The 57,671-nt window shown below is 40.6% G+C and carries 54 protein-coding genes (1 of these 54 running past the window's edge); 23 read left to right on the forward strand and 31 right to left on the reverse strand.

Annotated elements, in window-relative coordinates; all coding sequences use genetic code 11:
• The 4 genes from AC1MCB_RS08155 to guaB form a co-directional block, all read right to left on the reverse strand.
• A protein-coding gene (locus AC1MCB_RS08155; RefSeq protein WP_479968251.1) for a glyceraldehyde-3-phosphate dehydrogenase crosses the window boundary here: on the reverse strand, positions 1-838 show its 5' portion. It extends 608 nt beyond the left edge of the window; only the first 838 of its 1,446 coding nucleotides appear in the window; it begins with the start codon at positions 836-838; its stop codon lies off the left edge, out of view.
• Between the two features lie 94 nt (positions 839-932).
• Complete coding sequence (locus tag AC1MCB_RS08160) at positions 933-1,793, reverse strand: sigma-70 family RNA polymerase sigma factor (protein WP_479968252.1); 861 nt, start codon at positions 1,791-1,793, stop codon at positions 933-935.
• Between the two features lie 276 nt (positions 1,794-2,069).
• Positions 2,070-2,654, reverse strand: a complete 585-nt coding sequence (locus AC1MCB_RS08165; RefSeq protein ID WP_479968253.1) for an LOG family protein — start codon at positions 2,652-2,654, stop codon at positions 2,070-2,072.
• 60 nt (positions 2,655-2,714) lie between these two features.
• Positions 2,715-4,184 (reverse strand): IMP dehydrogenase, encoded by a 1,470-nt coding sequence (gene guaB, locus AC1MCB_RS08170; RefSeq protein WP_479968254.1) that lies wholly within the window; start codon positions 4,182-4,184, stop codon positions 2,715-2,717.
• Between the two features lie 149 nt (positions 4,185-4,333).
• Here guaB and AC1MCB_RS08175 point away from each other — a divergent pair, with 149 nt between their 5' ends.
• Together AC1MCB_RS08175 and AC1MCB_RS08180 are read left to right on the forward strand one after the other, a co-directional pair.
• Positions 4,334-6,664, forward strand: a complete 2,331-nt coding sequence (locus AC1MCB_RS08175; RefSeq protein WP_479968255.1) for a TonB-dependent receptor — start codon at positions 4,334-4,336, stop codon at positions 6,662-6,664.
• A gap of 36 nt (positions 6,665-6,700) precedes the next feature.
• The gene (locus AC1MCB_RS08180; protein WP_479968256.1) at positions 6,701-7,807 is read left to right on the forward strand and encodes a PepSY-associated TM helix domain-containing protein; all 1,107 of its coding nucleotides are present in this window, start codon (positions 6,701-6,703) and stop codon (positions 7,805-7,807) included.
• 8 nt (positions 7,808-7,815) lie between these two features.
• Here AC1MCB_RS08180 and AC1MCB_RS08185 read toward each other — a convergent pair whose 3' ends face one another.
• The gene (locus AC1MCB_RS08185) at positions 7,816-9,090 is read right to left on the reverse strand and encodes a M16 family metallopeptidase (RefSeq protein ID WP_479968257.1); all 1,275 of its coding nucleotides are present in this window, start codon (positions 9,088-9,090) and stop codon (positions 7,816-7,818) included.
• Between the two features lies 1 nt (position 9,091).
• Complete coding sequence (locus AC1MCB_RS08190) at positions 9,092-10,327, reverse strand: M16 family metallopeptidase (protein ID WP_479968258.1); 1,236 nt, start codon at positions 10,325-10,327, stop codon at positions 9,092-9,094.
• A gap of 137 nt (positions 10,328-10,464) precedes the next feature.
• On the opposite strand from AC1MCB_RS08190, the gene mqnC reads away from it, so the two are divergent.
• Genes mqnC through AC1MCB_RS08205 form a run of 3 tightly spaced genes read left to right on the forward strand, consistent with a single transcriptional unit; the run spans position 10,465 to position 15,393 of the window.
• The gene (gene mqnC, locus AC1MCB_RS08195; RefSeq protein ID WP_479968259.1) at positions 10,465-11,589 is read left to right on the forward strand and encodes a cyclic dehypoxanthinyl futalosine synthase; all 1,125 of its coding nucleotides are present in this window, start codon (positions 10,465-10,467) and stop codon (positions 11,587-11,589) included.
• Positions 11,590-11,649: 60 nt separating this feature from the next.
• Positions 11,650-12,432, forward strand: a complete 783-nt coding sequence (locus AC1MCB_RS08200) for a LytR/AlgR family response regulator transcription factor (protein WP_479968260.1) — start codon at positions 11,650-11,652, stop codon at positions 12,430-12,432.
• Positions 12,433-12,459: 27 nt separating this feature from the next.
• Positions 12,460-15,393, forward strand: coding sequence for a sensor histidine kinase (locus AC1MCB_RS08205; RefSeq protein WP_479968261.1), 2,934 nt, complete (start codon positions 12,460-12,462; stop codon positions 15,391-15,393).
• Between the two features lie 333 nt (positions 15,394-15,726).
• Here AC1MCB_RS08205 and AC1MCB_RS08210 read toward each other — a convergent pair whose 3' ends face one another.
• Both AC1MCB_RS08210 and AC1MCB_RS08215 read right to left on the reverse strand, forming a co-directional pair.
• The gene (locus tag AC1MCB_RS08210) at positions 15,727-16,563 is read right to left on the reverse strand and encodes a ferritin-like domain-containing protein (RefSeq protein WP_479968262.1); all 837 of its coding nucleotides are present in this window, start codon (positions 16,561-16,563) and stop codon (positions 15,727-15,729) included.
• 10 nt (positions 16,564-16,573) lie between these two features.
• Positions 16,574-17,221 (reverse strand): ferritin-like domain-containing protein, encoded by a 648-nt coding sequence (locus tag AC1MCB_RS08215; protein WP_479968263.1) that lies wholly within the window; start codon positions 17,219-17,221, stop codon positions 16,574-16,576.
• Between the two features lie 170 nt (positions 17,222-17,391).
• Between AC1MCB_RS08215 and scpB the strand changes: the two genes are divergently transcribed.
• From scpB to AC1MCB_RS08230, 3 genes are all read left to right on the forward strand, one after another.
• Positions 17,392-17,955 carry an SMC-Scp complex subunit ScpB gene (gene scpB / locus AC1MCB_RS08220; protein WP_479968264.1) on the forward strand — a complete coding sequence of 188 codons (564 nt, stop codon included), beginning with the start codon at positions 17,392-17,394 and terminating at the stop codon, positions 17,953-17,955.
• An 88-nt stretch (positions 17,956-18,043) separates the two neighbouring features.
• Positions 18,044-18,235, forward strand: a complete 192-nt coding sequence (locus tag AC1MCB_RS08225) for a hypothetical protein (protein ID WP_479968265.1) — start codon at positions 18,044-18,046, stop codon at positions 18,233-18,235.
• 79 nt (positions 18,236-18,314) lie between these two features.
• Positions 18,315-19,433 (forward strand): GNAT family N-acetyltransferase, encoded by a 1,119-nt coding sequence (locus tag AC1MCB_RS08230; protein ID WP_479968266.1) that lies wholly within the window; start codon positions 18,315-18,317, stop codon positions 19,431-19,433.
• 23 nt (positions 19,434-19,456) lie between these two features.
• Here the strand turns inward: AC1MCB_RS08230 and AC1MCB_RS08235 are convergent, their stop codons facing one another.
• The 7 genes from AC1MCB_RS08235 to mce form a co-directional block, all read right to left on the reverse strand.
• Positions 19,457-19,792 (reverse strand): helix-turn-helix domain-containing protein, encoded by a 336-nt coding sequence (locus tag AC1MCB_RS08235; protein WP_479968267.1) that lies wholly within the window; start codon positions 19,790-19,792, stop codon positions 19,457-19,459.
• 22 nt (positions 19,793-19,814) lie between these two features.
• Positions 19,815-21,194, reverse strand: coding sequence for a UDP-N-acetylmuramate--L-alanine ligase (locus tag AC1MCB_RS08240; RefSeq protein ID WP_479968268.1), 1,380 nt, complete (start codon positions 21,192-21,194; stop codon positions 19,815-19,817).
• 67 nt (positions 21,195-21,261) lie between these two features.
• Positions 21,262-22,101, reverse strand: a complete 840-nt coding sequence (gene prmA / locus AC1MCB_RS08245; protein ID WP_479968269.1) for a 50S ribosomal protein L11 methyltransferase — start codon at positions 22,099-22,101, stop codon at positions 21,262-21,264.
• Positions 22,101-22,868 (reverse strand): triose-phosphate isomerase, encoded by a 768-nt coding sequence (gene tpiA / locus AC1MCB_RS08250; RefSeq protein WP_479968270.1) that lies wholly within the window; start codon positions 22,866-22,868, stop codon positions 22,101-22,103. The genes prmA and tpiA overlap by 1 nt, the downstream gene beginning before the upstream one ends.
• A 17-nt stretch (positions 22,869-22,885) precedes the next feature.
• Positions 22,886-24,070 carry a putative sugar nucleotidyl transferase gene (locus AC1MCB_RS08255; protein ID WP_479968271.1) on the reverse strand — a complete coding sequence of 395 codons (1,185 nt, stop codon included), beginning with the start codon at positions 24,068-24,070 and terminating at the stop codon, positions 22,886-22,888.
• Between the two features lie 70 nt (positions 24,071-24,140).
• Positions 24,141-24,389 carry a type B 50S ribosomal protein L31 gene (locus AC1MCB_RS08260; RefSeq protein ID WP_479968272.1) on the reverse strand — a complete coding sequence of 83 codons (249 nt, stop codon included), beginning with the start codon at positions 24,387-24,389 and terminating at the stop codon, positions 24,141-24,143.
• A 265-nt stretch (positions 24,390-24,654) separates the two neighbouring features.
• A complete protein-coding gene (gene mce / locus AC1MCB_RS08265; RefSeq protein WP_479968273.1) occupies positions 24,655-25,086 on the reverse strand; it encodes a methylmalonyl-CoA epimerase in 432 nt (143 codons plus the stop codon).
• Positions 25,087-25,203: 117 nt separating this feature from the next.
• Between mce and AC1MCB_RS08270 the strand changes: the two genes are divergently transcribed.
• The 6 genes from AC1MCB_RS08270 (at position 25,204) to AC1MCB_RS08295 (ending at position 31,484) form a co-directional block, all read left to right on the forward strand.
• Positions 25,204-26,415, forward strand: a complete 1,212-nt coding sequence (locus tag AC1MCB_RS08270; RefSeq protein WP_479968274.1) for an IscS subfamily cysteine desulfurase — start codon at positions 25,204-25,206, stop codon at positions 26,413-26,415.
• A 104-nt stretch (positions 26,416-26,519) separates the two neighbouring features.
• Positions 26,520-26,933, forward strand: a complete 414-nt coding sequence (iscU, locus tag AC1MCB_RS08275; protein WP_479968275.1) for a Fe-S cluster assembly scaffold IscU — start codon at positions 26,520-26,522, stop codon at positions 26,931-26,933.
• Between the two features lie 73 nt (positions 26,934-27,006).
• Positions 27,007-27,333, forward strand: a complete 327-nt coding sequence (locus tag AC1MCB_RS08280) for a HesB/IscA family protein (RefSeq protein WP_479968276.1) — start codon at positions 27,007-27,009, stop codon at positions 27,331-27,333.
• A gap of 105 nt (positions 27,334-27,438) precedes the next feature.
• Complete coding sequence (locus AC1MCB_RS08285; protein ID WP_479968277.1) at positions 27,439-29,352, forward strand: AMP-dependent synthetase/ligase; 1,914 nt, start codon at positions 27,439-27,441, stop codon at positions 29,350-29,352.
• 111 nt (positions 29,353-29,463) lie between these two features.
• A complete protein-coding gene (lysS, locus tag AC1MCB_RS08290) occupies positions 29,464-31,185 on the forward strand; it encodes a lysine--tRNA ligase (RefSeq protein ID WP_479968278.1) in 1,722 nt (573 codons plus the stop codon).
• An 83-nt stretch (positions 31,186-31,268) separates the two neighbouring features.
• Positions 31,269-31,484 (forward strand): hypothetical protein, encoded by a 216-nt coding sequence (locus tag AC1MCB_RS08295; protein ID WP_479968279.1) that lies wholly within the window; start codon positions 31,269-31,271, stop codon positions 31,482-31,484.
• Between the two features lie 17 nt (positions 31,485-31,501).
• Here AC1MCB_RS08295 and AC1MCB_RS08300 read toward each other — a convergent pair whose 3' ends face one another.
• Positions 31,502-32,047 (reverse strand): tetratricopeptide repeat protein, encoded by a 546-nt coding sequence (locus AC1MCB_RS08300; protein WP_479968280.1) that lies wholly within the window; start codon positions 32,045-32,047, stop codon positions 31,502-31,504.
• Positions 32,048-32,128: 81 nt separating this feature from the next.
• Between AC1MCB_RS08300 and ung the strand changes: the two genes are divergently transcribed.
• Positions 32,129-32,803: a uracil-DNA glycosylase gene (gene ung / locus AC1MCB_RS08305; RefSeq protein ID WP_479968281.1), complete on the forward strand. Its 675-nt coding sequence runs from the start codon at positions 32,129-32,131 to the stop codon at positions 32,801-32,803.
• A gap of 24 nt (positions 32,804-32,827) precedes the next feature.
• Here ung and AC1MCB_RS08310 read toward each other — a convergent pair whose 3' ends face one another.
• On the reverse strand, positions 32,828-33,298 hold the full coding sequence (locus AC1MCB_RS08310; RefSeq protein WP_479968282.1) for an Lrp/AsnC family transcriptional regulator: 471 nt from the start codon (positions 33,296-33,298) through the stop codon (positions 32,828-32,830).
• A 133-nt stretch (positions 33,299-33,431) separates the two neighbouring features.
• On the opposite strand from AC1MCB_RS08310, the gene AC1MCB_RS08315 reads away from it, so the two are divergent.
• Together AC1MCB_RS08315 and AC1MCB_RS08320 are read left to right on the forward strand one after the other, a co-directional pair.
• Positions 33,432-34,088 carry a metal-dependent transcriptional regulator gene (locus tag AC1MCB_RS08315; protein WP_479968283.1) on the forward strand — a complete coding sequence of 219 codons (657 nt, stop codon included), beginning with the start codon at positions 33,432-33,434 and terminating at the stop codon, positions 34,086-34,088.
• On the forward strand, positions 34,085-35,971 hold the full coding sequence (locus AC1MCB_RS08320) for an Nramp family divalent metal transporter (RefSeq protein WP_479968284.1): 1,887 nt from the start codon (positions 34,085-34,087) through the stop codon (positions 35,969-35,971). Before AC1MCB_RS08315 ends, AC1MCB_RS08320 begins: the two co-directional genes overlap by 4 nt.
• 10 nt (positions 35,972-35,981) lie before the next feature.
• Here the strand turns inward: AC1MCB_RS08320 and AC1MCB_RS08325 are convergent, their stop codons facing one another.
• Both AC1MCB_RS08325 and AC1MCB_RS08330 read right to left on the reverse strand, forming a co-directional pair.
• Complete coding sequence (locus AC1MCB_RS08325; protein WP_479968285.1) at positions 35,982-36,227, reverse strand: hypothetical protein; 246 nt, start codon at positions 36,225-36,227, stop codon at positions 35,982-35,984.
• 233 nt (positions 36,228-36,460) lie between these two features.
• A complete protein-coding gene (locus tag AC1MCB_RS08330; protein ID WP_479968286.1) occupies positions 36,461-38,758 on the reverse strand; it encodes a TonB-dependent receptor in 2,298 nt (765 codons plus the stop codon).
• Positions 38,759-38,925: 167 nt separating this feature from the next.
• Between AC1MCB_RS08330 and smpB the strand changes: the two genes are divergently transcribed.
• On the forward strand, positions 38,926-39,375 hold the full coding sequence (gene smpB, locus AC1MCB_RS08335) for an SsrA-binding protein SmpB (protein WP_479968287.1): 450 nt from the start codon (positions 38,926-38,928) through the stop codon (positions 39,373-39,375).
• Positions 39,376-39,467: 92 nt separating this feature from the next.
• Here smpB and AC1MCB_RS08340 read toward each other — a convergent pair whose 3' ends face one another.
• From AC1MCB_RS08340 to AC1MCB_RS08350, 3 genes are all read right to left on the reverse strand, one after another.
• On the reverse strand, positions 39,468-40,124 hold the full coding sequence (locus tag AC1MCB_RS08340; protein ID WP_479968288.1) for a protein-L-isoaspartate(D-aspartate) O-methyltransferase: 657 nt from the start codon (positions 40,122-40,124) through the stop codon (positions 39,468-39,470).
• Positions 40,125-40,246: 122 nt separating this feature from the next.
• A complete protein-coding gene (priA, locus tag AC1MCB_RS08345; RefSeq protein ID WP_479968289.1) occupies positions 40,247-42,730 on the reverse strand; it encodes a replication restart helicase PriA in 2,484 nt (827 codons plus the stop codon).
• On the reverse strand, positions 42,730-43,116 hold the full coding sequence (locus tag AC1MCB_RS08350) for a DUF423 domain-containing protein (RefSeq protein WP_479968290.1): 387 nt from the start codon (positions 43,114-43,116) through the stop codon (positions 42,730-42,732). Before AC1MCB_RS08350 ends, priA begins: the two co-directional genes overlap by 1 nt.
• A gap of 87 nt (positions 43,117-43,203) precedes the next feature.
• Between AC1MCB_RS08350 and AC1MCB_RS08355 the strand changes: the two genes are divergently transcribed.
• Together AC1MCB_RS08355 and AC1MCB_RS08360 are read left to right on the forward strand one after the other, a co-directional pair.
• On the forward strand, positions 43,204-44,814 hold the full coding sequence (locus tag AC1MCB_RS08355) for a hypothetical protein (protein WP_479968291.1): 1,611 nt from the start codon (positions 43,204-43,206) through the stop codon (positions 44,812-44,814).
• 41 nt (positions 44,815-44,855) lie between these two features.
• Positions 44,856-46,256 carry a DUF5723 family protein gene (locus AC1MCB_RS08360; protein ID WP_479968292.1) on the forward strand — a complete coding sequence of 467 codons (1,401 nt, stop codon included), beginning with the start codon at positions 44,856-44,858 and terminating at the stop codon, positions 46,254-46,256.
• Between the two features lie 28 nt (positions 46,257-46,284).
• Here AC1MCB_RS08360 and tsaB read toward each other — a convergent pair whose 3' ends face one another.
• The 4 genes from tsaB to rpmH form a co-directional block, all read right to left on the reverse strand.
• Positions 46,285-46,974: a tRNA (adenosine(37)-N6)-threonylcarbamoyltransferase complex dimerization subunit type 1 TsaB gene (tsaB, locus tag AC1MCB_RS08365; protein WP_479968293.1), complete on the reverse strand. Its 690-nt coding sequence runs from the start codon at positions 46,972-46,974 to the stop codon at positions 46,285-46,287.
• Between the two features lie 19 nt (positions 46,975-46,993).
• Entirely contained in the window at positions 46,994-47,218 is a 225-nt protein-coding gene (gene yidD, locus AC1MCB_RS08370) for a membrane protein insertion efficiency factor YidD (protein ID WP_479968722.1), read from the reverse strand.
• Between the two features lie 5 nt (positions 47,219-47,223).
• The gene (locus tag AC1MCB_RS08375; protein ID WP_479968294.1) at positions 47,224-47,616 is read right to left on the reverse strand and encodes a ribonuclease P protein component; all 393 of its coding nucleotides are present in this window, start codon (positions 47,614-47,616) and stop codon (positions 47,224-47,226) included.
• A 63-nt stretch (positions 47,617-47,679) separates the two neighbouring features.
• The gene (gene rpmH, locus AC1MCB_RS08380) at positions 47,680-47,838 is read right to left on the reverse strand and encodes a 50S ribosomal protein L34 (RefSeq protein WP_479968295.1); all 159 of its coding nucleotides are present in this window, start codon (positions 47,836-47,838) and stop codon (positions 47,680-47,682) included.
• Between the two features lie 164 nt (positions 47,839-48,002).
• Between rpmH and rpoN the strand changes: the two genes are divergently transcribed.
• Positions 48,003-49,475 carry an RNA polymerase factor sigma-54 gene (gene rpoN, locus AC1MCB_RS08385; RefSeq protein ID WP_479968296.1) on the forward strand — a complete coding sequence of 491 codons (1,473 nt, stop codon included), beginning with the start codon at positions 48,003-48,005 and terminating at the stop codon, positions 49,473-49,475.
• 272 nt (positions 49,476-49,747) lie between these two features.
• Here rpoN and AC1MCB_RS08390 read toward each other — a convergent pair whose 3' ends face one another.
• Together AC1MCB_RS08390 and AC1MCB_RS08395 are read right to left on the reverse strand one after the other, a co-directional pair.
• Positions 49,748-50,758 carry a PorP/SprF family type IX secretion system membrane protein gene (locus AC1MCB_RS08390; protein WP_479968297.1) on the reverse strand — a complete coding sequence of 337 codons (1,011 nt, stop codon included), beginning with the start codon at positions 50,756-50,758 and terminating at the stop codon, positions 49,748-49,750.
• 2 nt (positions 50,759-50,760) lie between these two features.
• Positions 50,761-54,318: a PKD domain-containing protein gene (locus tag AC1MCB_RS08395; protein WP_479968298.1), complete on the reverse strand. Its 3,558-nt coding sequence runs from the start codon at positions 54,316-54,318 to the stop codon at positions 50,761-50,763.
• A 217-nt stretch (positions 54,319-54,535) separates the two neighbouring features.
• On the opposite strand from AC1MCB_RS08395, the gene AC1MCB_RS08400 reads away from it, so the two are divergent.
• Positions 54,536-55,372: an alpha/beta hydrolase gene (locus AC1MCB_RS08400; protein WP_479968299.1), complete on the forward strand. Its 837-nt coding sequence runs from the start codon at positions 54,536-54,538 to the stop codon at positions 55,370-55,372.
• Here the strand turns inward: AC1MCB_RS08400 and AC1MCB_RS08405 are convergent.
• Positions 55,364-56,254, reverse strand: coding sequence for a diacylglycerol/lipid kinase family protein (locus AC1MCB_RS08405; protein WP_479968300.1), 891 nt, complete (start codon positions 56,252-56,254; stop codon positions 55,364-55,366). The two genes, AC1MCB_RS08400 and AC1MCB_RS08405, sit on opposite strands and share 9 nt — an antisense overlap.
• A 65-nt stretch (positions 56,255-56,319) precedes the next feature.
• Between AC1MCB_RS08405 and surE the strand changes: the two genes are divergently transcribed.
• Positions 56,320-57,063 (forward strand): 5'/3'-nucleotidase SurE, encoded by a 744-nt coding sequence (gene surE, locus AC1MCB_RS08410; RefSeq protein WP_479968301.1) that lies wholly within the window; start codon positions 56,320-56,322, stop codon positions 57,061-57,063.
• Positions 57,064-57,090: 27 nt separating this feature from the next.
• Here the strand turns inward: surE and AC1MCB_RS08415 are convergent, their stop codons facing one another.
• A complete protein-coding gene (locus AC1MCB_RS08415) occupies positions 57,091-57,294 on the reverse strand; it encodes a KTSC domain-containing protein (RefSeq protein WP_479968302.1) in 204 nt (67 codons plus the stop codon).
• Positions 57,295-57,323: 29 nt separating this feature from the next.
• Positions 57,324-57,557, reverse strand: a complete 234-nt coding sequence (locus AC1MCB_RS08420; protein ID WP_479968303.1) for a hypothetical protein — start codon at positions 57,555-57,557, stop codon at positions 57,324-57,326.
• Between the last annotated feature and the right edge of the window lie 114 nt (positions 57,558-57,671).

The raw sequence follows: 57,671 nt of genomic DNA on the forward strand, positions 1-57,671 counted from the left end.
TCAAGTCTTTTTGATTGATTCCGAATACTATGTTAGGAACATCTCCTTTCCCCGGTGCTGTTAGCAGAACTTGTAGAGCGCCCTTTGCTTTCAAATGCTCGGATAATCCCTCCCGGTCACGGAAAACGCCGGTATTATCAATAACCAGAGCATCCGAAATCCCATATTGAGTATAATCTAATTCATGGGGATTCTTGGCGGCAAGCATGTAAATAACCTGTCCGTTGATGATCAGGGCTTTATGCTCGAAGTCCTCAACGATAGTGCCCGCAAAAGGACCATGTACAGAATCATTGCGTAATAGATCTGCTCTTTTAATCAAATCTTCATCGCTGTAGCTGCGGGTAACAATTGCACGTAGACGCAATTGCTCACCTTTGCCCGCCTGGGTAATTAATTCCCGGGCTGCAATCCTGCCAATACGGCCGAACCCATACAAGACCACATTCTTTGGCTGCATGGTGATCTTATCCTTCCCAATATGGCTTCCCAACTTTTTAATGACAAAGTCGTTGGCTGAAACCGAATTCCCTTTCTCATCGATCCATTCTGATGCCAGGCGGCCAATATCAATACGTGACGGCGCCAGGTTTGACATGGCTATAGCCCGGGCAAGAGCCAGGGTGTCGTAAATGGAGATCTCTTTATTGATAATCTCACGGGCATACTGGTGATGTGACAGTACTTCGCTGCTGCCTATGTCAAATAAGGGCTTGCGAAATAGCACGAGTTCGATAGAGCGGTCAAACCAGAGGGTTCCAACGATACCAATCAGCTCGATGGCCTTCTTCTCTTTTTCAATCCAACTGGTAAATTCGGTTTGGTATTTATTCAACATAGTTAATAAAATTGATGGTTAGTTCGGCTGGGCCTAAAAGTAAAAAAGATCGGACGTAAGCCCAATCTTTTCTAATTATTTTGTTTTTATATGATTATCCCAAATAAGATTTTAGAATCTTACTTCTTGACGTATGACGAAGGCGCTGTAAAGCTTTATCTTTAATTTGTCTGACACGCTCACGGGTCAGGTTAAATTTTTCGCCAATCTCTTCAAGTGAAAGTGGATGATTAGTACTTAAACCGAAGAAAAGAACGATAATTTCACGCTCGCGCTCGGTTAGAGTAGCCAATGACCGTCTGATCTCTTCAGATAAAGATTCATCAATCAGGTTACTGTCTGTATTTGGATCATCATTCTCCAAAACATCCAGTAATGTGTTTTCTTCACCCTGTACAAAAGGCGCATCCATAGACACATGGCGACCTGAGTTACTCAATGTATCGGTAATTTTATCTACTGTAGTTTCAAGGGTATCGGCAAGCTCTTCCGGTGAAGGCTCACGTTCGAATTCCTGCTCTAATCTTGAAAATGCTTTACTGATCTTACTTAAAGAACCAACCTGATTCAGTGGCAAACGCACGATACGTGACTGCTCGGCGATAGCCTGCAGAATTGACTGGCGGATCCACCAAACGGCGTAGGAGATGAATTTGAAACCTTTAGTTTCATCAAAGCGTTTTGCCGCTTTAATTAAACCTAAGTTACCTTCATTTATGAGGTCACCAAGAGTTAAGCCCTGATTCTGATACTGCTTAGCCACAGAAACAACAAACCTTAAGTTGGTTTTTGTAAGTCTTTCTAAGGCGGCCTGATCGCCTTCGCGGATTTTCTGGGCAAGAATTACTTCCTCTTCGGCTGTGATTAAATCTACTTTACCAATTTCGTGTAAATACTTATCTAATGATTGGGATTCACGATTGGTAATCGATTGTGTGATTTTGAGTTGTCTCATTTATAAATTAATAGCCCTTATAAAAGTGTGCAAAGTTAAGAATATATACGTTCTTAACGATTAAAAAGGGAAAAGGTTAGCGGATTTTATTAACAGATTTCGTTTCTTTTACTGTTTGTAAACCAACAATAATAGTGCCTAATGACGCACGAAAGCAATATTTCAACCGTTTACCCGTTATTGTAAGTGGTATTTTACACAAGTGTTATAAAGGGCCGGGTATTAAGCTGATATTAAGACAAGATTATCTAAAACAATCTTTTTTGTCAGTCTGTATTATGTCAGGTTACGATCCTTAAACCAGACATCATCTGGTTTGGCAGAGAAATTTGTCATCTCTGCGACAAGTTTTGCCGGATCAGCGTGCGATAATATAAGCTTTCGATTTACGGGTTTTAAAAACTTACGTTCAACCATCAAATCCATCTGAAGTAACAAATGATCGTAAAACCCGTCGGTATTCAAAAGTCCAATCGGCTGCGTATGCAAACCAAGCTGCAGCCAGGTAAGAACTTCAAAAAACTCTTCCAGCGTACCGAAGCCACCAGGTAGTGTGATCATCCCGTCAGAAAGATCAGCCATCTTCTGCTTCCGCTGGTGCATATTTTCAGTAATGATCAATTCAGTCAACCCCGTATGGCCAACCTCCTTATCCATCAGGAACTGCGGAATCACTCCGATAGCTGTACCGCCTCTTAACAAAACCGCATCAGCAATTAACCCCATAACGCCTACCCGACCCCCACCAAACACCAAAGTAATATCTTTCTCCACGAAAACATCTGCCAGCTGGTTTACAGTTTTTAGAAGACCAGGATCGCCATTGAAGTTAGAGCCACAGAACACACAGACTGCTTTCATATTTAGATTAAAGGATAAGGATCAAAGAACAATAATTAGCCAAATAAACCACCTAACCAACTACCTACTGTAATTAGGTGCTTCTTTAGTGATCGTTATATCATGCGGATGGCTTTCACGCATTCCCGCGGCAGTAATTTTAACGAACCTGGCGTTTTGAAGATCTTCAATTGTAGGCGATCCACAGTAGCCCATACTAGCTTTCAATCCTCCGATCAGCTGGTACATTACTTCGGCTAAAGAGCCTTTAAATGGAACACGGCCAACAATACCCTCAGGAACTAGTTTCTTGATATCGTCTTCAACATCCTGAAAATAACGGTCTTTAGAACCTTGTTCCATCGCCTCGATGGACCCCATGCCCCGGTATGACTTAAATTTACGGCCTTCGTAGATAATCGTTTCGCCAGGTGACTCTTCTACACCGGCGAATAAAGAGCCTGCCATTATTGAGCTTGCGCCGGCAGCAATAGCCTTGGCAATATCACCAGTCTGTTTGATTCCACCATCGGCAATAACAGGAATCCCACGACCGCGTAAGGCTTTTGCGCATTCGTAAACCGCGTATAATTGGGGAACTCCTACACCGGCTATAATACGAGTGGTACATATAGAACCCGGTCCGATACCTACCTTAACTGCATCTGCTCCCGCGTCCGCTAAAGCCCGGGCAGCATCTGCCGTAGCAATATTTCCAACTACCACCTGCAGATCCGGGTAATGCGACTTAACTTCTTTTAGCTTATCGATGACTCCTTTTGAGTGGCCATGAGCTGTGTCGATTGTGATTACATCAACACCGGCCTTTACAAGAGCTTCCACCCTCTCTAAAGTATCGGCTGTAACTCCAACTGCAGCGCCTACACGAAGACGGCCATGCTCGTCTTTACAGGCTTTTGGAAAGTTTTTGAATTTTTGAATATCTCTGAAGGTGATCAAGCCACTTAAACGACCATCCTTATCAATAATAGGAAGTTTTTCAATTTTATAATCCTGAAGAATTTCTTCGGCTTGCATCAAGGTGGTACCCAGAGGTGCTGTAATTAAGTTCACCTTTGTCATCACATCGCTAATCTGACGTTTCATGTCTTTTTGAAAACGTAAGTCGCGGTTAGTGATAATGCCCTTTAACTTTCTGTCGCCATCTATCACAGGAATACCACCAATGCTGTATTCTTTCATAATGTGAAACGCATCTGAAACCAGCGCACTTTCTACTAACGTTACGGGGTCCTGGATCATTCCACTTTCTGACCGTTTTACCTTACGAACCTCGTCAGCCTGCTCTTTGATACTCATGTTTTTATGAAGCATTCCGATTCCGCCAGCCTGTGCGATGGCAATGGCCATACCTGATTCAGTTACAGTGTCCATCGCAGCGGAGACGATAGGAACGTTTAACCGGATTTTTCGGGTGAAGAAAGAGCTTGTGTCCACGTCTCGTGGCAGTACTTCGGAATATGCGGGTATTAATAACACATCATCGTAGGTGAGACCTTCAGATACGAATTTTTCGGGATCGAGTTGCATGGCAAATAATTGAGTTTATTACTTGCGGGGCAAAGGTACCGATTTATTGCTTTCTCAAATCAGTTTCTATTAAATAAATAAAATAGTTCTTGCCAATTTTATTTCTTCGCCTAAATTTGCAGGCTTATTAATAATTAGTCTAAATAAGAATGAGAGTTTTTTTTACATTGATATTGTCACTGGGCGTTTGCGCAGCTTTGGCTCAAAACCACAGAATAACTGGTACTGTATCAGATCTTGGCGGAAACCCGATACAGGGTGCAACAGCATCAATCAGGGAGTTATCCCGATCCGTTGTCACATTAGCAGATGGAAGCTTTGCCTTTAATAACCTTACTGAGGGAAATTATACATTACTGATCAGAGGAGTTGGTTTCGAGAATTTGAACCTGAAAGTTCAGTCTGCTGACACCTCCCGCCTCAAACTGTTATTGAAACCTTCCATAAAACAACTCAGGGAAGTAAGTATTTCAACCACCCGAAGTAAAGAAACGTTGGGAGAAACCCCCGTATCAGTAACCATTTTGAGTGCAAAAGATATTGAAACACAGGCGTCGATAAATCCAAATATCAGCAATATCTTAAGCTGGTCTGTCCCTGGCTTGGGCTACACCAACAATACAACTTCTAATGTCGGCCAGACTCTACGAGGCAGAAATGTATTGATCCTGATAGATGGGATTCCTCAGAGCACACCCCTAAGAGCAGGGAGCCGCGATATCCGCAGCATTGACCCTGCGGCCATTGAACGTATTGAAGTTATTAAAGGAGCTACCTCCATTTATGGAAATGGAGCAGATGGCGGATTGATTAACTATATCACCAAAAAAGGTAATCCCTCAAAAAAATTCGGTTCAATAACCAGTATAGGGAGTTCCGGAAACCTGGTCGCTTTTAAAAATTCAGCCGGCGGAAGGTTTTCGCAGCAATTTTATGGTTCTGGAAATAAGTTAGACTATGTAGTTTCTGGCTTATATGACCTGACAGGCGTTTTTAAAGATGGCGCAGGAGAAGTCATTTCCCCCAATTACGGGCTTGGAGAAACAAACGCCTACAATGCGTTCGGAAAGCTTGGTTATACTATTAATCCGGATAACCGGGTTGAGCTGATGTATAACTATTTTGGCTCCGCACAAAATTCTGATTATATCGTACAAGCCGGTAAATATGGGGTTAAGCCAACCATCGGGGTTAAAGGAGACCGCGGGGGAATCAATGAAGGAACCCGTTATAACCACAATGCCAATTTAAGTTACAGTTCAAAGAATTTAATCGGGGAAACAGATCTGGAAACTAATGTTTATTTCCAGGATTATAAAACGGTATATGGTTTTGATAGCTTTTTCTACGGCGGTGGTCAATCTCAGATAACCTCCTCAAAAAAGGGGATTCGAGCCAACCTGATCACACCCTTCAGTTTATCTTCCGATCTAACCGGAGACCTCACGTATGGATTGGATGTCTTAACTGATCGAACCGCACAAAGTCTGGTAGACGGTCGTGTATGGGTACCTGAAGTTAACATGCGCAATATGGCACCGTACGCCCAGCTGAGCACAGAGATCTTTAATCATTTTATATTCAAGGCAGGTCTGCGTTATGAAAACATATCCATTAATATCGATGATTATCAAACACTGGCTACCGGCGCAAACAACCAGGGATCTGTGGCTGTAACACGCGGAAAGCTGGATTATAATGCCTTAACCTTTAACGCAGGCCTGCGTTACGCAAAATTAGGTTTTTTCAAACCTTACGTGAGTTATTCGCAGGGCTTCTCAATATTTGATCTTGGCCGGGTTCTTCGAACTGCCAAAGAAAACACAGTAGCAGCACTCAATACAAAGCCCGTTATTGTAAATAATTACGAAGCCGGTTTTAACTCTGATTTTGACAAGATCAGTTTGGAGGGGGTATATTACATCAGCAATTCCAAATTGGGTTCAAACCTGGTACAGCAGGGAGACATTTTTGTGCCGCAACGCGCTCCGGAGCGCGTTTGGGGATATGAACTAGTTGCAACCTTTAATCCGGTAAACCAATTTACCATCGGTGCCAGCTATGCATACGTGGAAGGTAAAATTGATGGCAACAACGACAAGGATTTCGAGGATGATGCCGACACCTATTTAAACAGCACACGAATTTCTGCTCCAAAAGCCACGGCGTTTTTTACTTTCAAGCCAAATACAGTGTGGGATGTTCGTTTGGATTATATCTTTTCAGGGGACCGGAAGCGCTTCCAGGCCAATGCAACAACAGGTGCATATTTATTCGGAGAAGGACCAATCAATCAATTTCAACTATTCAATTTAAGCTCATCTTACAAAGTTAATCCGGCAGCCAGAATAAACCTGGGTATTGAAAACATCTTCAACAGAAAGTATTATACTCCTGTAGCCCAATTCTATGGTCGCGACGCCGATTACACACGCGGTAACGGGATCAGATATAATATCGGTTTAACTTATTCACTATAATTAAAATGTCTGTTCGAAAATGAACAGGCTCTGAGCATGACCAAAAGTTTCGGGAAAACTCTTTACAAAATTCATAAATGGACGGGCCTGATAGCAGGCCTGTTCATTTTTATCCTGGGAGTTTCCGGATCTATCCTCGTTTTTCATGATGAAATAGAAAAGTCCGTTGATCGTCGTTTTTTGACACTAGAGAATAACTTGCGGGTAGATATCGACAAAGCCTATGAAACCGTCACCACATCCTTCAAAAACTGGGAAATCCGGCTTGAACATTTTTCAGATAACCCGAAAGAAAGCCTCGTTTTTGGATTAAGAAGGCCAACGGAGCGATTGACCGTTTTTGTTCATCCGGCAACCGGGGAAATTTTAAAGCAAATAGACAGCGAAAAGACATTTATCAAATGGATCCTGAAACTTCATTATTCTTTACATGCAGGCACTTTCGGAAAAACCCTTGTATTCATTATTGGGCTTTTCTTCCTTGTTTCATTAATCACAGGACTGGTCATCTATCGAAAAGCATTTACTGATATATTACTCTTCCGGATAAAATTTAACCAAAAAAATAAGAAATCAATTTCATCATCTCTTCACCGGTATGTTGGCGTATGGGCTGTTTTGTTAAATTTGATCGTCGTTTTTTCCGGTCTTTTAATCAGTTATGATGTGATGATTAACGGATATTCTGCGACGATAAACAAAAATCCAACAAGTCCTGAAATCGGGATATCCATTCAAAAAACGCTGAAAACTATAAATGACCTTTACCCTGAATTTAATGCCAATTACGTTCGTTTCCCCAAAGAAGAAAATGTAAACCTTTTGGTTCTAGGATCGTTAAAAACCCAACCCTTTTATTATAGCAAAACAGGAAATACAATAAGTATCGATCCGGGAAGTGGCGAAATAGTGAATTATAAGATTATTGAAAAAGCGCCTCCAAAAGATCAAACGGCAAGTATTAGCAGAGCAATTCACTTTGTAGAATTCGATAATATTTTCGTCAAGCTACTTTTCTGCCTGGCAGGACTTAGCGTTCCCTTATTATCTATTACAGGGTTTCTGCTTTGGAAATGGAAAAACAAAAAAGACAAGAAGATAAGCCGGTCAAAATCTGGCATGTCCAATACGCAGCTGCGCTGAAAAAGTCTCTATCTTTTGCCAACAATTACCTTTTGAAAGTCTTCAAAGTTTAAATACTGATTAGCCAGGTTAAGAATATCATCGGGAGAAATATTTCTAACAATTTTAATATACTTGGTGTAGTAGTCGTAATCCAGTCCGGAGAAATAAATGTTTTTAAATTTATCAGCATGCGATAGCGCATTTTCAAGACTGCCGAGCATCGAGCCGAGCATATAGTTCCTCACCAGATCAAGTTCACCTTCAGAAACCTTTTCCTGTTTCAATAAATTAACTTCTTTTTCTATTTCAACCATAGCCTGGCTACAAACGTCTGCACCAACTTCTGATGCTATAAAGAAGTAACCGGTGTTTTTTAAAGAAACAAGAGCAGAACCTATACCGTAAGTAAACCCTTTATCTTCACGGATATTCGCCATTAGTCGCGAACCAAAGTAACCACCCAGAATAGTATTTAAAACCTGAAAGCCAGGAAAGTCTGAGTGTGTGCGATTAATTGCAATTTGTCCGATACGTATTGCAGACTGCAAGGCATCCTCCTTCTCTAGATAATGCTCTGCGCCCGGTTTGTTTTGAAAACTGAAGAAATTAGGTGCAGCAGCTTCTGCATTCTTCCAATCAGAACCAAAAACTAAATTCAGTTCCTTCAGTGTACTATCATCAACTTTGCCCGCTATGATAAGTGTGCAATTCTGCGGCTGGTAGGCTTTTCTAAAATACTCCACCAATTGATTCCGGGTCAGGCGGTCATATACAGAAGCATCAATATCATATCCATAAAGGGTATTTCCAAATAACGCTTCGTTAAATACCTTGCGCCCTACAAAGTCATTCTTCTCCAGGTTAACACTCAGCTTCTGCTTCTGGTTCAGTATGAAGGTTTCGAGTTCGCGCTGTGGAAATATTGAGTCAGTCAGAATAGCTTTCACGATAGGCAGAGTGGCCTTTAGATGCTTATTCAGGGTAAAGAGTGTAACAGTTACCTGATCAAAATTATATTCTGTTTGCAGAAAAGCACCATAGTAATCTATCTTATCGGCAATCTGGGCAGCCGAATATTCTGAAGTACCGTCGTTTAATAATGTGTTTGTTGCAAAAGCCTGCAACGGTTTGGTTTCATCCCATTCAACATTTGAAAAAATAAATTCAATTCTAACAAGATCCTGTTCGCCTCCGTTTATTACAAAACATTGCAAGCCATTATCGAGTAAATGCGGCTGTGCATGCAAAAGGTTTATATCTTCAACTTGCCCAAAAGCAGGTGCTAAAGTTCTGTCAATCATATTAATTAGCTAAGTAATATAGTGTTGATGAATTTTCTTTTCGAAAGATCTGCTGTGCCTGCTGCTGGATCTGGGAGGCTGTGACGTTCAGGTATTTTTGAGTTTCGGAATTTAACCTTTCCGCATCTCCTAACAATTCAAAAAAGGCAAGGTTCATCGCTTTATCCAACAAACTCATATCGGAGAACACCATCGTAGATTCAATCTTATTCTTCACCTTCGTAAGTTCATCGTCGTGCACAAGATCAGTCTTCAACTGCTCTAATTCATGCCATATTGAGGCCTCTGCAATTTCCATAGAAACCCCTGGTAGAGGTTTCCCTTCCACAACAAATAAACCAGTATCAAGACTTCCGGTTAAATATGCGTTAATCTCACTGAATAACTTCTGCTCCTTTAAAAGCTTGCGGAATAGCCTGGAGGAATTGCCTCTTGAAAGAATATCTGATATCAAGTCAACTGTAAAGTAATTCTCATCATTGCGCGAAGGCATATGGAATGCTTTATAGATAGCATTTAACGGTACATCAGCATTCACGGTTAACTTGCGTTCTTCAGTTTGCTCTGGCTCGGGTTCTAAGTTCCGGGAAGGTTTTTCCAGGCCGGGAATATCGCCAAACCATTTCTCTGCCAACAGCTTAACATCCTCAGTTTTTACCGAGCCGCCTACTACCAGGATTGCATTTGCGGGATTGTAATGCTTTTTGAAAAAATCTCTTACATCCTCAATGGTTGCATTCTCAATATGCTCCAGCACTTTGCCGATGGTGGCCCACTGGTAAGGGTGTTTCTTATATGCCATGGGGCGAAGCTTCAACCAAACATCCCCATAAGGCTGGTTTAAATAGCGTTGCTTAAATTCTTCGCAAACGACGTTACGTTGCACTTCCAGACTTTTCTCTGAAAAAGCAAGACTTAGCATCCGATCACTTTCAAGCCAGAAAGCAGTCTCGAGATTTACTGCCGGTAAGGTGATATAATAGTTAGTGATGTCGTTACTGGTAAAAGCATTGTTCTCTCCTCCTACTCGTTGCAGGGGTTCGTCATAGGTCGGGATATTTACAGAGCCACCAAACATCAGATGCTCAAATAAATGAGCGAAACCTGTTTTATCAGGATCTTCATCACGTGCTCCCACATCATAAAGGATATTAACAACAGCCATGGGTGTCGTTGGGTCCTCATGAACCAGAACTTTTAATCCATTTTCCAGGGTGAATCGATCAAATAGAACCATATTAGCTAAACTGTTTAAGTTGCAAAACGCCGAATTTAAGAAATTTAAGCGTGTAATCACTAAAAGTATATTATCATCCTTCAGTAACAAATTACTGTTAATCTATAATCCAGAGGCAAGTGATTATCTTTGCACAGATGATTACCTCAGAATTACTACAACGAGCTTTGAACTTCGAGTTTCTAACTCAAGATGAAGGATTACATTTATATAAAAACGCCGGCACAGCCGAATTAATGCACGTAGGTAATGAGCTTCGCAAGAAGCAGGTTCCGCATGGCAAAGTAACATGGATCATCGACCGCAATGTGAATACCACCAATGTTTGTATCGCAAATTGCAAATTCTGTAATTTCTTCCGTCGGCCCGGGCATGCCGAGAGCTACATTACCGACATTGAAACGTATAAACAGAAGATAGAAGAAACCTTTCGTTTAGGTGGCGATCAGCTTTTACTGCAGGGGGGCCACCATCCTGATCTGGGTTTGCAATTTTATGTAGATCTGTTTAAACAGTTGAAAGAACTATATCCTACCCTTAAACTTCACTCATTAGGTCCGCCCGAAATTGCGCATATAGCCAAACTTGACGGACTTACTCATACAGAGGTTCTATCTGCTTTAAAAGAAGCCGGCCTGGACTCCCTACCGGGCGCGGGTGCGGAAATATTAAACGACCGCGTACGCCGCCTGATTTCAAAGGGGAAATGTGGCGGGCAAGAATGGCTGGATGTTATGCGGGCAGCTCATCAACTACATCTGACAACATCAGCAACGATGATGTTCGGCCATGTAGAAACTCTGGAGGAAAGGTTCGAGCATCTGGTTTGGCTACGGGAAGTGCAGGCAGAAAAACCGGCAGAGGCCAATGGCTTTCTGGCGTTTATCCCATGGCCATTCCAAGACGACGGAACTCTTCTAAAAAAGGTACGAGGAATAACAAACCAAGTAACGGGCGATGAATATATTCGCATGATAGCCTTAAGCCGTATCATGCTTCCCAATGTAAAAAACATTCAGGCATCATGGCTTACAGTCGGTAAGCAGGTTGCTCAAATCTGCTTACACGCAGGCGCAAATGACTTTGGATCTATCATGATTGAAGAAAATGTTGTTTCCGCTGCAGGAGCTCCACACCGATTTACCTCAAAAGGTATACAGGATTCGATAAGAGAAGCGGGCTTTGAGCCTCAGCTGCGTAATCAGCAATATGAGTTCAGAGATCTTCCCGAGCAAATTGAAGAACAAGTTATCACCTATTAATTAAGATTCTGCTAAATAAAGTTCGTTAGCTCGTAACATTTATTACATTTAGTTCAAAATATGATACTGAACGCAATAATTGTTGACGACGAAGAATATAGCCGCAAATCACTATACTACCTTGTTCAGGCCAACTGCCCGGACGTTAATATTATAGGCTCGGCTGAATCAGTGGCGGCCGCCAGAGAACTTTTGAAAACCCACTACGTGGACATCGTCTTCCTGGACATTGCCATGCCTAAAGAGAATGGCTTTGAGCTCCTACCCGATCTTGAGAAAAATGAGACGTCGGTAATTTTCACAACAGCTTTTGACCAGTATGCCCTAAGAGCCATTAAAGCCAGCGCAATCGATTACTTATTGAAGCCGGTAAACATTGAAGAACTGCAGGAATCAATTCAAAAAGTTTTTGCCTGGAAAACGTTGAAAAGGAATCAAAATCTGGATAACCAGACGTACACCGCTTCTTTAAAGAGTCTTTCTGAAAACATCAATAGTTCAGAAGATATCAGGAAAATATCACTGTCTGATTCTCAGGGTTTCAAAATCAAAGATATCGCCGATATCATTTATATCGTGGCCGACAATAATTACACGCGATTTTATTTCAAAGATTCTGAAAAGATGATTGTTGCAAAGGCCATGAAGGATTTTGAAGAGATTTTAAATCCGGATCATTTTGTGAGAATACATAAATCAACGATCATTAATCTGGAATATCTTAAAGATTATTCTAACAAAGATCGGCTTTTAGTGACTATGAAAGACCAGACTGAATTATCTATATCGAGAAGAAGGTATTCAGAGTTCCTGGATCGGATAAAGGCCTTTCTAATCAAATAAATTACTCCCGTGATCTATCCTATTAGCATGGCCCAACGCTTTAGATGCCTAAACTTCGTATTTTTAGCTTTTTTTATCACTAGTCAGCCGGCATTTTCGCAGACAATTAATTTTAAAAGTTATGGCATACCTGAAGGGATCGCCAATTCAAACGCATACTATAGTTTGCAAGACTCCCGGGGCTTTTTATGGATAGCAACATCCAGCGGAGTTAATCGCTTTGATGGTAAGAAATTCGAATTATTTACAACCGACAACGGACTTGCCGACAATGAAGTATTGTCGATCTTTGAAGATTCCAAAGGACGCATCTGGTTCTTAAACTTCAACGGCAGACTGGGCTATTATTTCGATGGTAAATTTTATAATCCGGAAAATGATCACTTGCTTAAACAGGCTATTACCAATGCGAGCATTATCAACTGCTTCGAAGATTCGTCAAACAGGCTATGGTTTTCTACTAACCAGCAACAAATAATCGAAATCGATAAGCACAAAGTGACTGTCCATTTGAAATCCAACGATTCTTTTGATATATCAAACACCTTTATTTTCGAGGATGACAAGAATAGAATCTTAGCGGCTAACACCAAAGGTTTTTATTACCTCAGTGACAGAGCTATTACCAGGGCTGCTGCCAGACACCTCCCCCTTTCATTCAAATCTTCTAAATATGATAGTCGGACTAAACAGTTGCTTTATTTATCGAAAGAAGGCTTGATTCAATACACTAGGGGCGAATTTAAAATTGTAAGGCCTCTTCCCGCTGAGCTCCAATCAGTCAAAATAGGCTCTTTTCTGATCAACAAAAATGATGTTTGGATATCTTCTGTTGACAATGGCTTGTACGTTGTTAAGCCGGATGGCAAGTCCATGGCTCACTATCTTGGTGAAAAGATAATTTCTAATACAATGCTTGATCGGGAAGGAAATATCTGGGTTACTACATTTGGAGATGGACTAATTCTTCTACCTGCACATACTGAGAATATTTTGCAGTATACCACATCTACGGGCTTGCCTGAGGATGTGATATTCAGCGTTCTAAAAGATAATTCAAGTCGACTATGGCTTGGTTTGAAATCGGGTTATATATCCATAATTGACGGCAAGAGTATAAGCAAGGTTCAACTTAAATACTCCGACCTCCCATACAACCCCATCAAAAGACTTGAGCACGATAAAGAACGAAACAGTATTTGGTTTGCATCAAACATTACGCTTGGAGAGATCAATATTGAAAATCCAAAACGAACGATCAGGTTTTTAAAGGAAAAGAACAATCTGACTTTTTCTCCTAAGTCGTTTGCGTTGAGCAAAAACGGCAAATTGGCTTTTTCTCTGGCCTCTGGCGTCTATGTTCTAAACGATAAAAATGCGGACTTAATCTTTGAAACAGGGGCGAATTCCGCGACGCAGAGCTTTTTTCGGGATCGGGCGTTTAAAGTGTATTATGACTCGAAAGAAAGGCTATGGTTCTCTAATGTTAACGGACTGTTTAGATATCATAATAATACGGTCGATACCCTTTCTAACTATTCAGATCTGTTTTCAAAACGGGTTACTGATATGCTCGAACTACCCGATGGAACAATGGTTATAGGTACCCATGGCCAGGGTTTAATATTGTTCGATAAAGCCAATCAGATCACACGCATCGGTATTAAGGAGGGTCTCACAAGCAATATTTGCCGCCGTCTTGCTTTTGACGGTAAATATATCTGGCTTACTACTTTCAGCGGCGTGGACAAATTTGAATATAAAGCTACCACAAATACCATAAGAACTTATAAGGTAAAGAATGGCTTAACCTCAGATGAAGTTCTGGACATTTTTATCGATCAGGAACAAGTTTTCCTTGCTACAAATGCAGGGCTAACGGTGCTGCCGCAAAACGATCCGGTGCCGGAATTGAGCCCTCCTCTATTTTACATTACCGGTTTTTTAGCTAACGGCCAACCGTATAAAACTCGGGAAGTGCCTAATCTCAGATATGACGAGAATAACATCTCAGTCAACTTTACGGCTATCAATTACAGTCAAACAACGGAGTTTTACCAATACCGGCTAAACGAGAATTCTCCGTGGATGGATATTTCAACCAACACTATTGAGTTTGGATCCCTAGAGCCAGGCAACTACCAGATTGGCATCCGAGGCAAACTTAAGAATAGCAATTGGAGCAACCCGGCTATAATTTCATTTGTTATCAAGCCAGCATTCTGGCAACACTGGTGGTTTCTGGCCGCTATGTACTTTCTGAGTTCGCTGCTATTAATTGGTTTGATTTACTTGTATTTTAAAAAGCGACGTCGTAAAGAGTTGGAAACCCTCTCTGTCCAAGCAAAAATACTAGCTCTGGAACAACGCGCTTTGCAGGCGATGATGAACCCCCACTTTGTGTTCAATATCATGAACTCAATTCAATACTTCATCAATACAAAAGATTCACAGGCCGCAAATAAAGTATTAACAGGGTTTGCAAGACTAATTCGCAAAAATCTGGAAATCTGCACAAAAAGTCATATCTCTCTTGAGGAAGAGTTAGTTTATCTTAAGCTATACCTTTCCCTGGAAAAGCTTCGTTTCGGTGATAAGATGTTTTATGAAATCGATTTAGATGAGCAAATCGATATCGAGGAAACAATGATTCCGACTATGTTGCTGCAGCCATTCATAGAAAATGCTATATGGCATGGAATTATGCCAAAAGATGAAGGAGGAACTATCCATATCACGGTGGGATACGAAAATGACTTGCTTACTGTTCAAATCATAGATAATGGAACCGGAATAGATAATTCTCTAAAGAATAAAACTTCGAGCCATGTAAGCCGGGGAATGCAAATTACGAACGACAGAATTCAGTTATTGAATAAAAATAATAAACGCCATATTTCTATACATACCCGTCAAACTGGTGACTTCGGAACAACAGTTACCGTAAAAATACCTGTATAGTTACCGTTTACTAAATAATAAGTACCGTTCACCCTTTTATTCTATTTTCTAAATTTAAAACAATTAGAATTGTTTCAACAAAGCGAAGCAACATATGAATACGGTATGGAATTATGCAAAAATAGCAGGCGGCTTTGTAGTTTTTTTAGTCACTAAATGCATTAAAATATAAAATCTACCTAAGATTACGTTTTGATTATGTGTGTGTAAAAGCGGTAGAAACTTCCCCCAAGTTTCTCCGCTTTTTTTATGATCTCTTTCCGGATCATATTCGAATCAACCTTTAATAACCCTACCCCTTACCTAATGCAAAATATTACTGAAGTTAGCTGATCAGACTATAAAGGGACCAATGATCGTGAGAACTTGCTCTTTGGTTAGGGGTTGATCAAAGGATTCTGTAGCTGCTGATAAAGAAACAGGTAACCCATTTATACCTGTTAGTTTGATCCCACCCTGAATATCCGATTCTTCACCGTCATAAACGGGTTGAATAACTGTACCTGGTCCTTGTTCTTTACCGGTTATCCAGGGTTTTACATCTATACCATTACTTTTACGCATTTGCCTGATATGGGATGAATGGCGGGCCTCTACTGAGTGAATATTTAAGGTAGCGGTTACTGATGAAGGAGCGCCAACCAGTCCAGCAATCTGGCCTTTATAAGCTCTGACGGCGGTATCCTTCAACACCTGGGCTAACGCCAAAAAGGTATTGTAATTAGAAAAGACATCCGCAAAAGGGCCTGTCGTGCCCCCTTTGCCACCCGTAAAGTCAAACTTGGGTTTAGCCACAGGATTTACCTCTAGGAATTGAAGTGCCGCTAACAGGAATGCAACATGTTTCTTTTCATGATCGAGGATATTCGCAATTTGATTACGAGCAGCACCGGCAGAGATCAGGGTGGGTGCAGCAAGACCAAGGGTATAAAATTCAACTGCCAAATATTCAAGCTGGAGGGCAAACTGAAAGACTTCCTCTGTATTCCTGGTAGAAGTTTGTGCCTGAGCCTGGTTAACCACTAATCCAGATGCTAGAGGCAAGAATGCAAACTTAATTCTGGACCCAATATTGAAAAATTGTCGAATTACTTTGCGCCTTGCAGTCAGGCTCTGGCCTCCTTCGGTATCAATTTTTTCAAGGCTTTCTAATATGTTTAAGATATTCATATTCTTTCGCTTAGGTAGTCGGAAGACCTGATGAGTTAATTTGAGCCTTAATGTAGGGTTGAAGCGAAATCAGAACAACTGACGGAAGTTTTGAACTCTCCAGGCCGTTTACGTCAACCACTTCGCTATCAGCAAAAGAACCATCACTAATTAAATCGCGAATCAAGGCCGCATGACGGGCTTCTACGGAGACAATCTGACTTGCCAGAGTCAAATACTTTGATTCTTTAAAAAGTGCACCAGCACCATTGTAAGCTGAAACAATAATATCCCCTAAAGTTTTAGCAGTTGCTAAAACACTTTCTCTGTTTTCGAAATTTACGGCTGTAAAGTCCGTGTCAAAACGAGGAATAGCTACCTGGCCAAGTGCATTTTTGAAAAATTCACTGTGAGCTATTTCATGATCGCGAATATCAGTAAGCATAGCCCTTTCTTTTTCTGTTACCCCGGAATAAAACGATACAGCAACCCGCGTGTAAAAAGCCGATTCCACCTGCTCTAATACGTACAGGTAATTTAGCACGGCCACATCTCCTCTGCCCAGGTGAAATCCTTCTAAATTCTCCTCCTTTTGACAACCTGCGGAAAACAAAGCAACTCCGGCGGCACCTACCCCCGCGACTCGTAAAAAAGAGCGTCGATTAAATTGGAAAAACATATCTGCTTGAGTTTAAAATTAATCATTAGTCGTGTCTGTAAATCTAGGTATATAGTTGTCTTAACGAGCTTCCCGATTATGTTGAATGGACAATAAAAAAGCTTTTCAACAAAATTATTATTTAGAAGCTATTTACCTAAATTTCCCAATGTCAAATACAAACATCATTAATGGAACCTAAGCAGCTTCAAAAATTTATAGAAGCATTGATTTTCGCTTCTGAAAAAGGGATAACTATACCTGAAATCAAATTGGTTTTATCAGAAGTTGCCGACCTAAAGTTAACTGATGCTCAGTTGCATTCAGAAGTTTATGACATTCAAACAAAATATAATCAATATGATCTGAGCATTGAGCTTGTTTATATAAACAATGCTTACCAGTTCTTAACAAAAAAGGACTTTTATCCCATCATCAAATTACTACACCTTCAGCGATCAAAGAAATCTTTAAGCCAGGCAGCATTAGAAACACTCGCAATAATCGCATATAAACAGCCTGTTACAAAGTTAGAGGTCGAGCAGATCAGAGGTGTAAGTTGCGACTATTCGATTCAAAAACTATTGAATAAAGAACTCATTATTATATCAGGACGTTCGAACACGGCTGGGAAACCTATACAATATTCCGTTAGTTCTATGTTTATGGACTATTTTGGCATAAATTCTTCTGCCGACTTACCTAAATTAAAAGATATGTTACCAGAAAACAACGAGATAGGATCGCAAGAGTAACCACCGCAATACATTTATTCGTGAAATTGTCATTGCGGTTTTTAAAATCTTTTTAATTTTAGGCCATAAACACACACAACACAACCCTATGAAAACTTCAAAGTTATCAGCCAGCTATACTGAAGTATCAGATACTTTTACTGGCCTAAGTCCGTCTAAAAAGAAGACAGCAATAATTGACCCGAACGATTTTGATGAAGATGAACTCGAGATCGACCTCGATGATGACCTGGCATCATTGGACGAGTTGGCTGTAGATGACGATGACGACGATTTTTAAGTAAAAAACACCTAAAAAAAGCATTCAGCTAAGCTGAATGCTTTTTTATTAATATGCCCTCAATACCTGTTTAGCCAATATGATTTTAAAAGAAGTTAAGGATCCGCGCAGTCAAAAAGAGTTTTTAAATGTGGCGAGAACCATTTATAAAGATGATCTAAACTGGATCTGCCCGCTCGATACCGACATTAAAGCCGTTTTCGATCCAGCAAAAAACAATTTTCATCAACACGGTAAATGTAGCCGATGGGTATTAAAGTCAGAATCAGGCGAACTAATAGGTCGCATTGCCGCCTTTATTAATGAGAAAAAAGCATATCAAAATGAAATACCCACCGGAGGGATAGGCTTTTTTGAATGCATTGATAGCCTGGCAGCAGCTTCCTTATTGTTTGAAACTGCGCAGAGATGGCTTTCAGAACAAGGAATGAAGGCGATGGATGGTCCGATAAACTTCGGTGAAAATGATAGTTTTTGGGGCTTACTAGTGGAAGGATTTACCCCACCCTCTTTTGGTATGAACTACCATATGCCTTATTACAAAAACCTGTTTGATCAGTACGGATTTGAAACGGTATACCAGCAGATAACTAATCACCTGGAGGTCACAAAACCTTTTCCCGAACGGTTCACTAAAATTGCACAGTGGGTAGCCAACAAGCCTGGCTACACTTTTAAGCATCTGGAAAGGACGAACCTTGACAAATATGCCCAAGATTTTATCGAAATCTACAATGATGCATGGAAGGATTTTGAAAATTTTGTACCGATAAACATGCAAACTACCTTGCAAAGTTTTGAAAAGATGAAAGTAATTATGGATGAAAAGCTGATTTGGTTTGCTTATATCAACGATGAGCCGGTGTCATTCGTAGTTATTGTGCCTGACGCTAATCAGATGATCAAGAATTTAAATGGGAAACTTGGATTAATTGGGAAATTCAAGTTTGCGTATAATCGCTGGAAAGGTGTTGACAGGATGCGAGCCGTCGTTATGGGAACTAAACAAGCTTTTCAAAAACACGGATTAGAATCTGCCCTGTTTATAAAACTGAAAGAATATGTCCTACCCATGAACCAATACAAGGAACTGGAATTGTCTTGGGTGGGAGATTTTAATGATAAGATGCTATCGCTTCATGAAGCTACAGGAGCAACTTTTGGCAAAAAGCATCTTACTATGCGAAAGAAATTTTAAAGCCTGTATGAAAGAGACTTTACTTAACTCTTTGAGCGTCTAAGTTCCTCATACAATTCAATTACTTTTTTCTGTAATTCAATAACTTCCGTTTCCCGATCCTGAACTTTCTTGGTCAGCACCTCCAGATCTGAATTATACTTTTCTTGTTGCTCAGTATCATTAAAAGTTAACAACTGTACAACACTCATTTCGAACAAAGTAGAGATTTGCTCCAGACGTGACAAATTGACATCAGTAATACCAGTTTCAATTTTAGAAAAAGCCGGTATAGAGATATCCAGACGCTTAGCTACATCTTCCTGACTCCAACCTTTCTGATGTCTTAAAAGCCTTATTTTTTTACCTAAAGTTTTCATGTGCGTTTAATTTAGTGTTTTTTCAGGAGCTTTCTTTCTGACTGTTTTTTAACACGATATCGGTAAGAGCACTCAGATCCATTCCCCCGAAGTTACCTGAACTCATCAACAGCAAGTTTTTCCCCTTATAATTAATAGAACTCAAAAATCTCTCCAATATTTCGACATTGTTGAAAAAATTTACTCTGGTGTTATCAAATGCTTTTTTAACAACGGATTCATCATAAGGTTCTAGCTTTTTCTGTAAAAAAATTGTGTCATCTATAAAAACTATTGCTTCATCAGCATCACTCATTGTTCCTGAGTATTGATCAAGGAAGTCTTTATTTAAGCTACTAAAGGTATGAAGCTCTATTAATGCTATTAATTTTCTATCCGGGAACTGTTTTTTAACCGCCTCTATTGTTGCAGAAAGCTTCGAAGGCGAGTGCGCAAAATCCTTAAAAACCGAAGTATCCTGATTTTTGCCCAATAATTCAAGTCTGCGGGCGGCCCCATTAAAACTTTTTATTGCCTCATAAAAGCTCTTGTCGTCAACCTTAAGTTCGTTGCATACCAGCCTTGCCGCGTTCAAATTTAATATGTTATGATCTCCAAATACGCTTAGAGGAATATTGCCTTCTTTAGACTGAATGTATGTAACGCCGTCAGTTACTTTATTGGGAAGCAGGGAGTATGGAATCAAATTTAAATTTCCCTTGAAATCACTCACAAGCTTAGCCACGTTTTCATCGTCTTCACAATAGATCAAAGTACCATTGTCTTCGATTGTGTCCAGAAATTTTGCGAATTGTTCATTATAGTCAGCAAATGTCGGAAACACATTTATATGATCCCATGCAATCCCACTTAAAACGGCGATATTAGCATGATACAGATGGAATTTCGGCCTTCTATCAATCGGGGAAGACAAGTATTCATCACCCTCGAGAATGATGACAGGGGCGTCGTCGGTAAGTTTAACCATAGTGTCAAAACCGGCTAGCTGAGCACCAACCAGGTAGTCGAAGTTATTTCCAAAAAAATTCAATACATGCAGAATCATAGAAGTAATCGTTGTCTTACCGTGACTTCCGCCAATCACAACCCTCTTTTTATTTTTAGATTGCTCATAAATATATTCTGGATAAGAGTAAACCTTGATACCAGATTCTACAGCACGCAGCAATTCCGGATTATCCACCCTGGCGTGCATACCTAAAATAACTGCATCCAGATCCGGAGTTATACACTCGGGGTTCCAACCTTGCATTGCCGGTAACAAACCATACTTATCAAGGCGGGATTTTGATGGTTCAAAGATCACATCATCTGACCCGGTTACATGAAAGCCTTTTTTCGACAAAGCTATTGCCAGGTTGTGCATGGCGCTTCCGCCGATCGCAATAAAATGTACACGCATATTTAAAAAAGATAGGTTCAATAAGCCGCTAATGGCCTACTGGATACTAGAATTTTATGAAGAAAAATTAAATACGGCTGAATTTTGCGGCCACCCACTTGCTGTCAGACTTGTGGCCTAAATATTTCAACTTTAATTGTGCTGCCCTATCGGAAATCATGTCGAGGTCAGCGCCTTCATAGAAACCGCTCAAGAAGATTAGTCCATTCTCATTAAGCACCTGAGTATAACGCTGCAGCTGATCTAAAAGAATATTCCTGTTTATATTGGCCAGAATTACATCAAATTGTTGTGAAGGAATGGTGTCAGCAGACCCGCATAAAGCACCAATATTTTCAGTCAAATTTAAACTGGTATTTTCTAATGTACTTTCATAGCACAAGGGATCATTATCAATTGCAAGAATGTTGTCTGCACCTAATTTCGAAGCAAGAATCGCCAGGATACCCGTTCCACAGCCCATGTCTAAAACACTTTTCCCTTTGAAATCTTCCTCAAGCATCCATTGCATCATCATCGACGTCGTTTGATGATGTCCGGTTCCGAAAGCCATCTTTGGATCAATGACTATTTCGTATTTAAACTCAGGACGAGGCTGGTGAAAAGTAGCCCGCACATAACACTGGCCTCCTATCTCAAGAGGTTCAAAATTGCTTTCCCATACCTCGTTCCAATTTTTGTAGGGAATGAGTTCCTCATTATAAGAGAAAGCAAACATATCCTTGTGCTGTTGTAAAGCCTGATTCAATTTTTCTGTATTGTAATCTGAAACAGGAATGTAAGCTTTAAAACCGCTATCTGTTTCTTCGAAAGTATCGAAACCAATTTCCGAAAGACTATCGATTAACAAATCGCGGTAATAATCTTCTGAGGACGATACAATGAAGGTCAGCTCTTTATAATTCATTACTTGCCAAAGGATTTAATAATATCCACAAAATCCCGTGACTTTAATGAAGCGCCGCCAATAAGTCCCCCATCGATGTCGGCTTTTGCAAAAAGCTCTGCAGCATTTTTAGGATTACAGCTGCCTCCATATAAAATAGACACGTTTTGAGCGATGTCACCACCATATTTATTTTCCACTTCTTTACGGATAAACTCATGAATCTCCTGAGCCTGATCCGGAGTAGCGGTTAGACCAGTTCCTATTGCCCAAACGGGTTCGTAAGCCAGAATTACTTTTCGGAACTCACTTTCTCCGAGATGAAACAAGCCATCAACCAGCTGCCGTTTGATCACATCAAAATGGGAATTCTGATTCCGCTCATCTAAAGTTTCACCAATACAGAAAATTGGACTTAATTGGTTTTTTAAAACCGAATTTACTTTCTCTGCCAATAGGCTGTCTGACTCAGCAAAATATTGTCTTCTTTCAGAGTGTCCAATAATTACATATTCAACTCCAATAGATTGCAGCATCGAGGCAGATACTTCCCCTGTGAAAGCTCCGCTATCAGCCTGGTGGCAATTCTGAGCACCAACAGAAACATTCTGATGAGACTTTGCGAGCTTACTGATGGCGCTAAGATGTATATATGGGGGGCAAACTATCACCTGCTGCTCGCCCATCACCTCGTCGTTAACCATATTGACTATCTCAGAAAATAATCCAACACCTGTTGTATAATCCAGGTTCATTTTCCAGTTTCCGGCAACTATTTTTTTTCTCATATTACTTAGCTTATTAATTAGAATTTACGGTGTCTGGAAGTCAATTGAAATATTTCAGTCATGATATTCTTTTCAATTTCATTAAAGACGTGATTACGGCGTTCAAATACTTTCTCGGCAGTTTCAAACATTTTATTCAATGCATAGGTGTCAAAACCGTGTGGCCCACCCCAGGCAAAATCTGGGACGAAGTTACGCGGAAATCCCGATCCGAAGATATTCGCACTAACTCCTATAACAGTGCCTGTGTTAAACATAGTATTAATTGCACATTTTGCATGATCAGCCATGATAAGTCCACAAAATTGCAATCCCGTTCTTCTGAAATTCTCCTTCTGATAATCCCAAAGTTTAACTTCCGCGTAATTATTCTTTAGATTAGAATTATTGGTGTCGGCACCTATGTTACACCACTCACCCAGTACCGAATTACCGAGGTAGCCTTCGTGCCCTTTCGAAGAATAACCCATAACCATTGAATTATTAACTTCACCTCCAACCCTGCAAAAAGGTCCAATCGTTGTCATGCCGTATATCCTGCCGCCCATTTTAACTTGCGAATCATTACATATTGCAAATGAACCTCTTATGTTACAACCTTCCCATATTTGCGCGTTTCTACCCAGATAAATCGGTCCTGATTTGGTATTAAACGTTGAACAATCAGCTTCAACGCCCTCCTCGAGAAAAATATCGTCACCAAGAAGGGTGTTTGTGGAATTTAACGGGGCTGAAGTACGGCCACGGGTAATTAATTCGAAGTCTATACGAAGTTCCGCATCATTAAACATAAAGATGTTCTCTGGGAACTCAACCCTTGTGAAAGAGCCGTTATAATTGATGTTTTTATATTTATGTGTTTGTTGATAGTCAAATTCACGGGCTGCAGACGCATTCAGTTTAACCGCAATCAATAAACCATGGGCTGACAATGCTTCCCCTTCCACGAGTTTATCTATCGCCTCCAATAATGAATCACCAGGGCATACTGAACCATTTATGAAGATATTTGAATCTGTTATGATGACCGGAAATTTCTCTCTTAGGTACTCCTGGGTCAAAAACGAAACATCAGCCTGTAAGCGTCGCTGCCACTTTTCAGCGATTGTTAAAATTCCAAGCCGCAATGCAGCTACCGGCCTGGTGAACGTTAATGGTAGTAAGGAGTCGCGCGCTAAATCATCGAATAAGATTATCGTCATTGGACAAAAATAAAAAAAGTCCCGACTGTTGAAAGACGAGACTTCTATTAATTATAAAACTGTGTTCAGTTTATTTCTTTTCGTAGCGGGTGCGGAATTTATCAATACGTCCTGCTGTATCCACCAACTTCATTTTACCAGTGTAGAATGGATGAGATGTGTGGGAGATCTCTAACTTAACCAAAGGATATTCGTTACCATCTTCCCATTTAACGGACTCTTTAGTTTCTATGCAAGACTTAGTTAAGAAAGAATATTCGTTTGACATATCCTTAAACACAACTAATCTATAATTCTTTGGATGCAATTCTGCTTTCATCTTCAATACTTTTTAAGAGGTGCAAATATAGATTAATTTTGAGGTACAAAAAAGTAAAACGGAAATTATTTAAATATACGTCGTTTGGCATGCAACTACGTTTAAGTTACACGCAGAATTCCTGAGATCGCAGTACAAACAAGAAATTCATTCTTTGCAGCTAGGCACCAGCCTTTTATTACTCATATTCGTATCAGGCCGTCAATTTAACGGCCTGATACGAAGCAGTTACGAACCAGTCCAAACCAAGCTACCGCGAGGCCAATTAGATCTGATCAGATTTCTCGTTGGATATTACGGGGATGCTTTGACAAAGCTCAATCAAGACTCCGTTGGCACTTTTGGGATGTACAAAGCAAACCAGTTTATTATCGGCACCCTGCTTAGGCTCTTCATTTAATAGGATAAAACCTTCACCTTTTAACCGGCTCATTTCGGCAACAATATCATGTACATCGAATGCAATATGATGTATACCCTCCCCCTTTTTCTCAATAAATTTAAAGATGGCACTAGCTGGCGATGAGGCTTCAAGCAGTTCTATTTTATTTTCGCCGATTTGGAAGAACTCCGTAACAACGTTTTCACTCTCGACAACCTCTGTTTTATAGCTCTTAGCACCCAGTAGCTTTTCATATATACTGCTTGCCGCTTCAATATTTTTAACCGCTATTCCGATATGTTCTATCTTGTTCATAAGTCTATTTGTGGCATAAAGATGACCATTAAAAGGCTATCGTTAAAGGAGGCTGACCTATATAGTGATGTTAAATTCCTTATATTTGTGCTCGATTTACAATAAAACACAATTTAAATGAATCTTCCAATTTACTTAGATAACAACGCCACCACGCCTCTTGACCCAAGAGTTCTAGAGGCAATGCTCCCCTATTTCAATTCTAAATTCGGTAATGCTGCCAGCCGCAATCACGCCTTTGGATGGGCTGCCGAAGAAGGAGTGGATTATGCCCGGGAACAGGTGGCCCAGTTAATAGGTGCTACTGAAAAAGAAATTATCTTCACTTCCGGCGCTACAGAATCTGACAACCTTGCCATTAAGGGAGTGTTTGAAATGTATAAGGAAAAAGGAAATCATATAATTACCTGCACTACTGAACACAAAGCCGTTCTTGATGCATGCAAACATCTTGAGAAATTAGGCGCTGTTGTTACCTACCTTCCCGTTAAGGAAGATGGTTTGATAGACCTTGATCAGCTGGAAGCTGCCATGACCGAGAAGACCATTTTGGTTTCGATCATGTATGGCAATAACGAGATTGGTGTTATCCAACCGATTAAAGAAATTGCTGCTATTGCTCATAAGCATGGTGCGTTATTTATGTCAGATGCTACTCAGGCTGTTGGCAAAATTCCGGTAAACGTTAATACCGACGGAATAGATTTAATGGCCTTCACCGGTCACAAAATGTATGGCCCTAAGGGTGTTGGTGCGCTGTATGTTCGTCGTAAAAATCCAAGAGTAAAGGTTACTGCTCAAATGGATGGTGGAGGTCATGAACGCGGTATGCGTTCAGGAACTTTAAACGTTCCGGGAATCGTCGGCTTGGGTAAAGCTGCGGAATTATGTCGCTTAGAAATGGAAGAAGAGTCTAAACGTCTTTCAGCTTTAAGAGATAAATTGCAGACTTCATTATTAGAGATGGAAGAAAGTTACCTTAACGGTAATCCTGACAACCGTTTACCGCATGTTGCCAATATTTCATTCAAATACGTAGAAGGTGAAGGATTGATGATGGCTATGAAAGACCTTGCGGTTTCTTCAGGTTCAGCCTGTACATCAGCTTCCCTTGAGCCTTCATATGTTTTGAAGAGTTTAGGCTTATCTGATGATCTGGCTCATTCGTCGATCCGCTTCGGGTTGGGACGTTTTACTACAGAAGAGGAAGTTGACTTTGCTATAGCGCAGACCAAGAAAGCAGTTAATCACCTCCGTGAACTATCTCCACTTTGGGAAATGTTTAAAGACGGAGTTGATCTGGATTCAGTAGAGTGGGCAGAACACTAAACGGACATTATGATCAGGTGAGACTATTTGTCACCTGGAGTGAATTGGCAATATTATTGGATTAATTAAATACAAATACCGGGATTACCGGAAGAAAAAAAATTATGGCTTACTCAGAAAAAGTAATTGATCATTATACCAATCCGCGTAACGTTGGTACACTTGATAAAGGAAATAATAACGTTGGTACTGGTTTAGTCGGCGCACCTGAGTGTGGCGACGTGATGCGCCTGCAGATACAGGTTGACGAGAATCACGTAATTACCGATGCGAAATTTAAGACCTTCGGATGTGGATCTGCGATTGCATCATCATCTCTGGCGACAGAATGGTTGAAAGGCAAATCTATTGACGACGCGATGAAGATTGATAATATGGATATTGTTGAAGAGCTAGCATTACCACCGGTAAAAATTCATTGTTCAGTTTTGGCAGAAGATGCAATAAAGGCTGCTATCAATGATTACCGGGTGAAGAATGGTCTTGAAGCACTGGTTAGCGAAAAGTCACATCACTAATTGAGATTTGGGAGATGAGATTTGAGATATTAGATATTCTCATCTCTCAAATCTTGATTCTAATATTTTTAACATGGTTACAGTAACAGATAAAGCGAAAAGCAAGGTAGAAGAACTAATGCAGCAAAACGGGTTGGATAGCACCCATTTCCTGCGCGTGTCGGTTCAGGGTGGCGGATGTTCTGGCTTGTCTTACAAACTGGATTTTGACAATGAGGAAAAACCTGGTGATCAGTTCTTTGAAGATCAGGGAGTACGTTTAGCTCTGGATATGAAGTCTTTTCTATATTTAGCAGGAACTGAACTTGATTACTCTGATGGACTCAATGGAAAGGGTTTTAATTTTCATAATCCAAATGCTACCAGAACTTGTGGCTGCGGCGAAAGTTTTTCAGTATAATAACTTGATAAGGCAATAACCGGTTTCTAGTATAGAGGACTCAAATTTGAGTCCTTTTGTATTATACAGCTATTCTGTATTATTGTCAAAATAAAACTGATCCAAATGAGTTTAGATAAAGGACTTACAACCATACCAAGCTTGCTTCGCAACGTGGTCAAACAAGTCCATCCAGATACTACGACTTTCCTTTTACAAAAGGTAAAAGATTCCTGGGAAGAAATAAGCTACGAGCAGGTACTGTACAATGCCGACGCAATATCTTGCTATTTTTTGGAGATGGGCATTAATAAAGGTGACCGGCTGGCGTTGATCATCGAGAATTCTCCTGAATACGTTTATTACGATCAGGGCCTCCAACAAATTGGGGCCGTAAACGTGTCAATATATCCTACTCTATCAGAAGGTGAAATTGAGTATATCTTAAATGATTCGGGTGCACGGAGCATACTGGTCGGAAACCCCTTCTTATTCCGTAAGATCTTAAAGATCGCCAATCGCTGTTCGGAATTGCAGAGGATTATCCCGGTGTTCCCGGATTATGAAAAACACCTTGAAAAAATAAATCTTAATGCAGGTGTAATCAGCTTGCAAAATCTGATATCTGAAGGCAGTTCACAAATAGTAAATTTTCAACAACAACTTACGCATGTTAGGGACAGAATTCTTCCTTCCGATCTGTCGTCTCTAATCTATACTTCGGGTACAACAGGGATACCTAAAGGTGTAATGCTTACGCACTCTAACTTTGTTGAGAATGTGCGGGTCTGTTTGCAGCAGATACCTGTGATTGACGAAAACGAAACGTTCTTATCATTTCTCCCACTTTCTCATGTTTTTGAGCGGACAGCTACTTACCATGTGTGCTGCGCAAGAGGCTGTAAAATTGCATTTGCACAAAGCCTCGAGCTATTAGCCAGAAATATGGCTGAAGTAAAACCGACGGTTATGAGTTGCGTACCACGACTCTTAGAGCGCATACATGATAAGGCTATGAAAGGCGGTACTGCAGAAGGGGGAATGAAAGCCAAAATCTTCACATGGGCTATTGCGATTGGCCAACAGCATCGGGAGATCAAAGAATCGGGAAAAAGCCCGGGAATTTTATTAAATCTGGAGCATAAATTAGCTAACAAACTCGTTTTTAGTAAAATCAAAGAGAAAACAGGGGGCCGCTTAAAGTTTATGCTATCCGGAGGAGCCGCACTTCCTAAAAATGTAGGAGAATTCTTTGGTAACCTGGGCATCAAGGTGCTTGAAGGTTTTGGTCTCACTGAAACGTCACCAGTAATGTCGGTTACAGAATATCACCGGCAGGTTTACGGAACTGTTGGACGAATCATTCCGGGAATAGAGGTAGCAATTCAGGATGTAGAGACAAAGGAATTTATTACCGTTCAAACCCACAATACTTTCAATGAAGATTTCGAATGTGAGGAGGGTGAAGTAATCGTTCGCGGCCATTGTGTGATGAAAGGATACTGGAATCAGCCGGAAGAAACTGCACAAGTCATTGATCCGGATGGTTGGTTTCATACTGGCGATGTTGGGAGATTCTATAAGGGCAATCTTCAGATTACAGACAGGATTAAGAATATGCTGGTGAATGCCTATGGGAAGAACATATATCCTACACCAGTTGAAAACACTTATTTAAAAAGCTCAAAAATTGAACACATTTTTTTAATTGGTGATAAACGTGAGTATGTTACTGCCATAATTATTCCTGCCAAAGAGACTATGGAGGAGACTTTTCATCTGCAGGAAGAGTTCTTTAATGATAAGCAGATTTTTATTACTGATAAAGAGATTATCGACTGGATTGGCAAAGATATTAAACACTTTTCAACCGAACTGTCAAAGTTTGAAAGAATTAAAGCCTTTATAGTCAAACGCCAACCTTTCACAATTGAGGAAGGCGAAATTACGCCTACCCTTAAGGCTAAACGCAAGGTTATTGAAAAAAAATATGCTGATGCTATAAACGATATGTATCTGCAGGAAGTTGATGCAGACTAACTGACCTGCACATTTCCACAACATAACCAACAAATTATTGAATTTCAACCGGCTGTAGAAATCCATTTTCTCCACTGAAAAAGCTATTTTTGCAAAAACTGAACACTACAAATGAGTATCGGACTATCTGAACAGGAAATATTACGCCGTGAGGCGATGACGGAACTTCGTAAGCTGGGAATCGACCCGTATCCTGCTGAAGCATTTAACATCAATGTAAATGCACGGGATATAAAGGAGAATTACGAACGCGATAAAACGTCTTATAAGAATATCAGTTTTGCGGGGCGGATCATGAGCAGACGGATCATGGGTAGTGCATCTTTTGTAGAATTACAGGATTCCACCGGACGAATTCAAGCCTATATAAATCGCGATGAAATATGTCAGGGTGAAGATAAAACTCTTTATAATACCGTTTTTAAGAAGCTTCTGGATATCGGTGATTTTATAGGCGTTACAGGTTACGTATTTACTACAAAGACCGGTGAAATTTCTGTTCATGTAAGTGAGATGAAGATTTTATCGAAGTCTCTGAAACCTCTTCCAATCGTAAAGCGTGATGATGACGGTCATATTTATGATGGTTTCACAGATCCCGAAATGCGTTACCGCCAGCGTTATGTGGACCTTACCGTAAATCCTGATTTTAAAGAGATTTTTATAAACCGCTCCAAGGTGATCACCACCATGCGGAATTACTTTGATAACCAGGGTTGGATGGAAGTGGAAACGCCAATTTTACAACCTGTGCACGGGGGAGCTGCGGCCCGCCCTTTTAAAACGCATCATAACTCGTTGGATATGCAGCTTTTTCTGCGTATTGCAAATGAACTTTATCTGAAACGCTTAATCGTAGCTGGCTTTGATGGCGTGTACGAGTTTGGCAAGATGTTCCGGAACGAAGGAATGGATAGGACTCATAATCCGGAGTTTACTTCGATGGAAATCTATGTGGCCTACAAAGACTATATCTGGATGATGGCGATGGTTGAGGAATGTTTGGAAAAAATTGCAATCGCAATCCATGGCAAATCAACCGTACAGGTAGGTGACCATTTGATTGAGTTTGGCGGACCTTATGAGAAGCTAACCATGTATGAATCCATACTTAAGCATACAGGGGTTGACGTGTCAGGTATGGATGAAACATCACTCCGGAAAACATGCAAAGAACTTCAGATAGAAATTGACGATTCAATGGGTCGTGGAAAGCTTATCGATGAAATATTTAGTGAAAAGGTTGAACCGCACCTTATCCAACCTACTTACATAACCGACTATCCGATAGAAATGACCCCGCTTGCTAAGAAACATCGCAGCAAGGAAGGCTTGGTAGAACGCTTCGAGTTGTTTGTAATGGGAAAGGAAATTGGAAACGCTTATACCGAATTAAACGATCCGATCGATCAGCGAGAACGTTTTGAAGATCAGCTTCTTTTGGCAGGGCGTGGTGACGAAGAAGCAATGGCCATGGACGAAGACTTTTTAAGAGCTCTTGAATATGGCATGCCTCCAACCAGTGGCCTAGGTATTGGAATAGATCGCCTGGTTATGTTAATGACCAACCAAAGCACTATCCAGGAAGTACTTTTCTTCCCGCAGATGAGACCTGAGAAGAGAGCTAAAATATCTACTGAAGAAGATTTTATAGCTATTGGAGTACCACGTGAATGGGTGCCTGTAATACAAAAGATGGGGTTCAATACAGTGGAAGAACTGAAAGCTGGAAACCCTAATAAGATATTTAACGATCTGGGTGGAATGCGAAAGAAAATGAAACTTGATATAACGATGCCTATGCGAGATAGTATAATGGCATGGTTTAATTAACATAAGCTTCACAAAAAGTTAAAGGCTTGTAAACATTTGGTTTACAAGCCTTTTTTATTTTTAGAAAATTAAAATCTATAATTATGAAATACTCAAGCTTAGAAATCACAGAACAGGAATATTTGATAAAACTGAACAAAGATGACTTCGATCTATCCTTTATCTATCAGCTGTTGAAGCGAATTCAATCAGAGCAATTATTCTTTACCAGGAAATCCTTTGAACAGGATGAGGACATAAGTCGACGAGATGATGTAATCGATATTGATACTCGCTTCGACAGGCTATGTGATAAATAAGCGCAGCATGTCCTAGGTTACCTGTAATTCCTTGTTTGCTGAACGTTACGATCTAACATGCCCATCTGATCTTTCATCATTTTAATTTGATCAGCCAGAAGCTTGTTCTTATCAGCTTTCTTAGCTTCCTGAAGATACATACTCGCTTCGCGCTTATTGCGCTTCGCCATAGCAATCCCTGCCAAACTTAGTTTAGCTAATGCAACATTATGATCCATGGTCATTCCTAATGAAAGAGCTTTCTTAAAGTATTTCTCTGACTGTAAGGGCGCTTTCCGCGATTCTATCAAGCCTATCAACAGATGATAATAACCATGCTGTGCACTCACTAATTCTTTCTCGTAGTTTTTGATTTTATTCAACCACACTTTTGCCTGATCCATGTTCTCCTTACGAAGGTGATATTGAGCAAGAAGCATATTCTCATTGAAGAAAAATGTTAAAGCCACCAAAATAGCCACAAATATCAATGGTATTCCCCAGCCCCAATGGCCAAACACCATCAAAGCTATTGCCGCTCCCAGTATCGCAAACGCGATAATCAATCTTATAAAATTAGGCATTGTCTTATTCTTAATCAGTTAGATTTGTAATTGCAAATATCCGTTTATTTGCTTGTTTAAGCAATATAAAACCGAACATTTATGGTGATTGAATTAGCTGACGACTGGAATAAACAACTAAGCGATGAAATCGAATCAGGTTACATGCAAAAGTTACTTAAATACCTTGAAGACGAGCATTCTTCAGGTGTTCAAATCTACCCTTCGAAACAGCTGATGTTTAATGCTTTCAATCAGACACCTTTTAACAATGTAAGAGTAATAATACTAGGGCAAGATCCCTATCATGGTCCCGGCCAGGCACATGGGCTGGCTTTTTCTGTTAAAAAAGATGTTCGCTTCCCTCCTTCTTTAAATAATATCTTCAAGGAGTTAACAAGCGATATCCCTGATTTCAAAAAACCTGAAAATGGTGATTTAGGCCATTGGGCAGATCAGGGGGTATTATTGTTAAATACCACGCTGAGCGTGGTGGCGGGCAAGCCAACTTCGCATCAAAACCGAGGTTGGGAAACTTTTACGGATGAGGTGATTAAAAAACTTTCAAATGAAAAAAAAGGCTTAATCTTTCTGCTTTGGGGAAAGCATGCGCAAAACAAGAGATCGTTAATCGATTCTAACAAGCATTATATTTTAGAAGCCGCCCATCCATCACCTCTGTCTGCACACAATGGCTTTTTTGGATGCAAGCATTTTTCGAAAACCAATCAGATCCTTCTGGAAAATGGAAAGAAGCCTATCGACTGGCAGATTTGACGTTAAGCTCTATTTAAATACCTCCTAATACTCCAATGGAACGGCAGGTTCTTTTTTGTTTGTCGACATAATCATCATGGTTTGAAATGTTTTGACGACCGAGATCCTGCTAATCTTATCCATTATAAGTCTTTCGTAAGCTTTGATATCCTTAACATAAACTTTAAGTAAAAAGTCGCACTGACCGGTAACGTGATGACACTCGGTAACTTCTTTTATGGCTTTGATTTCTTCAAGAAACACCTGAATAGTATTATTCTTATGGAAATCCAGCTGAACCTGGATGAAGGTTTTAATTCCCAGGCCTAACAATTCCTCATCAACCAGGGCATGATAACTTTTAATATAACCTGCATTTTCCAGTTTTCTCACTCGCTCAAGAGTTGGCGCCGGTGATAAACCAACTTCAGTGGATAACTGAAGGTTTGTGATACGACCGTTCTCCTGTAGGATTTTTAAAATGCGTAAATCTATCTTATCAATTTCTGTTGCCATAGCAACAAAAATATGTTTTTAGTCCGGATACCAAATATTATATTTTAAAAACATAGAATAATTCACATTAATTCTCCTCTAAATTTTAGACTAATCTAAATTTATTATTAGATTTGCTTTAACCAGCTGGTCTATGAACTCATTTACAGAAGAAAATTACTTAAAAGCTATATATCACCTCAGTAAAGAAGATGGGTCGGTTGTTACAACAAACAGCATATCAGAGGCAATAAATACAACCGCCGCTTCCGTGACGGATATGTTAAAGAAGCTTGCTGAGAAGAAACTAATCAGTTATGTTAAGTATCAAGGCACTACATTAACGGATACCGGACGACGGGCGGCGGCAAACATAATACGTAAGCATCGGCTATGGGAGGTTTTTCTGGTAGAGAAACTCGACTTTAAATGGGATGAAGTACATGATATAGCGGAACAACTAGAACATATTAATTCTCAGGAATTAATTACCCGCCTCGATCAATTCTTAGGCTTCCCCAAAAGTGACCCGCATGGAGACCCTATTCCTGACAGCGAAGGAAATTTCCATCAAAAGCAACTAATCAAGGTATCAAAGTTGTCACCCGGCCAACAAGGTAGTATTTCAGGAGTGAGTGAGCACTCAGCAGTATTTCTACAGTTTCTTGAAAGAACTGGTTTGATTCTGGGAGCTGTTCTTAATATTAAAGACGTATTGGAATATGACGGTTCTGTCACCCTATTAATTGATCATTCAAAAGAAGTCACTATCAGTCGCGAAGTGGCAAAAAATATCCTGGTTGTTATATGAATACCAAAACGAACGCAGTCAAAAGTGAATCATTAAGCGAGGTACACAGCACAGTGCAAACCTCAGGTAAAACAGGCTGGCGTAAGCTGCTGGCATTTATCGGACCTGCTTATCTTGTGAGTGTAGGATACATGGATCCGGGAAACTGGGCTACCGATATTGCCGGAGGAAGCCAGTTTGGATACTCTCTGATCTGGATTCTGCTGATGTCTAATCTTATCGCACTGCTTTTGCAATCATTAAGTGCACGCTTAGGTGTTGTTCAGGGAATCGATCTGGCGCAAGCCTCGCGGAAAGCATATCCCCGCCTTGTAAATTATCCCTTGTACGTTTTGGCACAAATTGCAATTATAGCATGTGATCTGGCTGAGATTATAGGAATGGCTATAGGCTTAAATCTGTTATTTGGCCTACCACTTATCTGGGGCGTCTCTATCACTATCCTGGATACTTTCCTGCTGCTTTTTCTGATGAACAAGGGAATGCGCATGATGGAAGTGTTCATCGTTTCCATGGTGTTCATAGTTGGGATATCATTTTTAGCTGAAATGTTTATTGTCGAACCAGCTCTCGGCGAGGTTTTATCAGGCTTTCAACCTTCCATACTTTCTGGTAATGCCCTTTATATTGCAATCGGAATCATTGGTGCGACCGTAATGCCTCATAATTTGTATCTGCATTCGTCTCTGGTTCAGACAAGAAAAATAGAGCGCAGTTCAAAGGGAATTAAGGAGGCGTTAAAGTATAATTTAATAGACACGGCGGTAGCGTTAAACCTCGCCTTTTTCGTTAATGCTGCTATTTTGATACTCGCGGCAACCGCTTTTTTCAAAAACGGATTATTTGAGGTTGCTGAGATCCAGGATGCTTATCGGCTGCTTGAAGATATATTTGGCTCGCTGGCTCCTTCCCTGTTTGCTATAGCGTTAATTGCGGCCGGACAAAGCTCGACTATCACAGGTACTCTCGCAGGGCAGATCGTAATGGAGGGTCATCTTAATTTACGAATACAGCCCTGGATAAGAAGGTTACTGACCAGATTGCTGGCTATCATTCCTGCTTTCTTCACGATTCTTTATTTTGGTGAAGAGTCGCTTGGTGAACTGTTGGTTTTAAGTCAGGTGGTTTTAAGCTTGCAGTTAGGCTTTGCAATCATTCCACTTATTCACTTTAATTCGGACAAACTGCGAATGAAGGAATATACAATTAAGACTTGGGTAAAAATCCTTGCATGGCTCAGCGCTTTCATCATAGTGGGCTTAAATGTCAAACTGGTAATTCAGGAGGTGAGCTCTTGGATTGAAAGCTCAAGCGGAAATATCTGGTGGATATACGCAATTGTTTTCCCGGTTTTAATTGGTATAGTAGCACTTCTTCTATATGTAATAATAGCTCCTTTCTTCAGAAAACAAGATCAGGGCATCTCTGTAGTGCCTCATGGAGAAGCAATGGAGATTCCGGAAGTTGAGGATGTGGTATATAATGTTATCGGTATTACAGTAGACTTTTCAGACAAAGATCGAAATACTATCAGGCATGCGTTAATACAGGGTGGAAAAGGCGCTCGTTATCTACTAATTCACGTAGTTGAAACTGCAGCGGCGAGATTTCATGGTGACAAAGCAATGGATTTGGAAACTCAGGCTGACACAGCAAATCTGATGAAATACCAGGAAAATTTAATAAAACTAGGCTATCAGAGTACTATAGCTGTTGGTTACGGAACTGCATCTAAAGCGATCTCACATATTGTGAGGGAAAACAATCTAAACCTGCTTGTAATGGGAGCTCACGGGCACAAGGGTATCAGCGATCTGATATTTGGAACTACTGTGGACACCGTAAGACACAAGGTGGATATTCCAATCCTGATCATTAAATAAGAACGATCACCTAATAATTAGATATAGTTTTTAATACTTTAACTAAAGCCGGGGGTTCCAGGTAACCTGAATGCTGATAGACGATCTCGTTCCTGGAGTTTAAAAAACAGATAGCCGGATAGCTAACCTGGTCATTGACCGTTCCCAGTTCAATTGCGAGCTCATGAACCCCCGTGTTTCTACCGGTAGGCTTATATCGGAAATCACGTCCGGCAAATTTGATCGTCTCATTTTCTTCGCCATCTAAAATTATCAAGTAGAACTTCCTTTTAAGTAACTCCGAGACGCTAGAATTTTTAAACAGCTATGCTTCATACTATTGCAATATGTGCACCACTTCGTTTGAATAAACACCATAACAATCCTGTTCTCAGAGTCTTGTAGATCCTTCAAATTTTCAAACGTTACAGCCTGGGCGCGGACTTTCGAGCCAATTGCAAGAAGCAGTACCAGAATAAAAGTATGTGCACTAATAGCTCTCATCTGCAGCTACTTAAAATTGACACGGAGACCTAGAAAGCCTCGAATGCCCTGGTTTGGAGCATACACAAAGCTAGGGTCAAACTTCAACCCATAGGGATTATCGGGAGTAGCCAGAACTTTCCCTTCACCGTCATATTGAATATTCTTATCAAAAGGATCCCTGCTCCTCGAAATCAGAAAAGGTTCACTTTTACCTGGAGTCCAGTTTAACAAATTTTTGATTCCTGCATAGATTTCATACTTCTTACTTCCACTATAAGTAACCTGAATGTTCTGCAAACTCCAAACCGGGGAATTCGCACTACGCGGATCTGAATCCCCTAATCTTGGCAAACGCATGGGTCCATAGATGTTCCCGGTATAATCTACACTCATATGAAGCTTGTCGAAAAGGTATGAAGCGGACCATGTCCCTGTCCATTTCTCGGCGAGCAAAGGGTGAACTTTATTATGAACTCCTCCATTTACATTTTTTGAAAATACATCTAATAACGAACCGCCTGCGAGGATCTTTAAACCATTCATTAGGTTAATATCTATATTAACACTCATGCCTCGCGAGACAGCGTAGCCCTCAAGGTTGCTATAGATTATTTTGGCAGGATCAGTCAAATAATCCGGAAGAATCTGATTATTGAAGTGTGTATACCACGCAGACGCATCCAGATTGATGATGCTCCCATTATTAAAGTATATCTTTTTAATATAATTCAGGTTGGCGTTATAGCTCCTTTCAGGTTGCAGTTCTTCAGTAACAACTACCTCCCTCGCACCGGTAAGGGCTGCATGTTCTTCTGTAAACAAACTGACAACCCGAAAACCGGTACCCGCGTTCAAGCGAACAATGTTTCTATCGTTGATAGTCCATTTATATGCGAGCCGCGGGGTTACAATATTGCCATGAATCGAATTATAGTCGTATCTGAAACCCATCAGCAGCTTGTGCTTTTTAGATAGTTCGATTTCATCCTGCACAAATACACCGGGCAGATAAATCTTATCAGGATTGTTTTGTCTTAAATCATTCCCCAGCTCCGTAGCAGGTGTATTATCATCATAATAGGTGTATCGAAGAGCGCCGCCTGCAAGCAGATCATGATTTCCAATCTTTTTATCCCATGTCAATTGAGAAAAAGCGATCTTCTGTTTTGCAAGGTAAAGGGTTTTACCGTAAACCGAATTCTGACTATGATCTGTATACGAAAATGCCATCAACATCTTCTCTTTAGTGGGGAGCTGATAATTCCCAATCATCTCCCAACGCTTGGTGTATATGCTCTCAGCATATCGCTGATCTCCACCACGGAAAGACTTATCCCAGCTCATGTCGCCTCCCCATCGGTCTTCATAATTGTAGCGGGCCGCGACAGTAAACATCCGACTTTCCTTTCGATCAAAATTCCACTTCTGAAACACTGAAATACGGTCCTGCTGAGTGACATCTGTAAAATTATCGTTGTTATTATCAATGCGATTGCCATATTTAAAATAATTGACACCGGTCAGTACGGTTGCCTTCTTACCAGCATTGAACTTAAATCCGACATCAGTATTAACCTCCCGCCATGAAGTGGTGAAAACATCGCCGGAGAAAACCGGTGCATTCTGTGGCTTTTTGGTGATGATGTTAATTAAACCGCCCACCGCCTCTGACCCATATAGTGAAGATGCAGGCCCTTTCACAATCTCCACCCGCTCGATTAAAGCATTTGGAATACCGGATAGTCCATAAACAGAAGAAAGTCCGCTAACGATCGGCATACCGTCAATTAGTATCATGGTATATGGGCCTTCCAGGCCATTGATGTGAATATCCCCCGTATTACAAACGTTGCAGTTTAGCTGAGGCCTTACTCCATTTATATTTTGCAAAGCGTCAAAAACAGAAGGAGTCGGATTCTTTCTAAAAAACGCCGGACTATAAACCTCCACCGGTACGGGGCTTTCCAACCGACTCACCTCCTTTAGTGTACCAGTGATCACAACTTCATTCAGTGCATTCTTATCTGGCACCAGCAGAAAATCCAGACTTACCTGTTGGCTGTCAGCAAGAATAATATGCTTTGTTAATGACAAATATCCCACGGCAGATGCCTTAAGAGAATACTTTCCCGCTGGAAGATCAGTAATCTGGTAAAGGCCAGAACTGTCTGTTGACACTCCCGTTTGCATTTTTAGCACCTGTATACTCGCGAAAGCAATCTCCTTATCATCAGATGTGACTCTGCCTGAAATTTGTGCGAACGACAATGACGTGGAGAAGCATAAGAAGATCAGAAAAATATATGTAGCAAGAGTTTTCATTGGGCAAATTTAGGTTTATAAAAATATAAATTTAGATTAGTCTAAACAAATATTTACAGGAATCTATATCTTACTTATTCGTGAAAGGATCACTTTTATCAAACCGCTGGTACAGATCAAAACTTTATTAGCTAAAATCTTCGGATATTAGCGTTTTAAATCTCTCTATGGCTACAGGAATAAACATCAAGAATAAAAGGGCATATTTTGAATACCACATCCTCGAAAAGTTTACGGCAGGGATTCAACTTCTGGGAACAGAGATAAAATCGATTCGCGAAGGTAAAGCTGATCTTAACGATGCTTTCTGTGCTTTCTTAGGAAACAGCCTGTATGTCAGGAATATGCAGATCGCAGAATATTCACATGGATCTTTTTACAACCATGAAGCAAAACGCGACCGGGTATTATTATTAAATAAAAAGGAGCTGGCGAAACTAAAAACGAAGATTGAAGAAAAAGGCTTCACCATCATTCCTTTACAAATATTCACCAGTGACCGAGGTTTCGCTAAGGTGGAAATTGGATTAGCACAAGGTAAAAAGCTGTACGATAAGCGCGAAACCTTAAAAGATAGGGATGCAAAGATTGAGATGGACAGAGCAATGAAAAGATAATTTAGAATTAAGAATTGGAAGTTACCAATTTGAACTATGTGCGAATCAACAACCATCTAACCAGATATTTTAATTCATAATTCATAATTCTATTACCAGGCCTGATCTCCCACCAGCGGAACGAATCTGAAAGTATCCAGCTCAAACTTTTCGTAATCCTTTTCACTTACTCGCAAAACAGTCAGCATTTTTTGGGAGTTTTCATCTCCTACCGGAATAACTAAAATGCCACCAATCTTTAATTGCTTCAGCAGGACTTCGGGTACAAACGGTGCTCCGGCTGTGACTATTATTTTATCATAAGGAGCATGTGCGGGTATTCCTTTAGAGCCATCGCCGCAGAAAAACTCAGGTTTGTAACCCATATGCGGCAAAACCATTTTTGTTCGTTTAAACAAGTTCTCCTGTCTTTCGATAGTATAAACCTCTGCGCCCAGTTCAAGCAAAATACATGTTTGATAACCAGAACCGGTCCCAATCTCCAGAACCTTATTTCCATTCTTTATATGGAGTAACTCGGTTTGATAAGCAACAGTATATGGCTGAGAGATCGTTTGACCATCACCAATTGGAAAGGCTATATCTTTATAAGCCTGGGGCCAAAATGTTTCATCAAAAAAGTAGTGTCTCGGGACTTTAGCTATTGCCGACAAGACGTCCTTGTCCTGTATCCCTCTTTCCTTTAGTTTCTCAACAAGCTTTTTACGGGCTCCCCTTTCACGATAATTATCTACGAACTTATGTGCCATTTCAATTCAAAAATAGCGTTTGATAACCATAAAACGCCTAAACTTAGCTTCCAATGTGCTTATCCGACTTTAATCACTTCTCTTTCAATCAATAAAATTATCTTTCAAGAAATACAAAGTTTCTAATAAGGATCTACATCAATTTGTATATAGACACCCTTGTTCGCCGGTTCGGCTTCAAATCCAGTCAAAGTTTGTTTAAGGGTTTCTTTAACTTTTTGAATGGAGATACCGTCCTTTTCAATCTTTATCAAAATTGTTTGGATGTAATAGTTCCGAATCCGGCCAATTAAAGGGGCTTGTGGCCCAAGTATCCGATCGCCCAACTGCTTTTTTAAGATATTCGCTAGTTTAACCGATATCACCGCTAATTTATTTCCATCCTTATGCTTCACATCCAGTTGAATAAGCCTGTAAAGTGGTGGGTAATGAAAATTACGTCGCTCCAATATCTCGGTATCAAACATTTCATTATAATCACTCCTAATCACCTGCCCGATTACTCGGTGAGTGGTATCGTAAGCCTGAATGATTACTTTCCCTTGTTTCTCTCTGCGCCCAGCTCTTCCGGAAACCTGGGAAAGTAATTGAAAACTTCGTTCAAAGGCCCGAAAATCCGGATAATTCAGAATGCTGTCTGCACTGATTATACCTATAACTGTTACATTACCAAAGTCAAGACCCTTAGCTACCATTTGAGTACCCACCAGTATATCGATTCGGCCGTCCTCAAACTCGGTCAACAAATGTTGGAAACTATTACGCGTACGGGTTGAATCAAGGTCCATTCGTGCTATCCGTGCACTTTGGAAGATCATTTGTAGCTCATCTTCGATTTTCTCAGTACCAAAGCCCTTTTGTTCGATACGGGTAGATCCACAAGCCGGACAAGCATGGAGTATCTCTTGTTTATAACCACAGTAATGGCAGTGAAGCTTGCTGCTACTCTTATGAAAAGTAAGGCTTACATCACAGTTGATACATTTCGGTGAAAAACCACAGGTTGCACAAAGTAAGAATGGCGTATAACCCCGACGGTTCTGAAATAAAATGATCTGTTCTTTACGGGCTAGAGCAGCTTCAATCTCAGCAATCAAAACGCTGCTGAAATGTGACTGCATAGTTTTACGCTTGGTTTCCTCAGCAATATTGACTACCTCAATTGACGGAGGCAATACCCCCCCAAATCTTCCTTTCAAATCCGCCAATCCGTACTTTTTTATCTTGGTGTTATAGAAAGTCTCTAATGACGGAGTTGCGGATCCCAGCAGAACCTTGGCATTATGCAAATGTGCCAGGTAGATCGCCGTGTCACGTGCATGATAACGGGGTGCTGGATCATATTGCTTGTAAGAAGATTCGTGCTCTTCGTCAATAACAATAAGACCCAAATTACTGAAAGGTAGGAAAACTGCTGACCGGGCGCCTAATACAATGCTGTATTCCCTTTTTAAAACCTTTTGCCAAACCTCTGCCCGCTCGTTGTCACTAAACTTTGAGTGATAAACGCCGATCTGGTTACCAAAATATTTTCTCAGCCGCTCAATTACCTGCGTCGTGAGGCCAATTTCGGGCAGCAGATATAAAACCTGTTTTTTATCTGCAAGAATTCTTTCAATCTGCCGGATATAGATCTGCGTTTTACCGGACGATGTATCCCCATGAAGCAAGATGACGTCATCCTTTTCGAACTGTACGTTGATCTCATCAAAGGCTTGCTGCTGAGCCGCATTAAAAGTAAAATCGGCAGACAGCTCTTCATCCTCTGTATTCAGGCGGCTGATTACCCGGTCTTCTTGTACAAATATCTCTTTGTCTAGCAAAGCCTTTAAAGCGCCAGGGCCACTTCCGCTGATTTCTAATAATTCGGCTTTAGTAATAGATGCTTGCTGCTTTTCAAGTTTCAGGTAGGTCATTAATGCTTCCAGCTGTTTCGGAGCCTTTTCTAAAACCCCGAAAAGCGCGCGCATATTTTCTTGTTCGCGGTACAGTAGGTTAAGTGTGATGAAAGCCTTTTTCTTCGGTTTAAACTTCTCAGTAATTTCTTCGGAAATATTGATAACCCCTTTTTCGAAGAGTCCCTTTAACAGAGGGAAGACTGTCTTCTGACCCAGGAGCTTACTTATATCACTTACTCGAAGCTCCGAATGTAATTCGAGTGCATCAACTATTAAAAATTCCTTATCGTTTAAGCCGGACTTGTCGAAATCGCTCTCAGCAAGAAGAGTTAGTCGGGTCTCACTTGCTAGTTTCAGAGCCGCGGGTAAAGCAGCCTGCATCACTTCGCCAAGATTACACAAGTAGTACCCGGCAATCCACTGCCAAAGTTCTAACTGCAGGGCGTTAACCACGGGCTCATCGTCTAAAACCTCGATCAAATATTTAGCTTCATAAAGGGCTGGCGGCTTGGTATCTATTGAAAAGACGATAGCCGTATAAATCTTGCTCTTTCCGAACTGAACGACTACCCTTTTGCCAATACCTATCTGTCCGTTCATTTCGAACGGAAGTCTGTAAGTGTAGGTACGCGATATCGCTAAAGGCAAGATTACCTCAACAAAAAGGGTCTCCCGTTCAGCAGTATTCGGCTCATTAAATTCGAGCATTATTTATTCCGTATAGCGGCCAGTAATAAAGTGGTCCAACCGATGATAAAAAACAGTCCTCCAATCGGTGTGATTGGGCCAATGAATGAAGTTTGCGTAATACCCAGAATGTCTTTGGCAGCCAAAGTATAAAGCGATCCCGAAAACAAAACGATACCCAAAGTGAAACTCCAGTATGAAAAATTTATTAAGCGACACTTAAAGCGGGAAAAGGTAGATAAAAATAGTAATGAAAGAACGTGATAAAAATGATACTGCACTGCTGTTTCCCATGTTTGCAACTGATTGATGTCAATTTTGCCTTTCAACCCATGGGCGCCAAATGCGCCCAGGATCACGGCCAATATTCCAAATAGAGAAGCTGTAATGATAATTCTTTTATTCATTGCGTGGTTTAATCCGCTAATGTAATAAACCTGCCTACAATTCGTCGGCAACCACTTAAAAATATAATTTTGCTGAAAGTCTAGCTAATGAATAAAATTTATCTGACCACTTTCCTTTTACTAGTGGCAGTTTTCACGGTTGCCTACCTGTATTTTTCAACCATCTCCGCGGGCAGTCGAAATAATGACAAAGCTCTCTCATTAATTCCGAATGATGCAGCACTTATCTTGACTTTCAAAAACGATAAAGATATTTACGAAATCTTTCGTGATTATACTGTGTTCGAAGCAATTACCGGAAAGCAGAAAAAAGAAGAAATTTCGGCGCTTAAATCAATTCTGCTCAATTCAGACCAAAGTTTTCGAAGTTCAAAGGGCCAAAATATCTTCCTCTCATTTCACCCTCTGAAAAGCGATTCAGTCGCATTTCTATGGATCATGCCTATGCCTCAAAAATCGAGCGATTCGGATGTGATTAAATCTCTAAAAAGTAACAGCTCTTTAGTTTATAAGGAAAATAAGACTTTCAATCTACCGATCATTGAAGCCCAGATTAAATCACTCAACCGTCCCTTTTATATCTATATCGACAAAAACGTTATTTTGGGAAGCTTTTCACGATCGGCAGTAGAGAATAGCCTGGACTTGAATAGCCCAAAAATATCAGCGGATTTTACGAATGAAATAAACCAGGCCAGCAATCCAAATCAAAACGCTCCGGCCAGCGTGTTTGTCAATTACCGAGGTTCAATTCCGTTTCTTTCGAAGTTTTTTAAAAACAATTTAAGCGGCAACTTTTCGCTTCTTAATAACTTCAATGCTATCGCTACTCTAAACCTGAATTTTAAAAGCGATGCATTAATGTTCAACGGGATGACCAAACCGGACACCACACAAAACAATTTTATAAATCTTTTTTTAAATCAGCAGCCGGTAAAAAATCCGATAAAGCGTGTCGTTCCCAGCAATACAGCTAATTTCATCGCTTACGGAGTGTCAAACTACAACAGGTTTCACAGGGATTTAAAAGGGTTATTGAAAAAGAGGAATGAGATTGAAAAAATCAACACAAGTCTAAACGTCATCAGAGAGGAAAGTGGAATTAACGTCGACCGGGATATCAGGAAGTACTGGGGAAATGAATTTATAACATTTCAGTTATCTACACAGGAGAAGTTTGCCGCAATAAAACTAACCAATGGACGTCAGATGCAATTTTTTATGGAGCCTTTGAGCTCAGAGTATTCACCGAACATCCGCCATCTTAATTATCCCGGCCTCTTATATTATTATTTCGGCGACGGCTTCAAACAGTTCAATAAGCCTTTTTATACCATTGTTGATAATTTAATGATACTTTCCAACTCGCCGGGGAGTCTTAACAGATATCTAACACGTTATAGCCGGAACTCACTTTATGAAAACGATCGATTCTTAGTCTTTGATCAGCTGGTAGCCGATCAAAGTAATATATCTGTATTTGTTCATAATCAAAATTCTCGCAGCAACATTAAATCTCTTCTAAAGCCGGAATATGCTAAAGCTCTTTCAAGTGATAACTATGGCTTAAAAGAATTTTACGGATTTTCTTATCAGTTGAATAGTGAGAATGATCAATTTTTCACTAACTTTTATGCCGGATATGCGGAAAAGCCCGCAGATACGTCACTGTCAATAACACCCGACAGTATTAAATAAAGCTACTGCAACAAACATCAGCAAAAACGGTATAAAAGAATATGAAGAGAATCGCGTTAACAATTGTGCTTGCCATGAGTACTTCTTTAGTTTGGTGTCAACAATTCGGTCTCTACAATTCACTTACGTTATACGATGCATTCGAAAATCCTTCGCAAAAGGCTTTTCAGGCAGATAGCAGTCGCAAATATGCTTTCAATTTTTTCATACCAACTTTTTCTTTTAACGGGCGGTTCAGTGGACCGGCAGAAAACAATTTCAAAACGCTGATTTACCAAAGCGCAATTAATGGAGATGGTTTAGTGCTTGGTCAAGGTGAAATGAACCGGGTAACAGCTCAAACCAATAGTTATATGCTGATGCTGCGAATTTTCAGCAGGGTGGAATACAACCGGGAAATTGGTTTTTCATGGCAAATAAGAAACGAAGGAAGGGCGAAGGTAACCAACGAGTCTCTTGCCATCTTCGACAATTTTAGCTTATTCACCCACGATGAATATTCCAATATCTTTAATAACGAGGGTTTTAATCAATCATACAATCAGTATAGTTTTAATTATCGCGAAGACTTCAATAAGCGTCTGTCGCTTGGGGTGAAGCTAAGTGTGTTAAGTGGCATTACATACAACAAGCTTGATATAGAAGAATCGCAATTAAGTATACGGCGAGATCTCAATGAATTCGACGTACAATTAAAGGGGAATTTTAAGTCAAATGTCCTTAAGTCTGACTTAAACAGTGGTATTGTTAATCCAACGTTCCGCGATCCCGGTGTCTCGGTTAGCCTGGGTGGAAGCTATAAATTCAGGGGTGGATGGTTCTTGTTGGGTAACATTAAAGATATTGGTTTTATAAAATGGAATAAAAATTCATATAACTATGATCTGGATGACCTGATTAAAATTGATAATGCTCAATTTCCCAGTGCTGACGAGCGGTTAAGAGATGGCATTGAAGACATGGTAAAGATAAGAAGAGCAAACGGCCAGTTTAATAGCATGATTAATGGTAAAGCCGAGGCACTGATAAATAAAAATTTCGGGAACTATAAACCGAATTTTATTCTTTCTAAAAATCTATTTTATCCGGGGGGTAATGCTGCCCTGGTAAATAATTATCACTGGAGAAACTTGGTTTTAACGGGAACAGCCGCATATGATTTAGATAAATATATAGAGGTAGGCGGCCAGATTATGATCAAATCTCCCAATGTCGAATTCTTTATGGGTAGTGACAACCTCCTGAAGACCTATCATTCTTCTCGTTCTCTAATCACTGACTTTCCATATGGGGGTGGCGCCAGTTCGGCTTCAGCTTATATGGGCTTCGCTATGAAATTCGGACGTATGATGGAGCACCAACCTAATTCGAATTTCATCCCTGGCATGAATGCGAATCATGACCGCGTGGGAATCTTCAGAAGATTGTTTGGGAAAAGATAATACTCGAGTGCTATTCTGATAGGATATTCTATTTGGATACACCAGCTATAAAATCCTTCAAATAAAAAGGTTCAAAGTAAGCCAGATCTTCGACTTCGCCAATTTCCAACTTTCTTAAAGCTGGAATACCTAAATGCGCAGCGGAATTTTCAAATTCTTGAAACCGGTAATTTGGATGTACTGAGTAAAGCGACTGACTTTTGTTTGCGCCGTCACCAAAAACTATCACCTCATTTTTTTCAAAATACTGTTCAAAAGTTTGCTCATTTAATATCTTAGCTGACACCGGTTCGATCTGGTGGATTTTCGAGTCATATAGAGCAGTGTATACCTCCATACGGCGGGCATCAATCATAGGGCAAAGCAAACTTGCATTATCCGTATTTGGATATTTCTGCATAAAGCCACTCGCCATTGCTTCAAGAGTATCAATAGAAATCAACGGAATGTCCAGGGCAAAGCATAACCCCTTGGCCGTAGAAACGCCGATCCGTAAACCGGTGTATGATCCGGGCCCTTTACTGACAGCAATAGCATCAAGTTCCTTGTAATCTTTACCCGCTTTTTTCATCACTTCATCAATGAACAAAGTGATTTGGCTGGCATGAACATTTCGTTCATTCAATTCCTTAACAGCAAGCAATTTACCATTAGCTGAAAGAGCAACAGAACACATTGTTGTAGCTGTTTCTAATTGTAGGATCAGTTTGCTTTGCATTTAAGAATATATAAATTGTTTAAGGAACCGGATCATGGCCATGTCCACCCCATGGATTGCACCGTCCAATTCTTTTCAAGGTTAGCCAGCCGCCTTTGAAAGGTCCATACTTTGTAATGGCTTCAACGCCATATTGAGAACAGGTGGGCGTAAACCGGCAGGAAGATCCCAGTAACGGCGAGATGAAATACTGATAGAAACGAATCAGCAACAGGAAAAATTTCCCTAAAACCCGGTTGATCATCATATTTAAATATGACTTTTAAGATAAGCTTCTTTAAGTTGTAACAAAACAAGCTTAAATTTCTTCTCCATTAAAGGATACTCGACAATGTCTTTACCCACGTAATGAATACCCAATAAAAGCTGCGCCGAATGATCCGCCAGGAAGCTGTAAAGTTCCAGACCCTTATTTAACCTGTAGATTTCGCGTATTCGACGCTTGATTAGGTTACGATGAACCGCCTTTTTAAAGCGTCGCTTCGGCACATTGATCACTACCTGGGCAGGTACGTCTATTGGTAAAGGATGCCTAAGCCAAACAATCCGGAACGGATATAAAAGAAAAGAAGAACCGTTATGAAAAAGCTCTTCGATAAGCTTCTTACTACATAACCGTTCTTCCTTTTTAAAAGTATACATTTAAGATTGCTTAACACTGTTAGACGGCAGATCTAATCTGCGGCAGCAAAAAGCAATCAAATATTATGCTTTATGAAGACGCACATCAGAAACAGAAACTCTTTTTCTGCCTTTCGCTCTTCTGGCTGCCAGTATTCTTCTTCCGTTTGCAGTGCTCATACGTTCTCTGAAACCGTGCTTATTTCTTCTTTTCCTTTGAGATGGCTGGAATGTTCTTTTCATGATGTTTTAATATATATTGCTTTAAAAAACAAGAGCGCAAATATAAGGTTGATTTTTCAAAATTCAAACTATCTGTTTGATTAAAAACCAAAATAGTGATACATGTGAAGGTATATTTTACGCTGGTTGACTCATCATAAAGTTTAATATGTAAATTTGACCATATGTTACGTCAGAATTTACAGCAAAAACTCCTACAAAAACTCTCTCCACAACAAATTCAGTTTATTAAATTATTGCAGGTGCCAACTGTGGCGCTCGATACCCGCATTAAAGAAGAACTGGAAGAAAACCCCGCTTTGGAAGACCTTAGTTTGGCAAACATGAATGAACCTGCCGAAGATTATCCTGACCGTGATCCTGATGAAGACACATACAACGCAGAAGACACTCCAGATAATAATGACGAATTTAATGTCGACGACTATCTGCAGGAAGACAATATTAACGACTACGGCTCAAAGTATGAGCAAAACGGTGAAGATGAAGACGACCGTAAAGAGATACCAATAGCAGTTCAAAGTTCATTTTTTGAAAGCCTGCAAGCTCAACTTGACCTTGTCCCCTTGTCTGACAAAGATTTTTTCATAGGCCAGCAAATTATTGGGAGTCTGGATGACGACGGTTATTTACGTCGTCCTATTGGTTCCCTGGTAGATGACCTCGCATTCTCACAAAACGTATTTGCCGAAGAAGAAGAAATACTGGAAATGCTTAAAGTAATTCAGTCATTTGACCCTGCTGGTGTTGGCGCACGCGATCTCCAGGAATGCCTTCTTATCCAGTTACGTAAACGTGAGCATGTCCCAACCGTTAAGAAAGCTATTTTGGTGGTGGAGAAGTACCTCGAAGAATTTACCAAGAAACACTACGACAAACTTGAGCGTTCCCTGAATATGGATTCTGAAGAACTGAAAGAGGTTGTAAATGAAATCCTAAAACTTAATCCGAAACCCGGTGACTCCAATGCAGTAACAACCAAACAGCTGCAGGTAATCCCCGACTTTCATATCAGTAATAATGATGGCACGCTGTTATTAACCTTAAACTCGAAAAATGCTCCCGAGCTGCGCGTTAGTCGATCTTACCAGGAAATGTTCGAGCATTATGATAAAACCGCTCAGAAGGACAAAAAGTTAAAGGAGGCAGTTCAATTCGTCAAGCAAAAACTTGATTCAGCCCGCTGGTTTATCGATGCCATCAAACAAAGGCAGCAAACTTTACTGAAAACCATGAATGCTATCATGAACTATCAGTACGATTACTTCCTGACGGGAGATGATCGTAATTTGCGCCCAATGATCCTGAAAGATATCGCTGACCGGATAGGGATGGATATTTCCACTGTATCAAGGGTTGCGAACTCTAAATATGTTCAAACGGAATTCGGCACCTTCCTTTTAAAATCGTTTTTCTCCGAAGCCATCCAAATGGATAGCGGTGAAGAAGTATCAAATAAAGAGGTGAAAAAGATTTTGGAAGAATGTATCGGGAAAGAAGATAAAAGACGCCCTCTGGCCGATGAAAAGCTGACCGAAATTCTTAAAGAAAAAGGCTATAACATTGCCCGCCGGACCGTCGCAAAGTATCGTGAAGCAATGAATATCCCTGTAGCACGACTGCGGAAAGAACTTTAAGATTCGAATAGTTCCAATTCACCTTAGCCCCTAGAATTGATTTTCAAAGGCAGTTGCCTTTAGGCCATCTGCCGGCTATATTATATATAATTTCAAGGTAATAGGTTCGTACCTCGTTCGACCATCCTTAGACCAAACGGCTTTTGATCTAAGGATGGTCGAACCTGACCAGAACATGGCTCCTTTAATTGATATGCATTATCTATGCTTCTCCCGAATCTGAGGAACTTAATTATTCCGGGAATGTCATCTATACCTATGTAAGGCCAGCACTACCAGTTCCTTTGCGGACAGGTTACTTTATAGCGATTATTTAGTAATAAGCCTAGGACGATTTCGTGGGTACCATTACTTACTGACCGCAGCTCGGAAGTAGTAAAATCATAGGAATAGCTGAGGTTGAAAAAGTGACCAACGTTGAGACCGGCCAGCGCTGCAAACGAATCGTCTTTACGGTAGCTTGCGCCAAGCCAGAATTTATCCTTAAATGCCAGCTTCATATTCAGGTCTATAGACGCAGGCACCGGTGATACTAGTTTGACCATTGCCGAAGGTATAGCGGCAATGTCTTCACTCAAATAAAATTTATAGCCTGCAGTGATAAAATAATGCTTCACCTGCTTCCCCTGATTGTAATCGGCATAATCAGAAAAGTCAAGTTGCCTTCCTAGTAGCTGCTGGGCCGATACTCCAGCAAAGTAGCGAGGGCCGTACAGCCAGATACCAGCGCCTAGATCCGGCTGAATCTGGCTTTCGTTATTGTCCGATATCGCCGGGTCTGTTGGATCTTCCAGGATTATTTTGGACCGGTCAAGGCTTATCCTGGACATGCCTGCAGCAACCCCCACTGCCACATTCATATTTTCAGTTAAACCAAGATGATACGCGTAGGTAAGGTTTATATCAGTTCTGGAAAACGGACCAATTTTATCAGAAACCAAATGAAAGCCAACACCATGGTGAGGCTCGGAGGCTTTATAGGTTTGCACATAACTGCGGCTCATCGGGTTATTTCCCTCACCAGGAAATGAGGTGGCACTTCCTTGCGTGAACTTCTTGCCAAGTGGTGCATGTATAGAAAGGTATGAAGTGATAGGCGCATCCGTGAGACCCTGCCACTGATTACGATAACCTGCTTTAACGTCTGTATAATTTTCTATACCCGTAATGGCTGGATTAAGAATATAATTATTGAAAATATACTGAGTATATTGTGGCCTCTGCTGTGATATTGCACTGTAAAAAGGGTATAATAAAATCAACAGTGTAATAAGTCTCTTCATTATTATCTTATAATAGTTACGGCTCCTGACACAGTTTTTCGCCCGCTCTTTGGGTTGATAATATAATAATAAGTTCCGACCGGAAGGTCACTGCCATTAAACTTTCCGTTCCATGCCTCGGTATATCCTAACGAAGTGAAAACTTTGTTGCCATACCGGTTGAAGACTTCAACCACAACATCCGGGTAACTGTTCAAATGCTTAATATTCCATTCGTCATTTACCCCATCATTGTTCGGTGTAAAGGCATTCGGGATGATTGGAGTTTTTAACACCTTAACGGATACCTCGTCCGTAAATCCACAGCCCTGATTAGAGGTAATATTTAGTGTGTACGTGATATCTTCTACTGGAGATGCCACAGGATTCAAAATATCATCTCTGTCTAACCCTGTGGAAGGCGTCCATTTATATATCAGGCTATCGCCTGATGCTTTTGCATCGATTTTAACGCCTTCGCCCTCCAAAACATTAAAGTCATCGCCGGCAGTTGCCAGAGGAAGTGCTGAAACTCTGATAGTTTGCGTTTGGAAATTTACACAACTGTTAGTACCCGAGAAAGTATAAGTAAGAGTATGTACCCCTGCCCCTGCGGCGGCTGGATTAAAAAAACCGCTTGCAGACACCCCGGGGCCAGAATAAATTCCCTGACCTGGAATACCGTTCAGCAAACGACCCTGCTTTATCTGGAATGGTGTTTTATCAATACATACAGCAGCCAAAGTATCGAAAATTAGTTCGGGTTCTGCATTTAACACGATGTCAATAATCTGCTCATTAACACAAACTTGTCCGGAGTAAGCTAACATTTTGGCTTTAAATGCTTTCCTAGCCGGCGTGTTGAATCTGGCATACTGATATTCGTAACGTTTGACGGTATCGCTTCTTTTATTTGGATTCTCGTCAACCACCTTAGACTCCGGCTCATTATCCAAATCAAAGATCCATTCAATTTTTGTCAGTTCACCAAAATCAACACTCGCCCTGTCTTCAAAAATTACCGGTTGGCTGCTACATAGTTTATCTGCATTAAGTACCGTGAACTGAGCCTTAGGAACACTCCCATTTACAGTAAAAGTTTTTAAGTGTTTCACTTCGCAACCTTGGGGAGAGGTGACTGTAAGAGTAACCTGATAACTCCCCGCAGCGGTATAAGTATGCTCTGGATTTTGAAGAGCCGAAGCGTTTGGCCGTTGTGCATTTGCATTAGGGTCTCCAAAGTCCCACATATATTTCACTTCCGAAACATCGCCTGCCACAACCGATTTATTTGTAAACTGTGCCTTTGTATCAGCCAGGCATACTTCTGGCATTTCGAAATCGACCACTGGCGGACTGTAAACGGTTATATTTTTTTTCACCGGATCACTTACGCAACCTTGATCGGCTCCTGACGTCAATGTCACCTCATAGGTGCCCGCTTTAGTGAAGGCATGTGCAGGATTCTGTTCTGTAGAAACTTGTCCATCCCCAAAATCCCAGTTCCACTTACTAATTTTGGCAGTTTCCAGCACCGAAAGGTCGGTAAAATTCACCGGCACGGTTTCGCAAACGGTCGTTCCAGTACTAAAGTCTGCCAGTGGCTTGTGCAGCACCTGCACTTCCTGCACGACAGTAACCGGTTCGCAGTTAGATTCGTTCGTGACGGTAAGGATTACTTTGTAGGTTCCTCCTACGGAAAAAACGTGGGCGGGATTTTGTAGTTTGGAGGTGTTCGCTTCTCCCGATGCTGAATCTCCAAAGTTCCATAGCCAGGTTACTAAAGGACGGCCCTGACCATCACTTTCATCTTTAAACTTTATGCTGTCGCCAGCACAAATACTTTGATCGTTTGTGAATTTTGGCACCGGCGGATTAAAAATGGAGAAATCAAAAAACAATTGCTCACTACTGCCGCAACCGTCGGCGAGCGCTTTTTCAGCTATTACGTTTACCGAGTAATCTTTCGCCCGAGAATAACGGATTGTATCAGCAAGCTCGTAAACGTAGTACACAAGATCGCTTTCCGTATAACTGGAATCTACCACAGGAGCACTAAATTCCCGTACAGGGAGACCATCCTCGAGGTTCCAGGATAATTTGGTTGCCTGATATGGTAAAGTAACCTTAAATTTCAGCGGTTCATCTACGCAGCCGTTAGTAGCCTTTATGTTTTGAACACGAGTCACCAGTTCAATTCCAAGGCTCTCAACATTGGCGCCTGCAGAATACCCATAAGATTCGGCGCTTCCGAATCCATACGCTATGGCATTAAAGCCTTTATCAGCTCGTAAATTGTGAACGCCGGCGAAAACTGAGAGCCTTGCATATGAATAGGTAGGATCGCCCGGGATAGGGTTGAACGAAGCGGGAGCACCATCTATGCGAAAACTAGAAGCGGCGGTACTCTCAATGATCACATTAATGAAGTGATTAACAATCAAATAGGCTGATGAAGAATAGACCGTTATATTATCAATATTTTGTTCCACAGAATTCAGGAAAATCATCTCCGGATCACCGGCTTCCTCAGGGAATACCGAACAGTTAATTGATCGTCGTTGTGTAACGGCATATTGCACCACCTGTATCGGCTTGTCGGATTCAATAACATTAGGTGACTGCGAATCAAACTCGTAGTAAAGATTATTTGTAAAAGCGCTATTAGCCAAAGTATTCCCATTTAGTTTGACAATAGCAGACGGGTCGCTTTTTAATACCCGAAATATATCGTAGTTCCTGGATTTCAGTGGTGCAGTTATAAACTTTCTGCCCCATGAATTGGTGGGATAAACCTGTTGGTACAGATTATCGGAGGAGCCGGTTCCATCTTCGCCGCAGCCAATGGCAATCTTTCCACTTCCTGAAAATACCGCGATACGCTTGCATGGTTCTGTGGTCGTTGTAATCGATCGAATAGTTGAACCGGTAAGATCAACCCCTGTGGAGAAACCGTTAGGGGTAGTGAATGTATTTACACCTAAAACCTGGTAGATTTGACCTTTCTTTAAATTAACAATGAAGGGGACCCCGGCAGGATGACCATGTGTTGCTGCCGCCGGAGTGATCTCCACCTGAGTATTATCTTCGACTGCTATCACAAAAAAGTAAGAGAAAGATGATCCCTGGTTAGATATCTGAGTATAATTAATCGAATAATATTCTTTTCCTAAAGCGGTTACCGGTAAAACCAGGGTGGCACCTGAAACATTTTGATTGTAAATATGTGAGTACACCACCACCGGTCGTTCGGCAGTTATATGTATTCCCAAGTCATATAAGCCTTCTCCATCAAGGTAAGCCGATTGGGGAATATCAACAGTGGTAATTGAATTTGCTACTACTGAGAATTTTCGGGAATAGCCAATACCGGGAATTTCAACTACTCCGCTCGTGCTTACATCAGAAGTGACATAAACAGTCATTTGCTGGCTATTATTACTGTAACCCCTCACATGATTTCCATACCCCAGCCAAAAGTCTCTTCCTTTATTAGAAGTGCTTTGGGCAAAGACAGAATTGAGCGCCATCGTGATAAATAACAGCAATAAAGGAAATCTTGAGAGTCGTTTTATACGCATTTTTCCTTTTTAGCAAATTAATAGACTTCTTTAAAGTTACAAAACAGCCTGTAATTAAATGAGGCTTAAATAAATGTTTGTCAAGTCGTTACTAAGTTTATGTAATTGAATGATGATACATCAACTTTAAGATGCAAGTAGAACTCCAAACAATCGGTTGGAGCCGGATAATGCTCTTTATTAAGCAACCATTATATTTACCAGATAATAATCTAAGATGATAAAAAGTATTACTCTCCTCTTTCTTGTGTTCACGGGCTTTGTAGAAGCAACCGAAGCTGCAACTGTTGATACAATCCGAACTTACAGCGTTTCGATGAAAAAAGAAATTAAAGCGGTAGTTATCAAACCCGATAATCAGAATTCTAAGACTGTTTTTCCGGTAGTTTACCTTTTACATGGTCATGGTGGAGATTACTCAAATTGGATCAAACAAGTGCCTAAATTAAGAGACTACGCAGATCTATACCAGATTCTTATTGTTTGTCCCGATGGTGGGGTTTCCAGTTGGTATTTTGACAGTCCGGAGGACCCTGCCTCCAGATACGAAACCTATGTGGCAGACGAGCTGGTAAATTTAATTGATAAACAGTATGCGACAATAAGAGCTCCACGGGGACGGGCTATTACTGGCTTAAGTATGGGAGGCCATGGGGCATTATACCTGGCCTTTAAACACCAAAACATTTTTGGTGCAGCCGGCAGCATGAGCGGCGGTTTGGACCTCAGACCTTTTCCAGATAACTGGAGTATTGCGTCACATTTGGGAAAGTATGCCGATAATCCGGGCAGATGGGATAATAATAGTGTTATTAATTTAACTCATCTACTAACACCAAAATCTCTGCAGCTAATTATTGACTGCGGTACACAGGACTTCTTTTATGGCGTAAACACCGCTTTTCATAATAAGCTTGTTGAGCGGAACATTCCGCTTGACTTCATTTCGAGACCGGGCGCACATAATTGGGATTACTGGCGCAATGCGGTAGAATATCAACTGCTATTTATGAGCAAATTTTTCAGCTCGCAGAGTATTAAAAAATCAAACTAAAAATTCAATTAAACCTTCCCGAACCTCTATTCTAATTTCCTCGGGTTTTGTAATCTCAATGAACTTATCATCAACATGAGCATGAGTACCATGCCAATGCATCGTGATATTGCTTCCTTTAATTACTGTCAAATGAACTTTTTCTTCTTTACCTAGAAGCTTGCTTGTAATATAATCTATCAGCGCTTCCCGATGTTCCTCGCCTGCCAGGGCTACATCAAACTCCCCGTCATTAATGTTCACATCAGGGCCCAGAACAAGATTCGGCCCAATAGACCGAATATTCATTACTTCAACCATAAGATATTCGCCTGAATAATCAACGCCATCAATATTCAGGTTGCAGTAACAAGGCTGATAAGATAATACGATGTTACGAAGCTCTTCAAGAGCAAGTTCAAGTTCTTCATCCGGCGTGTGCGCCTCGACCCGGGCGACTTGCATCCGATTAATCAAGTAAGGAAATATGCCATAACCAAGCCCTTCAATGAAAAATTTTTTGTCAGCCATGCCGTAAATTTTACCGACATCAAAGGGCTTTCTTCTGGATAAAAGCCACGACTCGGCAGCTTCTTCGGCTGGCACTTCTACCTGTAAAGTTTTAGCAAGATTATTTGCGGTTCCTAACGGCAAGATAGCCATGGGGAATTTTTTATCAATCAGCTTTCTGTTAAGCAACTTAGCCACCACTTTTCTAACGGTTCCATCGCCACCAGCGATAATTAAAAAATCGATATCGTCGCTGATATCATCCCATCCACTTTCTTTTACCGATGCGTACTCACAGTCGAAACCCTTTGATTCAATCATTGCAATAAGATCATGATGTGAATGTTCTTCATCACCCGCTGCAGCATTATGCAATAATTTTACTTTAGTCATATTATAATTTGTTCTAAAACATAGCGAACGGTTTTTGGTTGGCATTATAAAAACTATTTTTTATTATGAGAATACTGGTAACTAATGATGATGGAATTTATAGCCCGGGAATAGCTGCCTTAGCTCACGCCGCTATGATGTTCGGTGAAGTAAGAGTGGTAGCGCCTGATGTTGAGCAGTCGTCGATGGGCCATGCAGTGACTCACTCAAGACCACTTTCGTATAAAAAGTCGCCCATTGAATTCCCGGGAATTGAGGCTTACCGGGTGAATGGGACGCCAGCTGATTGTGTTGCTTTGGGAACCCATTTATGGGCAAATACCGACCTTGTGCTTTCGGGCATTAACATGGGGCCTAACCTGGGTAACTCCATGTGGCATTCAGGCACGCTGGCAGCAGCTAAACAAGCAGCTTTGTTGGGAATAAAAGCGGTTGCATTAAGCACTCCTGTAGGAAAAACCGAGCCCGACTTCAAGGCTTTAGAACCCTTTGTTCAAAAAACTTTGGCTCTTTTGAACGCGATACCTGATCGGGGCTTATATAATGTAAACTTTCCTGAGAATCCAAAAGGTATACGCTGGACCAGGCAATCTGTACGTCTATACGATGGCCATATTGTTCCCGGAACTGATCCGATGGGAAGAAAGCACTATTGGTTTACAGTAACTCCTCTTGAACCAGCGGAAGAAGGAACAGACCGGTGGGCAGTCGAAAATGGATATGTATCCATCACCCCTCTTCGTCTTGATCTGACCAACGAACGGGAATTAAGGAAAGCTATAGAGGAAAATCCGGCAGAGACCGTTTAAACACTTGCCAGCAATTCAGTATCCATATTAATCAATATCTAGTTTTTGGTAGTTAAATTTCCCTTTTATGTGAAAATTGAGATATCTGCCTTTTGAAATTGAAGCTTTGAACTCTTTATAAACCTTCTCGGGAACTTCATTATAGCAATAAACCAATCCGGATACGTATTTGATTGTAAGGTTTTCCGTATCTGGATTATATTTATAGGAAGAGATCACCGATGAGGGCATGGAAATATCTATAGATGATAATTATTTATTTAACGTGAGTTGTACCTCGCTACGGGGTGTAAAGCTTTACCGATTGCTTCTATTAATTGAGGATTAATGTCGTTCTCATCCATAACACTCCAATCGCCATCCTTTTGAACAATTACAAATGAGTCTTTCTCCGGAAAAAGAATTCTCCATCCTTGCTCTCCGTTATAATCTTCCGGCCGCGCATCCAAATTTAATTTAGTGTTTGTTAGCGGCTCAACAATTTTGATCCTCATGACTTTGTAATTAATGTTATTAAAAATATAATTTCAACCTTTAGAAAATGTGAAAATTAGCACACAAATGATATTTTAACAACCTTTATGAACTGGATTGGTTTAATAAAATTA

Source organism: Daejeonella sp. AP26 (assembly GCF_056680515.1).

Bases quoted from the DNA above. Each gene is read 5' to 3' on its own strand.
- AC1MCB_RS08160 (WP_479968252.1), bottom strand. From the start codon at position 1,793: ATGAGACAACTCAAAATCACACAATCGATTACCAATCGTGAATCCCAA.
- AC1MCB_RS08165 (WP_479968253.1), bottom strand. From the start codon at position 2,654: ATGAAAGCAGTCTGTGTGTTCTGTGGCTCTAACTTCAATGGCGATCCT.
- guaB (WP_479968254.1), bottom strand. From the start codon at position 4,184: ATGCAACTCGATCCCGAAAAATTCGTATCTGAAGGTCTCACCTACGAT.
- AC1MCB_RS08175 (WP_479968255.1), top strand. From the start codon at position 4,334: ATGAGAGTTTTTTTTACATTGATATTGTCACTGGGCGTTTGCGCAGCT.
- AC1MCB_RS08180 (WP_479968256.1), top strand. From the start codon at position 6,701: ATGACCAAAAGTTTCGGGAAAACTCTTTACAAAATTCATAAATGGACG.
- AC1MCB_RS08185 (WP_479968257.1), bottom strand. From the start codon at position 9,090: ATGATTGACAGAACTTTAGCACCTGCTTTTGGGCAAGTTGAAGATATA.
- AC1MCB_RS08190 (WP_479968258.1), bottom strand. From the start codon at position 10,327: ATGGTTCTATTTGATCGATTCACCCTGGAAAATGGATTAAAAGTTCTG.
- mqnC (WP_479968259.1), top strand. From the start codon at position 10,465: ATGATTACCTCAGAATTACTACAACGAGCTTTGAACTTCGAGTTTCTA.
- AC1MCB_RS08200 (WP_479968260.1), top strand. From the start codon at position 11,650: ATGATACTGAACGCAATAATTGTTGACGACGAAGAATATAGCCGCAAA.
- AC1MCB_RS08205 (WP_479968261.1), top strand. From the start codon at position 12,460: ATGGCCCAACGCTTTAGATGCCTAAACTTCGTATTTTTAGCTTTTTTT.
- AC1MCB_RS08210 (WP_479968262.1), bottom strand. From the start codon at position 16,563: ATGAATATCTTAAACATATTAGAAAGCCTTGAAAAAATTGATACCGAA.
- AC1MCB_RS08215 (WP_479968263.1), bottom strand. From the start codon at position 17,221: ATGTTTTTCCAATTTAATCGACGCTCTTTTTTACGAGTCGCGGGGGTA.
- scpB (WP_479968264.1), top strand. From the start codon at position 17,392: ATGGAACCTAAGCAGCTTCAAAAATTTATAGAAGCATTGATTTTCGCT.
- AC1MCB_RS08225 (WP_479968265.1), top strand. From the start codon at position 18,044: ATGAAAACTTCAAAGTTATCAGCCAGCTATACTGAAGTATCAGATACT.
- AC1MCB_RS08230 (WP_479968266.1), top strand. From the start codon at position 18,315: ATGATTTTAAAAGAAGTTAAGGATCCGCGCAGTCAAAAAGAGTTTTTA.
- AC1MCB_RS08235 (WP_479968267.1), bottom strand. From the start codon at position 19,792: ATGAAAACTTTAGGTAAAAAAATAAGGCTTTTAAGACATCAGAAAGGT.
- AC1MCB_RS08240 (WP_479968268.1), bottom strand. From the start codon at position 21,194: ATGCGTGTACATTTTATTGCGATCGGCGGAAGCGCCATGCACAACCTG.
- prmA (WP_479968269.1), bottom strand. From the start codon at position 22,101: ATGAATTATAAAGAGCTGACCTTCATTGTATCGTCCTCAGAAGATTAT.
- tpiA (WP_479968270.1), bottom strand. From the start codon at position 22,868: ATGAGAAAAAAAATAGTTGCCGGAAACTGGAAAATGAACCTGGATTAT.
- AC1MCB_RS08255 (WP_479968271.1), bottom strand. From the start codon at position 24,070: ATGACGATAATCTTATTCGATGATTTAGCGCGCGACTCCTTACTACCA.
- AC1MCB_RS08260 (WP_479968272.1), bottom strand. From the start codon at position 24,389: ATGAAAGCAGAATTGCATCCAAAGAATTATAGATTAGTTGTGTTTAAG.
- mce (WP_479968273.1), bottom strand. From the start codon at position 25,086: ATGAACAAGATAGAACATATCGGAATAGCGGTTAAAAATATTGAAGCG.
- AC1MCB_RS08270 (WP_479968274.1), top strand. From the start codon at position 25,204: ATGAATCTTCCAATTTACTTAGATAACAACGCCACCACGCCTCTTGAC.
- iscU (WP_479968275.1), top strand. From the start codon at position 26,520: ATGGCTTACTCAGAAAAAGTAATTGATCATTATACCAATCCGCGTAAC.
- AC1MCB_RS08280 (WP_479968276.1), top strand. From the start codon at position 27,007: ATGGTTACAGTAACAGATAAAGCGAAAAGCAAGGTAGAAGAACTAATG.
- AC1MCB_RS08285 (WP_479968277.1), top strand. From the start codon at position 27,439: ATGAGTTTAGATAAAGGACTTACAACCATACCAAGCTTGCTTCGCAAC.
- lysS (WP_479968278.1), top strand. From the start codon at position 29,464: ATGAGTATCGGACTATCTGAACAGGAAATATTACGCCGTGAGGCGATG.
- AC1MCB_RS08295 (WP_479968279.1), top strand. From the start codon at position 31,269: ATGAAATACTCAAGCTTAGAAATCACAGAACAGGAATATTTGATAAAA.
- AC1MCB_RS08300 (WP_479968280.1), bottom strand. From the start codon at position 32,047: ATGCCTAATTTTATAAGATTGATTATCGCGTTTGCGATACTGGGAGCG.
- ung (WP_479968281.1), top strand. From the start codon at position 32,129: ATGGTGATTGAATTAGCTGACGACTGGAATAAACAACTAAGCGATGAA.
- AC1MCB_RS08310 (WP_479968282.1), bottom strand. From the start codon at position 33,298: ATGGCAACAGAAATTGATAAGATAGATTTACGCATTTTAAAAATCCTA.
- AC1MCB_RS08315 (WP_479968283.1), top strand. From the start codon at position 33,432: ATGAACTCATTTACAGAAGAAAATTACTTAAAAGCTATATATCACCTC.
- AC1MCB_RS08320 (WP_479968284.1), top strand. From the start codon at position 34,085: ATGAATACCAAAACGAACGCAGTCAAAAGTGAATCATTAAGCGAGGTA.
- AC1MCB_RS08330 (WP_479968286.1), bottom strand. From the start codon at position 38,758: ATGAAAACTCTTGCTACATATATTTTTCTGATCTTCTTATGCTTCTCC.
- smpB (WP_479968287.1), top strand. From the start codon at position 38,926: ATGGCTACAGGAATAAACATCAAGAATAAAAGGGCATATTTTGAATAC.
- AC1MCB_RS08340 (WP_479968288.1), bottom strand. From the start codon at position 40,124: ATGGCACATAAGTTCGTAGATAATTATCGTGAAAGGGGAGCCCGTAAA.
- priA (WP_479968289.1), bottom strand. From the start codon at position 42,730: ATGCTCGAATTTAATGAGCCGAATACTGCTGAACGGGAGACCCTTTTT.
- AC1MCB_RS08350 (WP_479968290.1), bottom strand. From the start codon at position 43,116: ATGAATAAAAGAATTATCATTACAGCTTCTCTATTTGGAATATTGGCC.
- AC1MCB_RS08355 (WP_479968291.1), top strand. From the start codon at position 43,204: ATGAATAAAATTTATCTGACCACTTTCCTTTTACTAGTGGCAGTTTTC.
- AC1MCB_RS08360 (WP_479968292.1), top strand. From the start codon at position 44,856: ATGAAGAGAATCGCGTTAACAATTGTGCTTGCCATGAGTACTTCTTTA.
- tsaB (WP_479968293.1), bottom strand. From the start codon at position 46,974: ATGCAAAGCAAACTGATCCTACAATTAGAAACAGCTACAACAATGTGT.
- yidD (WP_479968722.1), bottom strand. From the start codon at position 47,218: ATGATCAACCGGGTTTTAGGGAAATTTTTCCTGTTGCTGATTCGTTTC.
- AC1MCB_RS08375 (WP_479968294.1), bottom strand. From the start codon at position 47,616: ATGTATACTTTTAAAAAGGAAGAACGGTTATGTAGTAAGAAGCTTATC.
- rpmH (WP_479968295.1), bottom strand. From the start codon at position 47,838: ATGAAAAGAACATTCCAGCCATCTCAAAGGAAAAGAAGAAATAAGCAC.
- rpoN (WP_479968296.1), top strand. From the start codon at position 48,003: ATGTTACGTCAGAATTTACAGCAAAAACTCCTACAAAAACTCTCTCCA.
- AC1MCB_RS08390 (WP_479968297.1), bottom strand. From the start codon at position 50,758: ATGAAGAGACTTATTACACTGTTGATTTTATTATACCCTTTTTACAGT.
- AC1MCB_RS08395 (WP_479968298.1), bottom strand. From the start codon at position 54,318: ATGCGTATAAAACGACTCTCAAGATTTCCTTTATTGCTGTTATTTATC.
- AC1MCB_RS08400 (WP_479968299.1), top strand. From the start codon at position 54,536: ATGATAAAAAGTATTACTCTCCTCTTTCTTGTGTTCACGGGCTTTGTA.
- AC1MCB_RS08405 (WP_479968300.1), bottom strand. From the start codon at position 56,254: ATGACTAAAGTAAAATTATTGCATAATGCTGCAGCGGGTGATGAAGAA.
- surE (WP_479968301.1), top strand. From the start codon at position 56,320: ATGAGAATACTGGTAACTAATGATGATGGAATTTATAGCCCGGGAATA.
- AC1MCB_RS08415 (WP_479968302.1), bottom strand. From the start codon at position 57,294: ATGCCCTCATCGGTGATCTCTTCCTATAAATATAATCCAGATACGGAA.
- AC1MCB_RS08420 (WP_479968303.1), bottom strand. From the start codon at position 57,557: ATGAGGATCAAAATTGTTGAGCCGCTAACAAACACTAAATTAAATTTG.